Genomic DNA, 57671 nt, shown 5'->3' on the forward strand with positions numbered 1-57671 from the left:
AGTTTCCGAATCATACCCTTGCATATAAATTCGACAAAAAAGTGAAAAACCCTTGTTAAATCAACATTTTTTTGTTATTCAGTAGACCCTACTTAATCGTGGTTTTAATCGCTGGATATAGTTTTGTTGCTAAAAACGTAAGCGGTTCCACGGATCCGATCATGTTTGCCATTATTCAAGGCTTGACCTTTGCGGCTGGTGTCACGGTTATCCTTGCAGGTGTCTGCATGATGTTATCGGAAATTATGCCAGCGTTTACTGGGATTTCAAGTAAACTTGTTCCGGGTGCCGTACCCGCTTTGGATTGTCCGGTCGTCTTCCCATATGGCCCGACTTCGCTGCTTTTAGGCTTTATCTCAATGTTTATTGGTATGATTATTGGTATGTTCGTACAAATGGGCTTTCATTCCGTCTACATCATTCTTCCGGGCATCGTACCGGCGTTCTTCGCAGGTGGTACGGCGGGGATCTTTGGAAACAGCACAGGTGGATGGAAAGGGGCCATTGTCGGACCGTTTATTGTTGGCGTCGTTCTGGCCATTGGTACAGGATTACTGCTCCCGAGCACAGGAGATTTAGCGACAACCGGCAGTACCTTCGGTGACCCATTCTATGCGACGGCAGGACTCGCCTTTGCTAAATGGACGAAACTCATCTCCGATAATATCATTCTTGGCATTATTGTTCTTCTAGTCGTTGTGGCGGTCCTCTGGTTCCTCGGAAGAAGATGGACGACTAGGGAGCTCCAAAACAATCAAGAGATGGCTAAATAATATCAAAGGGTCAGTTCCAATTTGTAACGTGTTCAGTTTAGGGAGAGGAAATATAAACGGAGCCCAAAACATCGGTTTAAAACGACTCGAAAATTCGGGTCGTTTTTCCTTATGAATGGCCTTCTAATATTTGTATCCAAATACAATGGTCTTCGATTAATTTTCGGGACAATGTTAATAAAATATTTCTATACACCCTTTTTCTATCCATTTTGCTAAATTAGCATTATCTATGGAGGTATAGTAGGACTGTCCGTCCAAAGAATAGACGACCTTTCTTGATTCGTCTCGGCCGCTCATCTGTAAAAAAGGAAAGATTTCATCCGGGCTCAATTTCGAATTTTAAACGATAACTGTAGAATGTGATCATAGGACATCAGGATGTATTCCTTATTAAACGTCAAAAAATCATCAAGATCTAATAATCGAAATAAATTTTCGTTATTAACAAAGGTACTATACATTGTATATATACCTTTTCCGTCATCACTACATATATGGGCAGGACCGTAGTACTGATGAACAAGCAATAATGAAAAAAGGATAATAAAACGTTCGCCTGCATTTTTACCGCTATGTAAAATGATTTGTTTCAGTTTCGGAAGATCATTGGAAGAGCTTAAATCGAAGCGTTGTAGATTTTTTATAATATCTCTATTTACTCTGAAAGCTTCCAGAGCAAGTAATTTTATCGCATTACATATGTCTTGTTTTTTCGCCATTCCATTTTCTAGTAATTGAAAAATAGACTCCAACGAGATCAGGTATAGCTGTTTCGTATCAGATAATTGTTTAAAAAGTTCAAGGTAATAATCGTTATATCTTTCCTTTGTAGGGATATTTCTACAAGACTCTTCTAACACGACATCTGGAATAAGGAAAATCGGAGATTGATGATACCCTTTTAGTAATAGCGGCAAATGCGATAGTTGTTTCCCTAATTTTGTTAAAAACATATTATCTAACATATAAAAAGATTGGTATTCGTTTAGCGACCGGTACAATCGCTTTGCATCGACAGAAAAAAATGGGCGTACCGATTCTAAAACAGGAATTTCGAGGACCTTCATCTTTCAGTCCTCCTTTGGCTGTGCACCGACGCCAGTAATTGTTCATAGATCTTACTATATGATTTCTTAATTGATTGAAGATCCTCTTCATGCATCAGTCCTTTTGCTTTATCAAAAAGTCCTTCAAACCCACTGAAATTTATTGTATAACTAGGCTCAAAGAATGATTTGTCCATATCATGGGGGATACGATTTCGATAATCATAGTCTAAAGCTTTTTTCGCATCATTGATTGAGATCAATTCGTTTTGAGCGAGTTTAACAACAAGTGCTTTATACGGGATTTGAAAGATATTGATTAATCGCATCACTTTTTCCGGAAGAGATTGTTTTGTGTAAAAGGTATCTAAAAAACGGAAACTTCTTTCTAACACAAAGTCATTAATTAAAAATTCAGACGCGAAGAGATTAGGGAGCCGCTCTTTTTCATCATAAATCTGATCAATCTTGATAAAATTTTGTTCGGGATTTTTAATATTATCCCTGTCAAAAAAGAAATGATAAAACTTGTGGGCCCACATGAAATTTTCATATATTCTTGGCTGTGCGGTATTAATATGGATATAATAATCGCCATTATAATAATACACAAGCCCGCCATAGTCGGGGTTTTGTATTGGAAACTGTAATACATTGGTATGTTCATAAAGGTAAGTTTTGATAAAATCTAGCGGCTTGACATTGGTAAGAGGATCTCCAAGGGAGGAAATGCTGTCCAGTGCCTTTTTGATTTTCGGTAAATGTGTTTTGTTATGCTCAAGAATCATTACGAGATTGTCTTTAGTGATCAATGGACTCACCCCTAGGATTCCCTGAATGGGTGACTGATTTTAGCACATCGATCAATTCAACCATTTCGCCGAAAAGCTGCATGCCCTTTTTTAATTCTTCGTCCACTGTTCCATGATACGAAAGTGCTACATAATCCATAAAGGAATCAGACCGGCTGCGTTTTAATGTTTTTTCTGTAAATGCCATATCTTCCTTGTAAAAAAAGAATGGATCATTAATGCGGAACAGTTTATTGATCTTTTCTACATACTCCTCCACATTTCCTTCACCTTTTAAGAACTTATAATAAGCGGTCTTCTTAATACCGGTGCGTTCCATTACCCATGAATGTTTTAAACCTTTACGCTCTATATACTCTTTGACATTTTGACCGACAATTTTGTTGGTTTTTGCCATTACCTTCACCTCCATACCTACCTTCATTATAAATAAGAATGGGCGAGCTTTCTATATATTTTCCTCAAAAAGCGGAATATATAATTATTTTATGCGGGAAATTATTAAAATGCCCCTTTTCGATAATATTTTTCCCCGAAAAGCGGATAACAACGCAAAACACTGACCACTTTCCGATAAAAAATAATCGGCACAACGGATTGTGCCGGGGTTTAAACCTGAATGGATTTTTTTAGTTGTCTTGGCGTATTCTCCGCTTGCCTTTTCAAAGGTGAGGCGATGTCATCAAACAGCGCCCGGTTCGTGATAAAACAGGTAGGCTTCTTCTATGGTGTTAAAGGGTTCGGGGGCCAGCAATTCGGTTTTGGTGCCATTGAACAGAAGATGGCCTTGATTGAGAAGGCGGATATGAAGCTGGTCAGGGTCAATGGCTAAGTTGTCAATGATGTCGAGTTGATGTGTCGAAAGAACAAAAGCCGATTCGTTCCGATGGGCGAGCAGATAGTTTTTTAATTCGTAAATCGAGATCGGGTCCAAGGCGGCAAAGGGTTCATCAAGAAAAATAAAATCGGCGTTTAGGGCGAGGGCGGCAATATGGCCGACCTTTTTCTTCATCCCGTTCGATAAGGCAAAAATAAATTTGTTTTTCTCTTTTTCAAGGCGAAAGCTTTTTAAGAGGGCATCGACCTTTTCCAAATGGTTGTCGTCATACGCCTCGTACATTTTTAACACAAAAGTGATGTATTCCAGCACAGTCAGGTCTTCAAACAGAACGGGTTTTTCTGGAGAAAAGGCCATTTTGTATTTCAGTTTCTTATCCGATTTGTCCCCGTTTTCCGTGATATAGCGGATTTTCGTTTGTTTCAGATTTGCTTTTAAAATTTCTTTTATAAGCGTCGTTTTTCCGGCTCCGTTATGGCCAATGAGAGCGTACAAACGGCCTTTTTCAAAATGGGTTGAAACCCCCGTGAGTGCTTCCTTGCCGCCATAAGAAACGGATAAATCATTAATGACAATTTGACTGAGCATGTTATACCCTTCCCCGCTTCGTAAAATAGCCTTTAATTAAACGGCTGAGCCATAAAACAATTAGGGTGATGGGGATAGCTAAAAGCACGGCAGCGATGATGATGTTCATAAAATGGATTTCCACTTCGCCGTTCGTCAAAAGCCGGTACATCTGAAAGGACTTTGTCGGAAGATCCACCGTATGTTTCACGGGGCTGGTGAGATTTTTTGATAGAAGGTAAAAGGAAATGAAAAAACCAATCAGGGCATTTAGAAACCAAATAATGACATAGACCCGTAATGTTTTCATTGCGATTTCTCCTTTAATGTTTGTTCCAATACTCTGGCATCTTTGCCAAAAATGAGGTTAAGAGTTTCAACGATAATAAGAAGTACCGCAAAAGTAGCGATGACGTCTCGGTCGGGTAGTAAAATTAAAATCACATCAAGTAAAATGCTAAACAGCGAACCACCCAAGATAATGAACAGTTTTTGTCTTTTTTCAAGCTGACCAAAGGTTGACGGACAATAAGTGATTTCCACCGACCAACGCGTACTCTGGCATTGGTAGGGAATGTGATATTTTTCCAAAAAGAAGATATGGCCAAACTCGTGAAAGCTGACGTGGACCGCATAAATAAAGCTAAGCACAACAGCTATTTCCGTATTCCGAATCATCAGCCACCCAGCGATAATGATGAAGACTAATATCAGTATATTTTTACAAAAACAAAGATACAATAAGTACCCGTACTGTTTCGCAAGACGGCTTGGCATTGGGCTTTTGCGGGGGTGGCCTCCGTCCGTAGAAGATGGAGGATCTTTTTTATATTTTTTCAAGCCAGTACCAGGACCACAAAAGCTCTGCCTTCGCCCAAAAGGCTTGAGAGAGGTGAAGTGTTCCTTAACGTAAGGTCGTTTCATTTTGGTAACCGCCAATCACAAGCCATACAATCACCACCAAGACTACCGCAGCAAATCCATACCCCGCAGCCACCCCATACCATGTCCCGAGTTCCTCGACCCGGCTTTCAAACTCCGGTAAAACTCTGTATGTCATAAGCAGGATAAAAATACTAGAAATAAGTTGAGCAAACGTGCCAAAAAATCGATGGAAGAGATAGTAAACGACAATCGCCGCGTACAAGCAAAAGTAAAACATGATCAAGGTATGGATGTAATCGATGTCGTTTAATAAAAAATAAAAGTTCAAATGGTGTAAGGACGCAATGAATCTGAGGTATAGTAACAGAAATACCGCTCCGACGACAAAATAAAGATGCAAGAGATGACCAATGTATTTTATGTGTGATAAGCGGAGTACAGCGATCGCTTCGGCTGTTTTCGCCAAATTGGCAAAGATGAAACTCGTCCCCCCAAGAATAAAAGCTAGAACATACACGTCATTCATGCTGGAATAGTGGTTGGCGAGTTTAGATATCACCGCAATAAACACGGCAGAAAAGAAGTTAAAAAGCCAGTAATCTTTGCTGTGGACGATGACCAAGAAACTGTAACCGAGGTTGTAACGCTTAAGCCATTTCAGCCTTCTTTGACTCATTAACTGCTGATTCCGATACTCTACTTTAATTGCGCTTACTAATAAATACATGGCGAAGCCCATTAATAATAGTAGAAATAAGACATAGCCCGGCACAGATTTGGAAAGCCACCATCTGCCAAGCATTCTGTGAATCGGAATCGCAAGCTCCACCGAAAGAAGCCCTAGGAATATCCCGTACTTCGTTAAAGTTTGGTAGCGCGGTGTGATGTAATAGGATAATCCTTTTTGCAGTATCCGTTCGATCGCGTATGCTGTGAGAAAATAGACTTGCACAGCTCCTTCCCAATATAAAAGCGCGTAAGGCAGATGAATGTTATCATAAATCGATAAGATCAGATAAAGCAAGATCACAGACAATACACAAGGACTCACAAAGGCAAAAATGTTTTTGAGATGCTTAAGAAAACTTGCGGTAATATAGTGGAGTAAAGACCCCTCGGTATCTTCCGATGCCTTTCCCCTTGTCATAAAAAAGATGTACGGCATCAGACCGCCGATTAGGAAAATATACGCTGCTGTTGGAAACATTTCCGGTACCATGTCGATATGAAAACTGAACAGGGCTGGTGCAAAGGCCACGAGCCCAGCTCCCAGTAGAATTAATAAAAGGAAGAAAAAGGCTGACTCTGGCCGTTGATACAGATAAATTAACGCCCTGTTCCTTAACCTGATCACCATTAACCAAGCAAAATTAAATAATTTCTTCATCCCATTCCCCCTCCATTGGCAATTTTCCAACGTGAGCTTAGGATAAAAACGCAAACTCGCCATAGGTTGAATGCCAAAGTGGTGACGATGGTATTTATAGCCAAAAGGCATAACTTTGGCAACAGCAGAATTTTTGTATGGCTAAATGCATTTTGAAAACTGAGCACTCCGGTAGCATCGGCATTTCATAGTGATAACCTTGTTCAAAAAATAGAAATTTGCTTTAATGAAATTTTGGAATCAAAAGCGGTAATAAGGGTTGTACTACAACGTGGATTTCATGAATTTGCGAACAATGTACTTATACCGCTGGTTTTTAAGCCAATTACCTTAAAAATCGCGAAAGTATAACCCCCAGAAGAGCAGTCAGTAACTACTGTGTTTAAAAATAGAAGGCTTGCAAAGTGTAATTTTTTATCGACAGCCTAGGCGGAATACGCCATCCTTTATTTTCGATGAGAAAACAAAATGGCTCTTTCCATGTTTCCAACAAAGAAGCTCGCCGAGAGCCCAAACGATAAAAATAACGGCAACCACGACGACGAATACGACTAACGGATTAGCCAATACCGCTTTTTTCTTTTCGCTTTTGATGGAAAAAAACTGCCCAATCCGCATGAGTTGGAGATAAAGCAATCCGGACATGTTCATTACAGCTGATTGCATGTAGATCTATCTCCTCTCCGTTGCAAGCCTTCTATTTTACTATATTTTAAATAAATAGAAGGGTGGAAGAAATAGTCAAAATGAACCATTTTTGTAGAATTCTATGTTAATTTATGTAGGTCTATATTACCAGTTTTATACAAGTATATTTGGCTTTACGCAAGCGGAAATTTGGCTTCCAGGGGGTCTGATCCAGCTGGGGTCGTTGACTATTCTAGTAGTTTTTAATGAGGCTTAGGCGATTGGACTTAGCCTTCACCCGAAAGGCTTAGGAAAGCAAAGCTCTTTTTTTTACTAGATATGCTCTGCCGACGAACATTTTACCTTAAAAAAGCTTTGTTCTCTTTCCTCAAAATGAAAGATTTCAAGCAAAATAATCTAAAAGTTAAAAATAAAACCGCAGCTTACCATATAATAATAATTAAGTTATTCATAAAATGGTTGAATCATTGACCTAAAAGGGGTGGGAGAATGGCTTATATCATGGGGGTAGATGGTGGAAACAGCAAGACGTACACCGTCATAACAGACGATAAAGGTAATAAATTAGGTGAAGGGCTAACGGGTTGCGGAAATCATCAGGTGGGACTTGAACGAGCCATGAAAAATATTGAGTCGTCCATTCAACAAGCTCTTAAACAAGCAGATCTAAAGCCATCCGATATTGATTTTGTGCAATACGGTCTTGCCGGAGCAGATAGAGAAACAGATCTGAAGATCCTCAGGCCGCAACTCTCTCAACTTCCTTTTGCAAAGTGGGATGTTGTCTGTGATACGATGGAAGGCCTACGAACAGGGAGTCCCAAAAATGTCGGTGTGGTGCTGATATGCGGAAGCGGTACAAATGCCGCGGGAAGAAATTTCGAAGGGAAGACGGTGCAAACGGGCGGATTTGGTTATTTATATGGGGATGGTAGAGGGGTTGGCGGTCAATCTTTAGCTATAGAGGCCTTTCGCGCGGCCATCCGCTCTTGGGAACAACGTGAAGAGCCAACCCTTTTAACCGAAACAGTCCCGTCCTTTTTAGGTTTTGACTCCGTAGAAGCGATGTTCCATGGGTGTCTGGATCAAGGTGTCACACGGATTCCGGCCGATCTTTCCATCATCCTTCATGATGCCGCAGAAAAAGGTGATAAGGTAGCGATTCGCATACTTCAAGAGGCGGGGAAAGAACTCGGGATGGCGGCGGTATCTGTCATCAGAAGATTAGGGGGATTTGAAGGAACGGTGATACCGATTGTGATGGTCGGAAGTGTCGTCCAAAAGGGGCGAAGTCCTCATTTAATTAACGCCACAAAAGCTGTTATTGAAAAAGAGGGATATGCCATTAAACTCCGCATCCCCAAAATGGCGCCTGTATATGGGGCGGTCTTACTTGGCATGGATCAATTAGGGATTGAGGTATCTCAAGAGGTGGAAGAAAAGTTTATTCAATACGGAGGATATCAAGATGAAAAAGAATGAGCTTAAAGTAGCCGTTATTGGTGGTGGTTCTTCCTATACACCTGAATTGATTGAAGGATTCATTAATCATTATCATGAACTTCCGGTTAAAGATCTTTACCTTGTGGATATTGAAAAAGGCCGAAAAAAACTTGAAATTGTCGGTGGGTTAGCGAAAAGGATGGTTGAAAAAGCCCGTGTGCCTATAAATATTCATCTCACTTTTGACCGGCAGGAAGCGATAAAAGATGCAGATTTTGTTACCACGCAAATTCGTGTAGGCTTACTTGACGCAAGGGCTCGAGATGAGCGCATTCCGCTTCGTTATAACCGGATCGGGCAGGAAACCACAGGTGCGGGAGGGTTTGCCAAAGCCCTTAGAACGATTCCGGTCATTTTAGATATTTGTAAGGATATTGAAGCGTTAGCCCCGAATGCTTTTCTCTTAAACTTTACGAATCCAGCAGGGATTGTGACAGAGGCAGTGATAAAATATTCAAATGTTCGTTCGATTGGTTTATGTAACTTACCCATTGGTACACGTAAACAGATCGCAAAGCTTTGCGATGTGGACGTATCAAAAGTGGAGATTGAAATGGTCGGCATCAATCACTTAAACTGGACAACTAAAATCCTAGTGGACGGAGTGGATATTACCGAAAGCATTTTACATAAAGCAGCTGAAGCAAGTGGTTTGACGATGAAAAATATTCCCGACTTTGGTTGGGATAAAGCGTTTTTATTGTCACTAGGTGCCCTGCCATGTTCCTATCATCGCTATTATTATATGAAGGACAAAATGTTAGAACAGCAGTTAGAGGACTTAAAGACGAAAGGGACTCGGGCAGATGTTGTGAAAAAAGTGGAAGAAGAGTTATTCGAACTTTATAAGGATCCAAATCTCGCTGTTAAACCGCCACAACTTGAACAACGGGGCGGAGCTTATTATTCGGAGGCGGCTATCAATCTGATTTCATCCATTTACAATAATAAAAAAGATATTCAAACGGTAAATGTAAGAAACAATGGCACAATCCCATGTCTGCCGGATGACGCCTCGATCGAAGTCAATTGTGTCATCGATTCTCAGGGTGCCCGGTCGGTTCAAATCACTACCGAGATGACTCCAAAAATAAGAGGGCTTTTACAAATTGTCAAAGCCTACGAGGAATTGACCGTTGAAGCCGCTGTCCACGGCGATTATAACGCGGGACTTCAAGCGCTAACGATCCACCCGTTGGTCGGATCGATAGATGTTGCAAAGAAAATTTTAGATGACATCCTTGAAGAAAACCGCGAGTATCTGCCGCAGTTTTTTAGTAACTGAAGGCTTTAAAGCGGTGGCCTGAGTAAAAAGTTCATTTTTGGCAGAGGAATCTTATGCTTACTGGACTCGATACAGAGCATTGGATAAGTGATACAGATGGGGTTTCCCAATATCTGTAACCAAAATACCATTTTGGAGCAGGAAGCGATCCAAAATGGCATTTAGCGCGGCTTTATCAGCCATTTTGGTCTGAAAAATTTTATGAAATGGCCTTTAGCTTGAATTTACTGGAAAAACGTGACCGTTTCGAGGATAGTTTTTCCAATACCTGTATTCAAAAGACCATTTTGGAGTAGGAAGCCGACCAAAATGACATTTAGCGCGGCTCTATCTGCCATTTCGGGTTGAAAAATTTTTTGAAAAAGGTCTTTAGCTTGAATTTACTGGAAAAACGAGAGCAAAACAGGTATCGTTCTACCAATATTTGTATCTCCAATCCGACAATAAGTGCCAAATCCAAGTAATAAACGATTCCGGCTGATTTTCTGAAAGTAAAAAAACGCCCGCGGATTCCCAGGCGTTTTCCAATTAGTCAAGCTTTTAACCTTTTACAGAACCAGCGAGCATGCCGCGGACGAAAAATTTTCCGAGGAAAATGTACACGAGCAAGGTCGGTAGGGCAGCGATAATCGCACCGGCCATTTGCACGTTCCACTGGACAATTTGGCTTCCCGAAAGGTTTTGCAAGGCAACCATGATGGGATGTTGGTCAGTTGTTGTAATGGTGACCGCAAAAAGGAACTCGTTCCAAATGTTTGTGAACTGCCAAATGCCAACGACCACAAGGCCCAATAGCGAGAGCGGAATCATAATATGGCGGTAAATTTTAAATATACCGGCGCCATCAATTTGCGCGGATTCAATCATTTCCATCGGTATGCTCGCATAAAAGTTGCGGAACATGAGTGTCGTAATCGGAATGCCGTAGACCACGTGGACCAAAATAAGTCCGGGGATCGTGTTGTAAAGACCAATATGACTTAAAAAACGGATCAGCGGTATTAAAATGCTTTGATACGGAATAAACATCCCGAACAAAACGGCGGTAAAAATCCAATCCGCCCCTTTAAAACGCCATTTCGAGAGCACGTACCCGTTCAAGGAGCCGAGAAAGGCTGAGAGTATGGTTGCCGGTATGACGAGATACACAGAATTCCAAAAGTTAGGTGCTAGTTTTGAAAAAGCTTCGGCATAGCTGCTGAAGTCGATGTGAGTCGGCAATGCCCACATCTTCGCCAGAGTGACTTCATCAAGCGGCTTCAGACTTGTTACGATCACGACATAGACCGGTATCAAAAAAAGAATGCTTAATAAAGCCAAGATCAGATACATCAAAGGGCGAGTGAATGCTTTGGCTGTCATGATTCTCCCCCTTTGCGGCTGGAAATAAGATATGGAACGATGAAGATGGCGACAAACAATAGCATGATGATCGCAATGGCTGCACCATTCCCGTAGAAGTTGCCGCGGAATGTCGTTTCATACATATAAACACCGGGAACGTCAGTCACGAAGTTGGCGCCAGGGCCGGTCATGGCGTAAATCAAGTCAAAGATTTTCAGAGATATATGGGCCATGATGATGATGACGCTGACAGTGATCGGCATAAGTTGCGGGAAAATGACCTTCGTAAAGACCTGAAATTCGTTTGCGCCATCAATCCGGGCGGCTTCCCGTAGTTCCTCCGGTATGGCGCGGAGTCCTGCGAGATACATCGCCAAGGAAAAACCCGTCATTTGCCAGACGGCGGCAATCACCACAGCGATAATAGCCACTGGAATCCCGAATTGGATTTTCCCCCATTCCACACCCGGGATCACGGAAACGCTCGTATACCACATCGGTTTGAGGCCAAGCTTGTGAAGGATTAAATTCACCCCGGTGGACGGGTTCAAAATCCATTGCCAGACGACGCCGGTAACGATAAACGATAAAGCCATCGGGAAAAGGAAAATATTGCGAAAGACCGATTCGCCGCGGATTTTCCTGTCCAATAAGACGGCTAAAAACAATCCTAAAATGAGTACGCACAAGATAAACAAAATCGTAAAAAAGAGGGTATTGCGCAAGTCCGCTTGGAAACGGAAATCATGAAATAAAAATAAGTAGTTTTTCAGTCCAACAAAGGATAGATCGGGGACAAGTGAATTCCAATTACTAAGGGAAACATAACCTGTCCAGGCAATGAAGCCGTAGACGAAAATAGCAATAAGAATAATAGACGGTAATATAAAGAGAAATGCGAGCCATCGATCTTTCGAAAGCCGTTTCTTTGTTTTCGGTTTTATGGTAGGGTGAGTTTTCGTCTCAGGTTGTAACGTCACGTTGGATATCCCTCCGTTCTAGAGGTGCCCTAAAGGCAACATCAATAAAAGGTTCAATTGTATAGTCTTTTTATGAAGGGTAAAACGTTGTTTACGATAGTACCCTTTAAAACAAAGTTCAATTGTACTGGTCTTTTCGTGAAAGGCGTTCAATTGTATCGTCTTTTCATGAAAGGCTAAACGGGGAAGAACACATCCTTCCCCGATGAGTCTGTTATTTCAAGTCACTCGAAGCACTGACAAGCGTATTAATAAAGTTGTCGACGTTTTGTTGCGTGACGAAAATGTTCATGGCATTGTTGACTTTTGTGAGAAAGCCTTCAGGTGCGGCGGAACCATGGGCTAAGCTTGGTGTGATATGTGCCGTTTTGAAATCTTCCATGGTTTGTTTGCCATATTCGTCATATTTTGATGGATCGGCATCGACGCGAGCCGGAATGGAACCTTTTAATGGGTTAAAAATGTCTTGTGCTTCAGTTGAGCCGAGATAACTCAAGAAGGTTTTTACTTGATCCGGGTTATCGATGCCCTTCGGCAGACCAAAGGTATCAGTAATAACCATGAAGTCGTCACTTGTATTCGGGGTTGTTGTCCAACCGAAGTCGACATTGGTTTTCAGTTTCAGGTCATTGGTAAAATAGCCTTTCGCCCAGTCACCCATGATATTCATGGCAGCCTTGCCCTCACCGACGAGTTGGGCGGCGTCTTGCCAGTTCCGTGAGCTGTGGTCTTTGTTGAAATATGGAATCCAACTTTTGAAGGTTTCCGCGGCATCTTTGACACGCGGATCATCGAAGCCGACTTTTCCGGTCCACAAGCCTCGATAATCATCGGGTCCGAGTTTTCCTAACAAAATATCCTCGAAGACCATGGTCGCGGCCCACGGTTCTTTGTCACCCAGAGCAAGCGGGGTAATGCCTTTTTTCAAAAGTTTATCGGCAACAGCCTTAAAGTCGTCGAAGGTCTTTGGCGGTTGGAGTCCGTTTTCTTCAAAAATCTTTTTGTTGTAGAAGATCACGTTACCGCGGTGGATATCGACTGGCACGGAATAAATTTTTCCGTCTTTGCTGACGAGGTCAATCAAATCTTTCGGGAATTTATCCCGCCAACCTTCTTTATCATACAGATCATCCAGTGGTTCCATTTTCCCGGCGGCCACCCAGCCGTCATTCAACTCAGCCCCACCATGGACTTGGAAGGTAGATGGCGGGTCACCGGCTTGCATGCGGTTAGCCAGAACGGCTTTCGCATTGGTTCCCGCACCACCTGCGACGGCCGCATTGACAACATTAATATCAGGGTGTTTCTTTTTAAAGTCTGCGAGAATGGCTTTTAAGCCGTCTTCTTCACCAGCACCCGTCCACCAACTGAAGATTTCAAGTTTGGTGCCTTTTCCGTTTTTTCCTCCGCTTTTCCCGCCTGTTTTCGAGTCGGAATTACAGCCGAGAAGGGCCAAAGAAAAGGTCAAAATGAGAGCGGTGAATGCCATCAGCCATTTTCTTTTCATTTGAATCCCCCTTAATCAGTATTGTAAGCCCTTACAAGACTATCGTACCATGTCGTGGATGGCAGGGGAGGGGAACCATCTTCACTCTTTTGCGATGACCTTCACTTTTTTGTGATGAGGCTTTTTCGGTACTCACTCGGTGAGATCCCGACGACTTTTTTAAATACCCGGCTAAAGTAATTAGGGTCTCGGTATCCGACGTCAAAGCATATTTCTTTCAAACTATTTTCCGGATTTCTGATCAGCTCTTTGGCTTTTTCAATGCGCAGTTGTGTCAAGTAGTCAATGTAATTCATATGGAATGTTTCTTTAAAAAGCTTGCTGAAGTAAAAGGGAGAAAGGCCGACATGTTCGGCGGTTTCTTCCAGCGAGAGATTTTTCATAAAATAATGTTCATCAATATGCTGTTTCGCCCGCACCATCGTCTCTTTGACATCGAACGGCAGTGGATCATCGAAATGCGCGGCAATAAAAGCGATTTGCTTTAAGGCAAGTCTTCGCCATTGATCGATGGACTGCGCTGAGCGGTACGCCTCGTCATTTTTCATTTCTATCCCCATATCGGCGGCCACATGTTTTATAAGGACGAGCAGCTCTTCTGTCGCTCTTTTGATTTTGTTTTCTTGACCCAGCTGCTGTTGAGCTTGGTGGTAAAAGTCTTCAAAGCATTGAATCAGCTGTCCGCTGTGACCGAGGCGCATGGCGTCAATGATTTGTTGGCTGCATTGGAAAATAAAGTCTATTTCCCGATCGGTAAAAAATTCATCACTGTAGCAGTTAATGAGAGCATCAGGCTTTGTATTTTCAAGGGCAATCAATGCTTGGCGATAGGAGAGGGCGATTTTATTCATATGCCATTGTTGTGTTCCTACGCCGATCCTTAAAGGCACATCTGGATGCCTCGCTCGAAAATGACTCAGTATGCTTGTGGCGACTGCTTTAGGCGGAGCCGACGGGTTCATGACTAAAGACGGCATATTGAATCGAGACATCGGACTGATTAAAATCTGTTCATCAGCATTTTTTAAAACAGCTTCGAGCGCTGCGTAACTGGACTTATTGGTCGACTCCGGAAGCGAAAACACCATGACAAAAGCAGAACGCATGGTGAGGTCGAATACTTCTCCCCATTCTTTGAGGTTTTCTTCACTCAGATGATTCATTAATAGGGAAACAACCCATTCGGATTGAGCAAAATCAAGCGCTTTCTGCAATTTTGTTCGCAATTGATGTTGTTCTTCTTTAACTCGCCGCTCGGTTTCAATCTCTTTTAAAACGCGATGGATGGCGTCAACGATTTCCCTTTTTGGTGAGGGCTTAAGCAAGTATTCTTTGACGCCTTGTTGCATGACTTGGCGGGCATATTCAAATGTGTCAAAGGCGGAAATCATAATGAATTTCGTGTCTGGAAGCCGTTTTTTTATTATCCGCACCGCTTCCACGCCATCGATGCCAGGCATTTTGATATCCATGAGAATCAGGTCGGGATGCTCGCGTTCGGCAAGTTCAATCGCGCGCCGGCCGTTTTCAGCTTCCCCGATAATTTGGGCGTTCTCAACGGATTGACGGATAATCATTCTTAACGCTTGTCGTTCAACGGCTTCGTCATCCACGATTAAGAGCTTATACATGTTGAACCTCCTTTGCGAAGTTCGCCGGAAGCAGCAATTTGACAATCGAACCCTCACCCGGGCGGGATTGGATGTCAATCACGTTTTTCCTTTCATAGAAAAGTTGTAAGCGTTTGATGACATTTTCCATACCAAGCCCGGTCGAATGGCCTTTGTGACCTGAAAAAAGGGGGACTTCTTCGTGTTGTTTTTGCAACAGTTTCCGTACCGTCTCTTGATCCATTCCCACGCCACTGTCTTCAACTTCCACGATGACGAGCTCCTCTTTGCGATACACCCGAAGCGTGAGGCTCGCTTTCTCTTCAATGGATTCGATGCCGTGGATGAAGGCATTTTCCACAATGGGTTGCAGCGTTAAAACGGGAACCGGAAGATGTAAGCAATCTGGATCGATTTCACTTGTAAAATTGACGCGGTCCCCGAAACGCGTTCGTTGAATGAAAAAGTATTCTTTAACCACATTGACCTCGTCTTCCAACGTGACAGGTTTATCTAAATTGCCGAGATTATAGCGCAAAAGCGTGCCAATCGAGATAATTAAATCGCTTGTTTTTTCGGCGCCTTCGATATAGGCCATCTTGGAAACGACATTGAGTGTATTAAAAAGGAAATGCGGGTTGATTTGATTTTGCAGGCTTTTTAATTCCATTTCTTTTAAAAGCTGGTCCAGCTCGGACTTCTTTTTCATTTCTTTGACCAGTTCGCGAATGCTTTGGCGCATATGGTTAAACGTCTGGGTTAATAAACGCAGTTCATCATTGGTTGTGACCGGAACATCTTTGCCGTTAAAGTTTCCTTGTGAAATTTCTTTGGCGGCAAGGGACAGATGCGTGATCGGCCGTGTCATGCCTTTTGAAAACCAAAGAGCAAAAAGCAGTCCGAATAATAAGGACGCGATAAAAATGGAAAGGCTCATGGACCGAAAATATTGATGTTTTTCTTCCATCTCATGATAGAAAGTTTGATAGTTTGTTAGTTCTTTCTGGATGAGTTTTAGAGTCGTTTCCTGAATATAACCGGAAATCTTTTCAGCCTCGATTAAATGAGAGGAATACACATCCAAATCTTGCTCTTGATAGGCTCTCATGACGATAGAACATGCTTCTCGAAAACTTTCAATGAGATGTTCGTAATTTTGCACGGTTAGGTCGGCCTGATTGATTTTTTCTTTGAGAAGGGGCATTTCCGCATTTAAATCACGAAGCGCCTTTTCATAGCGCTCCAGGTCTTTTTTATCCCGTTCAATCAGATAGGCATTTAAGCCTTTATATGCTTCATCGGTGCTCTGTGAGACTTCGTTTAGCAAGAAAAAGCGTTGCAAAATCACATTATATTGATTAACGGCTTTTTGACTGCTTTGGTAAAGAAAAAAGGAAATACCGTTCAGAAGTAAGATGAGAATGCCTGAATAAATAATGATTTTCATTCGAATCGAGATCATGGCTGGGGTGCATCCCCTTTATGTAAAAGGTCTTGAAGATGAATCACGCGCGTTTCGGTGTTGGTGATTTCGGGCACTTTTTTCTTTTCGACAATATCGCGCATGAGCGCAACAGACTTGTATCCCATTTCATACGGCTGTTGGGTGACGGTCGCATCGATTTTTCTTGTACGAATGAGATTGAGCGTTTCCGGAAGCGTGTCAAATCCAATGATATAAAGGGAGCTGGTTAAATGCCGTTTCTCGGCAACTTGGGAAATCCCAATGGCATCTAAAGCGCTTGTACCGTAGAAGGCTGTGACATCCGGGTGTTCATCAAGGATCTTGCTCGCTTTTTCCGCGGCACCGATCCGGGTAATTTTGGATTCCTCGATCGCCACGATCTTGATTCCTGGCACGTTTTTGACCGTATCGCGAAACCCTTGAACGCGGAGGCGCTGGTGGCTAGCGTCAAAGCGTCCTGTAATAATCCCTACGATGGCTTTTCCTTTCGTATCATGAATAAGGGCTTTGCCTGCAAGGACGCCCGCGTAATAGTTATCGGTGCCGACATAGGCGATTCTTTCACTTGTCGGAGAATCGGTATCAACTGTGACAACGGGGATCCCTTTTTGCATTGCTTTGTTAATGATCGGGTCGAAAGCTTTTTCATTTAAACCTTGAGTGATGATGCCGTCGGCTTTGGAGGCAATGGCCATGTCAATGGTTTTGATATGCTGTTCGGTATCCGCTTTTTCCGGCCCTGTATACTCGACGGTTACCCCGAAATCTTTTTCCGCCGCTCGGGCGCCTTTTTCGACAAGCCGCCAATAATCATTGTCCATTTCTTCAGGGACGAGGACGAAATGATAGGTTCGCTTCGCTTTTGCCTCCGTCTTCATCACCGTATCACCAAATTGTAGCGCTTTCATTCCGAAGTAAACGGAAAAAAAGACCGACGCAATGAAACCCAGACATAATACAGTTGTTAATAAACGTCGCAAAAACCCCATTGCTGTTTCCTGCCTTTTTTAGCAATTTATATAAAAGAGGCCTTTTACTGATCAATGAAGTGAAGTAAAGCAGCGGCAGGCCATTCACCTGACATCTTAGTTGATCCTTATGACGACGGGGGCCACTCAATCCACATCCTATGACGGAAGGCCGAGAAGCGGCTACTTGGAGCCTTGCTTTCGGGAATCTGTCATACTTATTTTAATTTTAAGTGGTTCGAAATGCCTCGTCAAAGCTCAATCGGTTCTTACTCTTTTATCTATTAAAAAACATATACGCAAGATTTGGTAGGTCGATGGGCGTTCACCCTAGGGCTATGGCAAAAAGGTTTTACTATAAAATAATATCCGGGCATATGCTCAGTTTTCCTTATATCGGTAAGTATGTCTATCCTTTTTAGGCTAGCATATGGGTAACGAAAAAGCTGACTCAATAGTCCGGGGTCCGACCCCTTATGAGTCAGCTTCAAGTTTTCTTTATTATTATCCTAAGCGTCGGCCATTTTCTTTTTACTATGCGACTAATTCTTTTTGAGCGGCTTTTTTCTTAGTAAAGGCGCTGACAACAAAGGTAACTATTAGGTTGAGAATCATGGCAACGATGCCGACGTTTAAGTCCTTCACGGCTTGCGGCATAAACGGCAGAAGGGTGGCGACGGTTTGATTGGTCACCGTGGTGTAGGCGACGACCAATTCACCGACAACAATTCCCGCGAAGGCACCGACCTTCGTAATCGGATTGCGTTTCAGGAAGCTAAAGACAATAGCCGGGAAAAACTGCGTGACCATGCTGTAGCCCATCAAAAGCAAGGCAACAATCGTCTGTCCGCCTTTAAATGTAAAATATAAGGAGATTAAAGCGACAATTGGTACCAAGTATTTAGCCAAGTTGGAGACTTGAGCATCGCTTGCCGACGGTTTGAACACCTTATAGAGGTTTTTGGAAATCATCGTTGAAGATGTCATTAAAAGCATTGAACCTGGAACGAGCGCGCATAACAAGCCGGCTGCTCCGATGACACCGACAAACCAATGCGGAAAACTTTGCACGGAAAGTTCCAGAAGCGCATTATCCACCTCTGCGCCTTCAAGGGCTGGTTTCACTGTAAGAATCGCAGCAAAGCCGACAAAAAAGACGAATAATAAAATCAATTGATAGAGCGGAAACACAACCGCATTGCGTCGGAAGACTTTTTCGTTTTTCGCCGTTAAAATGGCGCCAAATGTATGGGGCCATGTGTAAAAACCAAGGGCCGTAAGTAAAACCGTTGAAATGAACCAGTACACACTCATGCCTTGATCCGGTAATGCTAAAAATCCAGGCTTCACTTGGTCGATGGCGTGGAACATGTCGGAGAAACCTCCGAAATAATGGATCGGAAAATAGATGCCAAGAAAAATAACAACTAATAACACTAGCGTATCTTTTATCACTGAAGTCCATGCTGCGCCATGCACACCTGAGATGGTCGTGTATACCGCGACAGCGATGACGCCGATCCAAATCGCGGCTCCGGATGATATCGACCCATAGGAAGCAATGTTGACGATGCTGCCGAGCCCTTTTAACTGGAGGACGAGATACGGGACCATCGCCACGATGCCAATGATGGAAACCAAGACACCGAGTGCGGGGCTGTTATATTTTTTTGTGAAAAAGTCCGACTGTGACAAAAGCTGATGTTTTTTAGCATACCGCCAGACCGCGGGGAGCAGCCAGTAGGAAAGGGCGTATGCGAGTGACCCGTACCATAAAATATATAACGCCGGTCCGCCTTTACCGTAAGCCCAACCGCTACCACCAAGAAAAGTGAACGTCGTGTAAATTTCTCCGGCGCTAAGGATGAAGACAAACAACGTCCCGAAGCTCCTCCCGCCAATCGTCCACTGTTCAAGGTTCATTTGTTTGCCTTGCCGGGCGCGTATGCCAAAATAAAGCGAGATGAGGAGAAACGCCAGAATGACGATCAAAGCGCTATTCACTCAGCATTACCCTCCTTGTTTGCGGGATCGGTTTTAAAAACAATAAACATAATCACAGAGGTCAGTACGACCCATAAGACCGTCCAAAACATGATAAAAGGCATGCCGAGAACATAAGGCTCTGTTCGATTGGCAAAGAACATGCCGATGATTAAAGCAAGAAAGGGTAATGCAGCGAGCACGAAACGCATGTTGATAACCTCCCGGCGGGTCGGGTACCGTTTGTTCGGCAAGCGGTGCCCAGTCCGTTTTTAATGATTGAACGCGAGATGAGCACATGGCTTTCAAGGTTTCGTGTGTAAAAAACCTTCTTAAATGGCCTCTATACCAGCTTTAATGCGCAAGCGACAAAGGCTTTAACCCCAATCGGAAGGGCGGCTTCATCTACAGTAAATTTCGGGTGGTGGTGCGGGTGGATGATGCCTTTCTCGGTGTTTCCAGCCCCGATTAAAAAGAAGCAGCCAGGCGCTTTTTGTTGGTATGCAGAAAAATCTTCGCCGCCCATGGTTGGCTGGCCGTCTTGAATAAAATCTTCGCCGAATGCTTCGGTCAGAACTTCACGCAAGTTAGCGGTCACTGCCTCGTCATTGATGACCGGGCGGTACCCATATTCATATTTAAATTTATAGGTGGCACCATGGGCGTCCGTGATGCCTTTAACGATCCGTTCTATAAGAGTAGGTACTTCTTCTCTTAACTCAGGTTTGAATGTCCGCACGGTTCCATTCAAATAGACGGAACCAGGAGTGACGTTATGGGTTGTCCCGGCGATGAATTGGGTAACGGAGACGACGAGTGGGACTAATGGATTAACATTTCTTGAGACAATATGCTGGAGGTTCGTGACAACTTGTGCGGCAATTGCGATGCTGTCCGTTGTCAAATGAGGTTGGGCTGCGTGGCCGCCTTTACCTATGATAGTGATATGGAAGGCGTCTGGAGCAGCCATCATCGGTCCAGAGATAAGAGCAATTTTACCGAATTCAAGCGGTGCCCATAGATGGGCGCCGATGACTTGGTCAACGCCGTCCATGACTCCCGCTTGTACCATTTCTTCGGCACCGCCAGGATAAAGTTCCTCGGCATGTTGGAACAGAAAGCGGATTTCCCCGGGGATGTCTTCTTTTATGCGAGAAAGGATTTTGGCCGCACCGAGCAACATGGCGGTATGACCGTCATGGCCGCAGGCGTGCATGACGCCTTCATTTTGTGAGACGAATTCGAAATCGTTTTCTTCTTTAATAGGAAGCGCGTCCATGTCCGCCCGGATGGCCAACACCCGCCCCGGTCGACCGCCTTTAAGCCTCGCAACGACACTTGTTTTCGTCGGACGCGATAATTCCAGACCACCGAACGACGTTAAGGTGTCGTAAACAAATTGCGAGGTTTTTTCTTCATGAAAAGACAATTCCGGATGGCGATGTAAATACCTTCGCCAGTTCACAACATCCTCTTCGACACTTTCGACCCATTCATCAATTTTACGGATGTCCAATGATCCTACAGACATAAAAACGCTCCTTTCTAAAATGTATTTTTCATCGTTGGGGGGCTATTGCCGTCCCTAGGGCGTTGTGACCATTGCGGACGATAAAACCATTTCATATCGGGTTAATCGGAATAAAAGAGTAGATGCCCCAAAAGAATCTTAAAATTTAAACATGGGGATATTATAACATTTACCCCAAAAATGAAAATAGTCCGAAAGATATAGTTTCATTAAAGATTCTGATGGATCAGGCTATATTTGAAGAATAACCCACACTTTTTCCGCCCCCTTTGCGTAAACGATATTCTTTTTCTGATTGTGACTCATTTCAGGAAGGCGACGATAAGGAAATGATACGCTTTTTCCGATTGCGTATCAAAACGCCGGGTTGGAAGGGTCAAAATAATACGCTTTTGGCGAAAAGGGCCAAAAGCGTCACCTAAAAAGATTTCATTCAATCAACAATCAGCCTTGCATGACTCCAGTAAAAATCATTATTCTGTCGTAGGCAACTGGGTCTGCCCAACAGTCACCTTCCAAAAAAAGCATTCATCTCCCAGCCCATAGTCATCATCCAAAAAAAGGCATTCATGCCTATCCTACAGTCACCATCCAAAAAAAGGGCATTCATCGCTCATCTCATAATCACAATATAAAAATGGGCAGTCATCGGTTTCCCGTAGTTCCTATTTAAAAAAGGGCAGACGGCACTTGCCTTAGTATTTCTTGGGTAAAATGTGCTCAGACAAGGTTGTCGGATCGTCTCATCATCGCAATCCAAAAACGGGCCCTAACGCCCGCCCAAAGTGCCTAACCAACAATGCCACTGGACAAGGGTTTCGGGTAGTGGTTACCGTTCTTGTTCGCGATTAACGAAATCGAAAATCGCTTTATTTTCGAAGGTAGAGATGAGTTTTTCTAGCCAGCGATAATACGCGTCTGTATAACGAAGTTTTTCAATGTCGAGTTGGATTTGAGCTCTTTGTTCGTCTGTCAACCCATTTTCGTTACTTAAGAGGTCTTCAAGTTCTTTCATGGATTGATGAATCGCTTTGGTATTGATTTGGATCACTTTCGCCCATTGATTGGTGAAGAAATCAAAAAAGATTTGGTACCAGTCTTTTTTGGCTGCGTACAGATCTTTGCGGACTCCTTTTACCCAAACTTTTTCGACCATATTTAAATCCATCAACGTGCGTACAGAAGTGCTCATACTGGTTTTGCTCATCTGCAAGGCTTCTTTCATTTCATCAAGCGTCATCGGCTCATCATTAAAAAAGAGAGTACCGTACAGACGACCGATTGAAGGGGTCACCCCATAAAGATGCATATTCTGGGAGATGGTTTCAATAACCCTCTCGCGGGCACGTTCAATGATGGCTTGGTTGTTTTCCACGATGTTATAAGACAATGCCAACACCTATCCTGTTAAAAGATTCTTCGTTACTTCCATCATAGCGCAAATTTTAAAGAATAACACCCATAACTTTGGGCGGAATCGGGAGCATTTGAGAGTATTTTTACATATTCATAGAATATGTTTGTACAGTATAAACTGTACGTAAAATATAGTCGGATATAACAGGATATACAGTTTGTTTTATTTATCCATGTTATGTAAGCTTAATAAGGTCAGATCTTTTGGGGTCAGGGCAAGCGGTTTTCAAGAGAATTGAGGTGAAGATATGGAAAAAATGAAAGTGCGCGGGGTCACCAAGATTTTTGGGAAAAATCCTAAGCGGGCCATTGAGTTGCTTGAACGCGGCCGAAGTAAAGCAGAAATCCTATCGCAAACGGGCATGACGGTTGGCGTCAATCAAGCCTCTTTTGATGTCCAAGCCGGCGAAATTTTTGTCATCATGGGCCTTTCAGGAAGCGGAAAATCCACGCTTGTACGCATGTTAAATCGGCTGATTGAACCGACCGCTGGTGAAATCTGGATTGATGGCGAAAATGTCACGACAATGGATAAGAACCAACTTCGCAACTTGCGCCGAAAAAAAATCAGCATGGTTTTTCAAAACTTTGCTTTACTCCCGCATAAAACAATTTTACAAAATGCGGAATTCGGCTTGGAAATCCAAGGTGTCTCCAAAAGTAAAAGGAAAGAAAAAGCAGCAGAAGCCCTACAATTGGTAGGTCTTGGTGACTATCTGGATAAATATCCAAATGAACTTTCCGGTGGGATGCAGCAACGCGTTGGCTTAGCGAGAGGCTTGGCCAATAACCCTGACATTTTGCTGATGGACGAAGCTTTTAGTGCGTTGGATCCTTTAATTCGGAAAGACATGCAAGATGAACTACTAGAATTACAGCAATCCATGCAGAAAACCATCATATTTATTACCCACGACCTCGATGAAGCGTTGCGGATTGGCGACCGGATTGCTTTAATGAAGGACGGTTCAATCGTACAAATTGGAACGGCCGAAGAGATTTTAATGAATCCGGCCAATGACTATGTTGAACGTTTTGTGGAAGATGTAGATGTTTCCAAAGTGCTAACCGCGTCTCATGTCATGAAGCGGGCAGAAACGATCACGGTCGATAAAGGGTTACGCGTCGCTTTACAACTCATGCGGGACCGCGGTGTATCGATGCTTTATGTGATCGATAAGACTCAAAAACTATTAGGTTATATCACGGCTGATCGGGCCTCGGAAGCTATTAAAGAAAAAAAGTCTCTAAAAGAAACACTCATGACAGATTATATAGGCATCAACCCGGATACCTTGTTAGCCGATTTATTTGAACCGATGGCCAATACCGCTGTTCCTCTTGCGGTTATTGATCAAAATGGCCGTTTAAAAGGGATTGTGATACGGGGGGCGGTCATTGGAGCGCTGGCTGGAATTGAAGAAGCGCTGAATGGAAATGGGGTGAACCCGAAATGATTGATCAACTTCCAAAACTCCCATTAGCCCATTGGGTTCGAGCCTTCGTGGACTTTTTAACGGATCATTTACAAGGTTTTTTTGGTGGACTATCCCATTTTATTTCAATGATTGCTGATAGTGTGAATGCATTTCTTAATTTTTTACCGCCAATTGTGCTCATTCTTATTTTTCTCGTCCTGGCTTGGTATCGCACCGGTTGGCGTTTTGCCCTTTTTACATTGATTGGGCTTGGGTTGATTGCTGACCTAGGTTATTGGGAAGAAACCGTTCAAACATTAACATTAATTCTAATATCGGTCATCATTGCCATCATCATTGGTATCCCCTTTGGTATTTGGATGTCGCAAAATCATTGGGTGCGTTCGATCGTCACCCCGATTCTTGATTTTATGCAAACTATGCCAGCCTTCGTCTATTTAATCCCTTCAGTTATCTTCTTTGACCTTGGTGTTGTTCCTGGGATTATCGCAACCGTCGTGTTTTCGATGCCGCCAGTTGTACGGTTAACGAATTTAGGAATCCGTCAAGTTCCAATGGATCTTGTAGAGGCGTCGAATGCTTTCGGTGCGACGACCTGGCAAAGACTAACTAAGGTTCAGATTCCTTTAGCGGTTCCAACAATTATGGCAGGCGTCAACCAAAGCATTATGTTGTCGCTTTCGATGGTGGTCATTGCCTCTATGGTCGGTGCGCCTGGTCTCGGGGCTGTTGTCTATCAATCTGTCACAACCATTGATGTTGGCGTTGGTTTTGAAGGTGGTCTTTCTCTTGTTATTATCGCTGTTATTCTCGACCGCATTTCACAAGGTCGTGAGCGTAAGAAAAATAAGGCTTGATAGCCCAATAAGTTCGGCTGGCTAAGTTAAGCATGCAGAGGCTTTCCCAATGTCAGCCGAGGCCCTTCCCCCAAGGCTTTAATATTAAAAGAATCATTGAAAAGGAGGAAACTTCAAAAGTGAGAATAACGAATGTGTGGCGAAAAATAGGCTTATTAGGATTTATTGTCGTCTTAGTTCTGTCGGTCGTTTTAGCAGGGTGTGGAAATAATGATTCGGGAAGTAAAGACGGTGATAAAGCATCTGGAACACTTGGGAAAAAAGACATTACCTTGCCTTATGTCTCTTGGGCGGGTGTTGTGGCGAGAACGTATTTGGCTCAGGCTGTTCTTGAAGATGTCGGCTATAATGTGAATGTGAAACAAGTCGAAGCGGGTCCTGCGTTTGCCGGTCTTGCAGGCGGCTCAGCAGATGCCTACTTAGGCGCATGGCTCCCCGTTACACATGAAAGTTACTGGGGAAAATATAAAGACAAACTCGTGAAAATCGGTAAAGTCATTGATGAAGCTCCGCTTGGCTTAACCGTTCCTACTTATATGAAAGATGTTAACTCCATAGAAGATTTAAAAGGAAATACGAAACTCGGTGAAGCGACCAATTGGACCATTACGGGTATTGACCCCGGTGCGGGTGAGATGAAGGCAACTCAAGAGGCGATTAAAAAATACGGATTAGATCAATGGAAACTGCAATCCAGCTCTGAAGCCGGCATGCTTTCTGCTTTAAAGAAAGCTGAAAAAGAAAAAGCGCCGATTGTTGTCACTCTTTGGAAACCGCATTGGGCTTTCGGTCAATGGGATTTAAAAATCTTGAAAGATCCTAAAAAAGTTTACGGAACGGCCGACAAAATCTATATTGTTGCCCGTAAAGGTTTTAAAGAAGACTCCCCGGCTGCTTATAAAGTTTTAAAACAAATGGCCGAAAATTATGATCCGGAAAAAGAAAATCAACTCATGGTTGACATTCAAAAAGGAATGGAACCTGAAGAAGCGGCGAAGAAGTTTATAAAAGACAATCCCGATTTGATTAAAAAATGGGAAGCCGGCGTGAAATAACCCCTTTCATTTAATAAAAAGTGACGTTTCATCGTTTTTTAAAAAAGGTTTCGATGGTTCGCTTAATCATCGGAGCCTTTTTTTAGTATTAGAAAGCTCAAAAGCTTCATTTACTGGAAAAGCCGGGCTGATTCGGAGGTTGTTTTTCCAACATTTGTATCCTAAAGACCATTTTGAAGCTTCAGATGCGGGATATCGTTGCGCAAAAGGAGCTTTAGAAGATTCGACACCAAAAAGCTTGGGCTTATGTCTGGTTTATAGGGGAAACGGATGAGTGGTGATCGAAATGACTATTTGGACACGACATCGGAGGTGCATAGGTCCTCTCGCGTGGTACGCCATTCGCGTTGACATCGCATTGTTTCATAAAAATGATGTCGTTACAGTCGATCTGTACGGGAACACCATGTAACGCTCACGGGCATTGTCTTTGCCATGTACGATATAAGATCGGATTATTCTTCAAAAATAAGTCCTTTAAAAAACCCCGTACCACATAAGCATGATCCGGGGTTATTTTTGCAAAGCGGTTTAGTCCCAAGTTCTGAAAAAAAGACTGACGTGTGTGACCTTGAATTAAAACTCTTTAATTGTTTCTAAAGCAATTTCCATCATGTCGTTGAAAGTCGTTTGTCTTTCTTCAGCGGTCGTCACTTCACCAGTGAGCAGGTGGTCACTGACCGTCAGGACGGTGAGGGCTTTGACGCCGTATTTGGCGGCTAGCGTATAAAGTGCCGCGGTTTCCATTTCGACGGCGAGGACACCATGATCCATCAGTTTTTGAACATAGGTATTGTCATCGCGGTAGAACATATCAGAGCTGAAGATATTGCCGACATGAAGGTTGAGGCCCTTTTCAGTTCCTTTTTCATATGCCTTTTTCAACAACTCAAAATCAGCCACCGGTGCAAAGTCAAACCCGCCAAAAACATGTTGGTTCATGGAAGAATCCGTACAGCAAGCTTGTGCAAGAACACAATCGCGAACATGCACGTCTTTTTGCATGGCTCCGCAAGTGCCGACGCGAATAAGGTTTTTCACACCGTATTCGCGAATCAATTCATTGACGTAAATGCTGATGGACGGAATGCCCATGCCGGTGCCTTGAACGGAGACGCGTTTTCCTTTATAGGTTCCGGTAAAGCCAAGCATCCCGCGCACCCCGTTGTAACAAGTGACATCTTCCAGATAAGTTTCTGCAATATACTTGGCGCGCAACGGATCGCCGGGTAGTAAAATCGATTCAGCGATCTCACCCGGCTTAGCGCCGATATGTATAGACATAACCATCTCTCCTTACTCATTATGTCATCCATCAATAGGTTACACCCTTTTATTTTACCAAATCGATCGGAGCGGGAAAAACTAGGTGGCGGTAAAACAAAGAAAACGTGGCTCTGACAAGTCTCTTAGATGGGGCGGGGCCGTAACTACACATATGCAGGCAAAAAAATTACTATCTGACAAGTATAAAGAATACTCAAGTCTTTCTAGGAGAAGGTAGGGCCTTAGTTGTCCTAAGATTGGCCGGTTGAAATGATTTATTTTTTTACCAGTATGAGACTTGATGCTTCATGAAAAATAAGATTTTACGTGAACTTTAGCGGGCATCTGGATGTGGTAACCTGCACGCCAAAAAGTAAAAGAAAGTTAATGTTGCAATATACTGATAATTAGAGTAAAGTTAAATAAAGGGTAAATTTTCCAATTGGAGTTTTAAGAGGATGAATATGTTAGGAAATATGGATGATGCTCCAAAAAACTTCAGGGGGACGTTATGAAAAGGTTTATTACTGGGTTTATGATATTAGGTTGTTTTTTGATGATCAATACCGGTTGCGCGCTCTTTGATTCGGCCTCCTCGACCAGCAAAGAAAAGCCGACAACGGTTGCTTCTGAAAATGGGAAAAAAGCAGGCGTCGGTTCGCAAAATGAGCAAACAGGCGAGCAAATCGTCCGCACCTATTTGAAAAAGGAGTTCACTGGTCCGAATGAAGAATTAAGCAAAATATTAAGGATAGACGACTTTGCAAAACAAAACTTGGCATTGAAGCATTACATCGATCAAAATTATCGGGACCTTGTTGCGGAAAACCAATATCAAATGTTTATCAATGTCAACCAAATCTTAAGATGGCTACCGCATGCCTTTCGCATAGGATATCAACTTCACCCCAATACCATTGAATTGGAAAAGAACAGTCAACATAATGCTTACACTTTTAAAATTAAGTTGGCTTTGACAAAAGAAGGCAAGACAAACATGACCACTGTCACGGGCTATATCAACCTTAATCGCCAAAACAAGATTGTTGATATTCGCGATGTCAATGATAAAGAATTAGTGCAACTTTTATCGTCGCGTCCACTGAAGTAATAGGGGCGAAAAGGATCGTTTTGTTTTAAAAGCCGTTTAACATTTTTTTAAGTTTGTTATTGATTTTAGCCATTTTTTGGTTCATCAAGTTCAGAGGGTCAGGAGAACTGTTATAATTATCAACTTTAGGAGGCGGGTTATGAGAAAATATATATTATTATGTATACCTATTATCCTTTACGGACCAGGGATTTTCTATTCTTCTATTTCTTTGATTTTGCAAGTTTTGCTGAACACCGTTTTGGTCTCAGCTTGTATGATTTTTCTATTAAAGCGAACAAGACTACATTATGTATTTGATTGGATAATAGGGATCTGTTTTTCGGTATATTTTTGCGTACTGTACCATAATACGATAGAGGTTATTTTTTCTGGGAATGTACATATCACATTAGAAAACATGAAATATATTGTCTATTCTGTTAATTTAGTACCCTTTAAAGGAATAATTGATGTCATTCATAATAACCCTTCTCCGTTATTTGAGATTATTGGCAATGCCGTTATGCTTACCCCATTAGCATTTACTATGCTTTATTTCAAGTGGGCAAAGAGTAATAAACAAGCTATAGTCTATTCTCTACTATGCTCAATCGGAATTGAGTTTGTCCAATTCTTCCAAAGTATTTTCGCCTTAGTGTTTGAAATGGTTAGGGGAAGAAGTTCAGATGTTGATGATGTCATTTTAAATACATTAGGGGCTGTTATTGGCGTTGGCTGTTATATTCTTTGGGCAAAGATTGAAACGTTATTAAGACGTGCAAGAAAAAATAAGAACGCAACCATTTTTTTAAGGTAACGATCGGGCTTTCCTCATTTTTCCAATAATCAACTAATTTAACAGAGGACTTCGGAAAAGAATGGCGTGAGGGTAAATGATTCTAGCGGTTAGCGAATCATTATGGACACAAGCTTGTCACTCTTTTGCAGGATGGTGGAAGATATGGTTATCTTATTAATAACCGAAAAAAAGGCAAGCTTTTTGATAAATTTTGAGTTCGGCAAAAAAGATTAGCAGAAATATTAAGAAACAGCCTAAGTGAGGTGGGATCGCGTGTATTTTGAAACGATTGATATTAACAAACACCGTCAAACGGTCATTACCTTCCGAAAAGACTCTTTTATAGTGAGTTTCGGAGATGTTACCGCATTTGGTGATGAAGGAGACTATTTACGTTGGCTGGAGGAAAAAATCACGGAATTCCCGGATGGTTTTGTCCTCGCAAAAGAAGGTCAAAAATACATCGGCCAGTTGGAATGTTCGATTCGAGAATATGAAGGCCAAGTAATTGGGTATGTCCACCTTTACTATTTAGTCCCCGAAATGCGGGGAAAAGGTAAAGGAAAAGAACTACATGATTATGCGATGGATTTTTTTAAATCGAAAAAAATCCGTGAATATCACTTAAGGGTATCCCCGACTAATACAAGTGCACTTAAATTTTATGACAAAATCGGCTTAACGGCTATCGGCCCGGAATTTGATGGAAAAGTCATCCGAATGCGGGGGGTTGTAAAATGAAAAGACTAAGTACTGTTTTGGAGTGTGCTTAGTCTTTTTTGTTGCAATGACCTCAATAGGCTGAAAGCTGCAAATATGTTAGGGTACTTATCTAATAAACAATGGTAAGTGGAAAATTAAAAAAACGTATAAAGCGCACTTCTTTTACAGAACTGTGGTTATTGAAAGGACATTTGTATCTTTTTAGCATAAAGGAGTGATGGCCTTAGCCTTTCTTTTTACTAAGTAAAAGCATGGGTAAAATAATAATGTTTTTCAGTAAAAGTTTATTGAATGTTAAACGCTTACTTTTTATAATGAAAATAAAAACTACCAGCATAGAATTTGTGGCTTAGCGACTTTTTTGCTTTGAAAGTTATTAAGATTTATTGGAGGATCAAACCGTGCATTTAGAGACGATGAAATCTGTATTCAAAGAGAAATTCCGGAACGAGGATTTTCGTTCTTTCTTCTCCCCCGGGCGGATCAACTTAATCGGCGAGCATACCGATTATAACGGAGGGCATGTCTTTCCGTGCGCGATTACGCTGGGGACGTATGGATTGGCGCGCAAAAGAAAGGATCAAATGGTGCAGTTGTATTCCATGAATTTTCCGTCTGAAGGGATCGTGTCCTTCAGCCTGAACGACCTTGATTATAAGGAAGAAGACGGTTGGGGGAATTATCCCAAAGGAATGATCCGTTATTTAATCGAAGCGGGATGCCCTATAACTACGGGAATGGACGTTTTAGTTTACGGTGATCTGCCCAATGGCGCGGGACTTTCGTCGTCGGCTTCACTAGAAATGCTTTTCGGCGTCATGATCGAGGCGCTTTATGATTTTCACATTGATCGCATTGAACTCGTGAAAATCGGGAAAAGAGTGGAAAACGAATTCATTCACGTAAACAGCGGCATTATGGACCAGTTTGCGGTTGGAATGGGGAAGGAAAGGTGCGCGATCCTACTAGATTGCCAAACGTTAACGTATCACTATGCACCGATTCAGTTGGACAATCACCAAATCATCATTATGAACACGAACAAACGCCGCGAGTTAGCCGATTCCAAATACAATGAACGAAGGCATGAGTGTGAACAAGCGCTCGCGCAATTGCAACGCGTCGTTTCGATCACCTCATTAGGGGAGCTGACCGAAGAAACGTTTGAAAAATATCAATCGGCCATTGAGAATGACATCTTGAAAAAACGGGCGAAGCATGCCGTCTATGAAAACCAACGGACGTTGAAAGCTTATCAGAAACTTCAAGACGGCGACTTGGCAGGATTTGGAGCATTAATGAATGCGTCGCATCGTTCCTTGCGTGATGATTATGAAGTGACGGGGATCGAACTAGATACGCTGGTGGAAGCTGCTTGGCAAGAAGAAGGGGTCGTTGGCGCCAGGATGACCGGTGCCGGTTTTGGAGGATGTGCAATTGCTATTGTTGAAAACCAAGCATTGCCCCGGTTTATTGAAAATGTCGGAGCCATTTATAAAGAAAAAATCGGTTATGACGCATCATTTTATACGGCCAATATCGGAAAAGGGGCCTGTGAACTTTCGGAAGTTGGCCATTCATCGATATAAGTTAACGCGAATATGTCGATGCGGGGCAAAATGGAAATTTAGCAGGGAAACGATAAAGGGCGGGCAAATCCTTTTGCACCCCCTTTTATTCGTCGAAGGGAAAGGAGCGGTGGAAATGGCGATGGAACACCATATCCAGCGGTTAATTCATCAGTCGTTGGCGTTGGGTTTAATAGAAAATGAAGATCAAATATACGTCCGCAACCGGATCATGGCACGCCTCGGTTTGGATGCGTTCACATTGGATACAGAATCGGATCATTTGAATAAAGTTGGTGTCGCCGCAAAAGATCTAGATGCATTCACGATGGATGCGAAACCGGACTTGAATGAAAAAACGGATCCGCTTGAGGCCTTGATCCAAGAAGCATGCGAGCAGGGGATGATTGGAAACGCCGATGATGAAAAGGACATCCTCGCTGGGGAAATCATGGATTGTTTCATCCCTCGGCCTTCCGAGGTCAATCGGGCGTTTTTTGAGCGGTATCGGCATGATCCAAAGGAGGCCACCGACTACTTTTATCAATTAAGCCAAAACAGCCGATATATTAAAATGAAAGAGATTCAGAATAATATCAATTATAAAGTTAGAACGGATTATGGTGCGCTCGATATCACGATCAATCTCTCAAAACCGGAAAAGGATCCTAAAGCGATCAGCAAAGCTAAGGCAACGAAAAGCCCGGGTTATCCGAAATGCCTTCTGTGTGTGGAAAATGAGGGCTTTTTGGGGCGGATCGGTCATCCAGCGCGCTCTCAGCATCGCACCGTGCGCGTTCAGCTGGCCGGTGAATGCTGGCATTTTCAATATTCCCCTTATGTCTATTATAACGAGCACTGCATTCTTCTCTCCGAAACCCATCGTCCGATGAAAATCGACGCCATGACGTTCCGGCGTTTGTTGGATTTTGTCCGGCAGTTTCCCCATTACTTTCTCGGCTCGAACGCGGATTTGCCAATTGTCGGCGGGTCGATTCTCGCCCATGATCACTATCAAGGCGGGAACTATACGTTTGCTATGGCGAAAGCCGAAGCCGACTACCATTTTCGGTTGAAAGCTTTTCCGCATGTTGCGGCTGCTATTGTCCGATGGCCGATGCCTGTGATTCGGCTGCAAGGCGAAGATGCGGAAGCTTTGGCGGCGTGCGCCGATTTTATCCTTGAACAATGGAAAACCTACAATGATCCATCGGTCGATATTCTTGCTTTTACAGATGAGACGCCGCATAACACGATTACGCCGATTGCAAGAATCCGGAAAGGCCGATATGAGCTGGATCTTGTGTTGCGGAATAACCGCACAAACGCCGAGCATCCTTTGGGCATTTTTCATCCTCACGAAGATGTCCATCATATTAAAAAGGAAAATATCGGGCTCATTGAAGTGATGGGGCTTGCGGTTTTGCCGGCACGGTTAAAGGAAGAATTGGAGCACGTCGAAAATTATCTTTTGGATCGGCCTAATGACATCAAGGATTATCATGTCCCGTGGGCGAATCATATGAAAGAGATTTATAGAGATCGCCTTACGGAAACATCAGTCAGAGAAATTGTGCGGCATGAAGTCGGCATGAAATTTTTGCGGGTGTTGGAAGATGCGGCCGTTTTTAAAAGAGATGAAAAAGGAAAAGCCGCTTTGAAACGATTTATACGCGAGCAACTTAAAGGGGAAGTGGAGGCATGACAGTGAGGATCAATCAGGAACGGTTCGGGGAAATCAACGGGCGTGAGGTGACAGCCGTCACCATTAAGAACAGTCATGGGATGACGCTCACTTGTCTGAACTATGGCGGGATTATCACGAAAATCTTGGTGCCGGATGCATCCGGAAAGGTCGAAAATGTCGTCTTGGGGTTTGATACGGTCGAAGAATATGAAAAATATTCGCCGTATTTTGGCGCGGTGGTCGGCCGTGTTGCCGGAAGAATCAAAGGCGGAGCGTTCACTCTTAACGGTAAAACCTATCACGTGACGAAAAATGAAAACGGCAACCATTTACACGGCGGCCATAGGGGTTTCAGCCATGTTTTCTGGGACATGGAAACGGCGGAAGACCATCACTCGGCCAGCGTCGCGTTTTTCTATCAGAGTCCTGATGGGGAAGAAGGGTATCCTGGGAATTTGCAGATGAAAATGGTTTACACATTGGATGATGACAACCGGTTTACCATCCGGTACCATGGGGTGAGTGACGAGACGACGCTTGTCAATGTCACGAACCACACGTATTTTAATTTAAGCGGTAACCTGAAACGTGATGTTTTGGGGCACACTTTAGAAATGAAAAGTCACCGCTTTTTGGAACTGGATCGCTCGCTTCTACCAACTGGACAAATTTTGGCTGTCGAGGACACGCCTTTTGATTTCAGAAGCGGACGGCGGGTGGAAGATGGCGTCAGGTCCACTCATGAACAAAATCTGATTGCCTCAAGAGGCTATGACCATCCATTTTTATTAGATCGCCATTTTGACCGGGAAATTGTCCTGACAGATCCGGAAAGCGGGCGGCAATTGATCGTCGAAACCGATCAGCCTTGTGTCGTTTTATATACAGGGAATCAGCTTGGGGATGATTTTATGATTCGCGGTGTGCAAGCCCGGAAATATTTGGGGCTTTGTCTTGAAACCCAAGGGCTACCCGATGCGGTGCATCATCCGCATTTTCCGTCCGTTGTTTTGGAAAAGGGCGGCACCTATCAAGCGAAGACGATTTATACTTTTTGTGTGAAATAAGGAGAAGTGGCCGTGGCAACGATTAAAGATATCGCTGAAAAAGCCGGTGTGTCCATCGCAACGGTGTCAAGGGTTTTAAATTACGACCCGACCCTTTCGGTGACGGACGAAACGAAAAAGCGAATATTTGAAGCCGCCGAAGCGCTCGATTATAAAAAGAAAACAGCGCGCAAATCCACAGCGCTAAAGGTGGCGATCATCCATTGGTATACCGAAAAGGAAGAACTGGATGATTTGTATTATATGTCGATTCGCCTTGGCGCGGAAAAACAGTGCCAAACCCAGCGATTGCAGGTGGTAAAACTTTTTTATGACAACCATGAAGATATCGACCGCGAAAACGTTCAAGGCATTATTGCAATCGGCAAGTTCAGCCCGAAACAAGCGAAAGCCTTGCATCGCGTGACGAAAAACATCGTATTTGTCGACTGTTCGCCGGATGATGACATCTACGATTCCGTTGTCATTGATTTTGAGAAAGCGACGCGGAAAGTGTTAGATCATTTTTTGAAAAAAGGTCATCGCCGCATTGGATACATCGGCGGGCACGAGCGTTATAAAGACCAAACCGCAACCATCGAAGACTTGCGGGGACGGACATTCCGCTCCTACTTAGAGGAAAAAGGGCTTTTCGATGAAAACGCGGTATACATTGGGACGTTTTCAGTAAATGACGGATACGCCCTCATGAAAAAAGCGATAAAAGACCATGGTGATGCTTTGCCTACGGCCTTCTTTGTCGGCAATGATGCGATGGCGATCGGCTGCTTGCGGGCGCTTCATGAGGAAAAAATCGAAGTCCCTGGGCGTGTCAATATTATTGGCTTCAATGACATCAGCGTTTCCAAATATGTTTTCCCGCCGCTCAGCACCGTTAAAGTTCATACCGAAATGATGGGGGAGGCTGCCGTTGATTTGTTAATGGAGCGACTGTCAAACCGAAAAGTCGCCAAGAAGGTCTTCCTCGCTACAGAACTCAAAATCAGGCAAAGCAGTGATTGACGGTCAAGTGCTGTAAACCGCTGCTTTTGTATCGGCGGTTTGATACGCGCAATTGGGAAAAAATATGATTTCCGATCACGAAAAGCTTTAAAGGGCATACAAAACACAAAAAATTGGGTAAATCTGGATAATAACTTTAGGCCATTTAGCTAAAAGCCTAATATTTTGGCCTTTTCAACTCGGCTTTTGATAGGCAATTGAGGAAACTAATTTCTTCTGGTGCGAATGAACATAGACAAAATGCAAAAAATTGGGCAAAACTGGAAATGGGTAAAACCGAGAAATTCGCCGGTAACGTTTATTGAGTATCTGTTGAAAGTGCTTCATAATTTGTCAGAATTGTTCCTATATGGCGGTAAACTTAAAAAAACTGACGGTAAACAACTGAAATTGGGCGGTAAACAACTGAAATTTGTCAGTAAACTGCCGAAACCCGACGTAAAACACCGAAATCCGACGGTAAAAGCGTGAATACTAACGCTTTGCAAGGGGGATGGCATCCCCCGTTTTTATTTTGGATAAAAAAGATCAACTAAAACAATAAATACTATGTTAGATTGTTATAGAAAAATAATGACGTGAGGAGCGTATGTGATGAAACGTGGGTCCACGTTGATTTTAAAAACCGCTGTGGTTTTGATTGGTGCTGTCATACTTACTTTGTGCATTTTTTTAGTACCCGGCATCGCTGACTATGCTGCGAAGTTGTACCCGGATTTTTGGGTGATTCGCTACTTTGTCTTTATCCTTATGTACGGGGCGGCGATACCTTTTTACATCGGGTTATTTCAGGCGTTTAAGCTGTTGCGTTTTATTGATAAAGATCAAGCCTTTTCGGATTTATCGGTGAGGGCTTTACGAGTGATCAAAAACTGTGCCTTTATCATTTCCGGTTTGTATTTCGTGGGCTTACCGCTTTTTTATCTGGTAGCGGAAAGAGATGATGCGCCCGGAGCGATTCTCTTTGGCTTGACGATTATTTTTGCCTCAATAGTGATTGCCGTTTTTGCGGCCGTCCTTGAACGACTTTTGCAAGAAGCCCTCGAAATTAAAAATGAAAATGACTTAACGATCTGAGGTGACGAAGATGGCGATTATCATCAATATTGATGTGATGTTGGCAAAACGGAAGATGAGCGTCACCGAGCTGTCGGAGAAGGTCGGGATTACCATGGCGAATCTATCCATTTTAAAAAATGGAAAGGCCAAAGCTATTCGGTTATCTACTTTAGATGCGATATGTCGAGCCTTAGATTGTCAACCTGGGGATATTCTAGAATACCGCCGTGATGAAGATGTTGAACATTGACGTGCGATACGTGCTTAGACAATTGCTGTCATTCGCTTGGGAACAAGCGCTATCCTGCCTGTTTCCTGTTGTGATTTTCACCTCCTTGGCCTTAACGCGTTTGGTGCCGCTTCCCTTTTTTCCGCGTTATGATTGGCTGCTCATCATCTGTCTACTGATGCAGTGGTGGATGGTCCATGTAGGTCTTGAAACAAAAGATGAGTTAAAAGTCATTACGGTATTTCACCTAATCGGCCTTGCCCTCGAGATTTTCAAAGTGCATATGGGCTCTTGGTCGTACCCCGAAGATGGTTATACCAAGGTGTTTGGCGTCCCGCTCTACAGCGGCTTTATGTATGCCAGTGTCGCGAGTTATCTCTGTCAAGCGTGGCGCCGTTTGAAGGTGGAACTCATCGATTGGCCTTCCATGGTATCGGTCGTTCCATTAGCTGCGGCTATTTATTTAAATTTTTTCACTCATCATTTTTGGCCGGACTTCCGTTGGTGGTTATCAGGGCTAGTCATCCTCGTCTTTCGAAAATCTTGGGTGTCCTACCAAGTTAATGACATCCAGTATCGCATGCCGATTGCGCTGTCATTTTTTCTCATCGGTTTTTTTATATGGGTTGCCGAAAACATTGCCACATTTTTTGGCGCCTGGCAATATCCCAACCAGTCCAATGGCTGGACGCTCGTCCATCCCGGAAAAGTCAGCTCCTGGCTTTTATTAGTGATCGTCAGCTTTCTCATCGTTGCGACTTTAAAACTATATAAAGAAAATCGGGATACGAAAAGGGTGCGAACAGTGAAAAACTGTTTTTATATTGACCCGATAAAGGTCCTTCTGTTCTGGGGTCGCAACCGAGGGGTTTAGCCCCTCTATTTTTATTGGTTGCCTTTTAGTGATAAACAGTGCAGGGAATGGATCTCCTGTTGCCAAATAGGTGGCTAATGTCATGGGCAATTCGTGAATGGTTGCAAATTTGCGATATTAAATGAATAATTTATGCTAAAATAATATTTAAGATTTTGAAGATTAGGTCCCCTGGATTACGGGTGACGTTTTTTGAAGAAAAATGAGGGGTGTAATTTGGTAAAAGCTAATGTCCTCAGTATTTTATCTCTGATTTTAGCTGCAGCTGGTTTTGGTTTCAGTATCGAATTTCAAGGGATGGCTTACTTAGGAAACAGCGGAGAAAAAACGATGCAGTGGTATTGGTTGGGCGCCATCTTATCTTATGTCCTTTGCTTCATTTCAATCGGGACGCTGTATTTAAAGGTTAATAAAAGTAGACTCGATGATCTACTAAAGATCATTAGCTCGGTTTTCATTATTGTTTCATTTATATGGACGACGTTTATCATCTTCGCATGGAATTCCGGGTTTTAATAAAAATAAATGAGCGATTTTTTCGCTAACGGGAGGCTTATGTAAAAAATAGAATACGAATGCACTCCCGTTTTCTTATTTTGTTGACAGGCCAGGTTCATTAAATAAGGGAGTATTTAAAAATCTGGAAAGTATCAATCAGCGGGAAGATTTCGATGAACGCGATGCGAGCATACCGCTTTTTTACATCATGAGGGGGATGAGCGTGTTGAATAACGATATAGAAAGCTTTCTCCAAACGACATTTAATGACCTACATCATCATGCGGAAGTGAGTTGGAAAGAAGTTTGGACGACCGAATATATCAAGCGGCTTTTAACTGATTGGGGGTTAAAACCTATCACTTTTGATGATCTGACGGGCCTTTATGTGGATATCGGAAGCGGGTCTCCGGTTGTCGGGTTAAGAGCGGATATAGATGCGCTCTGGCAGGAAGTCGGCGGTGAAATGCGGGCCAATCATTCCTGTGGCCATGACGCGCACATGACCATGGCTCTCGGTGTCATTCAAGAACTGTTGAATAAAAAAATTCCAAAAGGCACGGTCCGTGTGATTTTTCAACCGGCTGAAGAAACCGGAAAAGGCGCATTGGAGATGGTTAAGCGCGGCGTCGCCGATGACCTTGATTTTTTATACGGCGTTCATTTGCGTCCGGAAAATGAATTGCCGAACGGTTATGCCGGATCATCCATTCGCCATCATGCCGCTTGTTTTATAAAAGGCACAATTGACGGGGAAGACGCTCACGGGGCAAGGCCTTATATGGGGCCGAGCGCTTTTCAAGTCGGAAGTGACTTCGGCTCGAAAATAGAGCGCCTTTCATTAAAAACGTTTGAATCGTACTCCGCCAAAATCACGCAATTTCAGACGATCGGGCAAAATCCTAACATCATCGCTGGGAAGGCCGAATTCAGCATCGACTTGCGCGCACAAACGAATGAGTTAATGGATGCGCTGATCGAAAAGATATTTGCTTTGGCAGATGGGCTTTCCCGTTACTACGGCGTGCCGATTCATTTAAAAAAGGAAGCGTTTGTGGCAGCGGCAGTGGTCGATCGTGAGGCGGAGACTTTTATGAAAGAAGCGATCGAAGAAACGTTAGGAGCGAAATATATGGCCGGCGCTATAAAATCGACGGGCGGTGATGACTTCCATTTCTATACTGTGGAAAAACCTAAACTCAAGGCGACGATGCTAGGCTTAGGTTGCGGCCTGAAACCTGGGCTGCATCATCCCGATATGACTTTTGACCGACGGGCGCTTCTTGCGGGTGTCCGCATTTTAACCCGCGTTGTGATGAAGACTTTGGAAAGTTTTGGCAAGGGAGGTGAGCGGCATGGGTGACATCCGTCTCAAAAATTTAACATCATTGGATGAATTAAAACAAGTGCAAGAACTTGAAGAAGCCGTTTGGGGTATGCCCCCTATTCCTGTTCATCAAACGCTGACAGCCATAAAGAATGGTGGCGTGATGATCGGTGCTTTGGACGGCGAGCGGCTGGTCGGTTTCAATTATGGGTTTCCCGGTTTTAAAAATGGGGAGCATTATCTGTGTTCACACATGATGGGCATTCATAAAGACTATCGAAAAAGGGGCATCGGTTATGCTTTAAAAATGAAACAAATGGAGGAAGCTCGAAGACTCGGGTATTCTATAATTACATGGACTTTTGACCCGTTGGAAAGCGTGAACGGCTACTTGAACTTAACAAAATTGAGAGGCATTGCAGCTAGTTTCATAGAGAATTTGTATGGGGATTTGGATGATGATTTGAATGCCGGGCTCGAGACGGATCGCTTTCAAGTCGAGTGGCGGATCAATAGTGACTATGTTCGTCATAGCCCAGAGTTGGCTATAGGCGATTTACATAGAGTTATCGATATCAAAACCGACCACCGCCGCCTACCGAAACTTTCAGATTTTCATCTTGAGACTTTACCTCAGATTTCGGAAGAAGAGGGCTGGTTAGTCCCCATCCCCAGCACTTTTCAGGAATTGAAAAAGAAAGATGTGTCCTTGGCCCGGGATTGGCGAAAGAAAACAAGGCAAATTTTTCAACACTTGATGTCCGAAGGTTTTGTAGGGGTTAAAGTGCTGAGAGAAAAAGATGCTGTAATCAGTGACTATGTATTCGTCAAACGCAGTTTGTTAAGGTTATAAAAAGAAGATGAAAGAAATAGGTGAGATGGATGGGCGATTTACAACTTCAAAAAATAGTTTTAAGAAGACTTCAAATGGGGTTAAAAGCACCGTTTTCCACAAGTTTCGGAACCATACACTATCGCGATTTTTTCATTATTGAAGCAATTGACCGCGATGGTTTAAGCGGCTGGGGGGAATCGGTCGCTTTCGACGCTCCATGGTATAGCGAGGAAACGGTGGTCACCAATGAACATGTGATGATTGATTTTCTGATCCCACTTCTACGTCAAGGGCCGATCAGCCACCCAGATGATTTGGGTGAAAGGTTTTCCGCTATCCGCCGCAATAATATGGCAAAAGCTGCGATCGAAGGTGCCATCTGGGACCTCTATGCGAAACAACAAGGCTTGCCTCTTTCGGAAGCGTTGGGAGGTAGTAAAAAACAGATCGAGGTTGGCATCAGTTTAGGTATCCAAAAGGATGTGGAGACCTTGCTGGACCAAATCGGCGCCGCGCTGGATGAAGGTTATCGGCGGATTAAAATTAAAATCAAGCCAGGTTGGGATGTGGATGTCTTAAGGCGCGTTCGGGAGGTGTTTCCAGATATCCCCCTTATGGCGGATGCGAATTCGGCTTACACGCTTAAAGAAATGGATCATCTTAAACAATTGGATCATTTTGACTTGCTGATGATTGAGCAACCTTTGGCTCATGATGACATCATTCAGCATGCGCGGCTTCAGCGCGAGTTGAAAACACCGATCTGTCTAGACGAAAGCATCCATTCCTTTGGCGATGCCAAAAACGCGGTGGAACTGGGGAGCTGCCAGATTATCAATATTAAAATCGGACGCGTTGGTGGTTTAACAGTTGCCAAACGCATTCATGACTTTTGCCAGGCACATGACATTCCGGTATGGTGCGGCGGGATGCTTGAAGCAGGCGTCGGGCGCGCGCATAACATCGCGATCACAACCTTGCCGCAGTTTACGCTCCCCGGGGATACATCGGCTTCCGCCCGCTATTGGGACAAGGATATTATTACGCCGGAAGTCACGGTGCATGACGGCCTGATCCAAGTCCCGAAAAAGCCTGGCATCGGTTATGAGGTTGATCAAGAAGCTTTGGAATTTTACACAGTTGATGTTTTGAGCTTTGAACTGTGAACTGAAGATGAGATTTTCTATTTAAACATGGGAAAACCGGAGATGAGCCAGTCCATTTCCGGTTTTTTTAATTTTTTATTACTATGTTGATCAAAGGACAAATCACATAAAAATTTGCTTAAGTTATTGTTCTGAAAATATAGAATGGTTTCCAACTGGTGGTAAATCGCTAAAACCTGCGGGTAAGCAGTTGAAACTCGCAAACCAAAAGACCAATTCTATTGGAAAGACGGAGAAATCTGCTGGTAATCAAACGAAACTAAGCCTCCAACTCCAGCGATGAACGCTCAAAAACAAGATGTAAAGGGGAATCCCCCGCGGAATTCCCCTTGCTTTTTATTATTTTTTTGTATAAAAGGGCAAATCAGTATAGCCCATTTCCCGAACATAGACAAAGAGCTGTCCTTTATGATGGATTTCATGGTCGATGCCCAATCGGAAAAAGGCGTTTGCTTTCATTTTTTTCCCGAGAATGTCGGTGACATCCAACTCGCGTTCCCAGTCTTCATCGGTCATTCCTTGAATGAGCGCTAATGTTCTTTCGGTCAGTGATTCGGCCAGTTCTTGAAGGCTCGCCTGGGGGACTTCTGTTTTTTCTTTGAAGAGGCTCGGATTCCCAGTGCTTGCAACTCGTACAAATTTATAAGTCGTTGTGAGAATATGTACGGCCAGTTGTTTTGCCGACATCGAGGTAGGCGTTGGCTGATACGCTTCCTGTTCAGGTTTAATTTTCCCGATCAATGCATTCGTCACGTCACGATGGCTTTTAAACAGGGCAATCATTTGGTCTGTTTGACTCACGCTATATTCCTCCTTAGGAAACTTCATTTATGCATTAAATTTTAGCACTAACCTTGAACTTTTATAAGAGAATATACTCACCTTCATCATTGTTTGAGAGCAAAAACTTTTTGTATTGATAAGAAAGGCCTTCATTTTTAGGTTCATAAGATGAACTAAGGCTCCGCCATCGCCTTCATGGCTAAGCAGAGCCTAGATTTTATAAAATCTGATTATTTATGAATGCGAGAACTTCTGTTTCATCCAATTTTTCCCTTCTGTCAATCGGGCAACCAACATACTGGCTACATTATCCCCGATAGCATTGACGAGGGTTGCTGGCGGGTCGACAACAGATCCGAGAACAGCCAAAATCGGAAGAGCGGCTGTAGGGAATCCGTACATGGTTACAATTAACATTTCACCGACAAAACCACCGCCGGGGATGCCGCTCATGACCATACCGCTTAAAAGTGCAATGCCGATTGCAATTAAAAAGGCGGATATGGAATGAAAGTCTTTGTTAAAAATACCGAACAAAAAGGAGATTTTCAGAATGGCGCTTAAACAGCTCCCGTCCATATGTATCGTTGCGCCGATTGGAATGACCGTCTCCCGGATATCTTTCGGCACCCCGGTTTTTTCCGCAGCGGCGATATTGCTGGGGATCGTCGCGACACTGCTCGATGTACCGAGGGCGACGGCTGCTGGAGATAAAATATTTTTCCAAAATGTGCGAACGCCCAAACCACCTCCGGCCAAGAACGCATAAAACGTAAAACCAATAAAGAAATAAAGGATGGAGACCGGGTAATAAATCACAACGGCTCGGAAATAGTCACCTAAAAGAGTCGGGCCGAAAATACCGACAAGTGTCGCAAAATAGGCTCCTAGACCAATTGGTGCATAATACATGACGAGACTGACAAGCTTCATAGAAACATCCGATGCCGAGGTTAAAAATTTGGCAAAAGGTCGACCGCTTTCACCTGACATATTGGTGGCAAGACCTACGAGGCCGCTAAACACAATAAGCGCGAGCATATTGCTTTTAGATAAAATCGCTGGAAAGTCATTGACGCTTAGAGCCGCTACCACTTGTTCTAGGAATGGCTGGCTTTTTTGTTTTGCCGCTTCGGTTAAGTCGATATGCACCCCGCTAGCAGGTGGGAAGATTAATGTAACAATGAGCATAATGATACTGGCGATGATGCCAGTAATAGCAAAAATGAGCAACATATAACCAATAATTTTACCTACCCGTTTGGCGCTATCCATATTCGCAATAGCTGAGGATATGCTAAAGAACACCAGCGGCACAACAATGGTGAACATCGCGTTTAAAAATAAATCTCCGAGCGGTTTTATGACTTGTGTGTCTTTCCCGAAAATGAGACCAACAAATACGCCAATGATAATGGATGTAAGTAATATAATAGGGAAACGATAAGATTTTAAGACACTCATATAACGGCCCCTTTCCATTCTATTTAAAATCTTTTAATGGGCGTAGCAACGGTCAATAAGTGGCCAGGAAACAACCAGAACATAGAACCCTATATAAAGAGCTCCGCCATTTTATGGGTTTGTCTTCTGCGCCTATATTATGATTTTAGTACATATATTGGGTGATTTAAATGTTTTGATGGGTAAGTTTGTTTGGCCATCCAGCTGCTTTAAGTGCTTACGGACATCCGAATGCATTAGAAAAAACAACCATTAGAATACGTTCGAATTTTTTTATACTGGTAAGAACGTTTATTATTCTTTAGGCAGAATAATGACAACTAAGGCTCTGCCATTGCCCAAAAGGCTTGGTAGTGCCTAATTTTTTTACCTCGGTGCTTCCGTTCTTTTACCCATATGTTGGTTGCGGGCGAACGAAAAAATAGAGTTTTTCAAAATAACGATGACAAAACGTTCTTCATGTTAAAATCATGTTAGTTTTTAAGATTAGCTTGAAGGTGATGGCATGATAAAAAAGTGGTTGGATTGGCTGCTTGTTTTAATCTGGTGTGGAATGATTTTTTATTTTACAAGTTCGCCCTTATTTACCGGAACGCATACGGCCCATTGGATTAGGGAGATGATGACATACTTTCACATCGGAAGTGGGGCTCATATAGATGACGGAATGTTTTCTTGGAATTATGTGATTCGCAAACTTACCCATTTGACCGTTTTTGGTATCCTTGCTTTTCTGATATGGAGAGCGCTTGTACCGCAACGCCACGCGAAAGGCTGGGCGTGGCTGCTAACGACGCTTTATGCAGCAACCGATGAATGGCATCAGTCCTTTCAACCCGGGCGCTCACCGAAAGTGACAGATGTGGCGATCGATGCGTGCGGCGCTCTTATTGCTTTGTTTGTGATGATCCCAATATTCATTCATAAGAAAAAAGGCCGCAACGACTAAGCGTGCGGTTTTTTTTGCTTAGGCCAGGAATTTATTTTTCAGGAAGATATAAAGGTAACTGAAGCTATACTTTCACCCAAAGGGGTTGGCTGAGCTTTATACCAGTGGCAACTGACCTCCTACACTAAAATCGCTAATCCCCCATGATTATATTTGACAATCGATGGTTAATCTAATGGCAAAATCAAACTTATGTAGGTGTGGGTATGAATCATCGCTTTATTAGAATTTCACATAACAGTGTCCGCCCATTGTTAGAAGCAAGGCTCGGACAATGAGCGGATTTGAAGTGAAAGTTTATGTTCTGGTCAATTGTTATGCATGATTAACTATAGACGTTTACAGGAGCCCCTATCCACTAATTCAGGTGTCATAGATTGGATGAGGGGGACAGGTGCATTAGGTTCTTCGATTAGCTGAAGAAGAGAGTAAACAATCTTTGAAGCAAGCTTATCTATAGGAACACCAATGCTGTTTAACGGAGTTTCCAAATTTGCCATTTGGGGGATATTATCATAAGCAATAATCGAAATATCATTAGGAATTTCCAAATTCGCTTCTTTAACTGCCCTAAGTACTCCTGCGCTTATATCATAACTTGACGCGATAATCGCGGTCGGCAAAATAGATTTTTTTAAAAGTGTTTTTGCGGCTAAATATCCATTGTACAAATTTAATCCATTTGTATCAATGATAAAGTTCTTATTAACTCGAATATGGGCGTTTTTCATCCCTTCAAGAAACCCCAAATATTTTTCTTTTTGCCTCGGATCATTTATAGATAGGTGACCAATAAATGAAATATCTTCATGTCCCAAACTTTTTAAATAGTTGACAGACATACTGATAGCTTTTTTATGGTTAACATCTACAACAGGATATGGGTTATTATTTGGAACACTGTATGATAATATAGGAACACTGGATAAGAGCATTGGATCAATATTAGATTTTTCTTCCTCTTCAAAAAGTATGATGCCGTCAACTTGAAAACGCGCTAACATCTCAACGGAGGTATGGAAGTCGCTTATAGATAAAATCATGGAATAAGAATTTTCTTCAATTATTTGATTTATTCTGGTTACAAGAGATGATAAGGCTATTCTCTCAATAGTTGGCCAAACTACTCCAATTATACGGCTTTTTTTTGAAACTAGATTTCTAGCTGAAATATTAGGTTGATAGCCGAGTTTTTTAGCTACCTCCAGAATTTTTCTTTTTGTATCTTCCTTTACAAGTGGGCTGTTGTTAAGTGCCTTCGAAACCGTTGAATAACTGACTCCCGATACTTTTGCAATATCTTTTATTGTTATGCGCATAATACACTCCTCACTTCAAAAAAATTTTTAAATTTTTTAATCCAAGTATTGATTTTCTTAAGAATATAAGTTACTATTCAGAATAACAACGTTGTTATTATATTATAATGTTTAATTATTTGAGGCAATAATTAACAACAAAGAAATTCGACAAAAAAGTGAAAAACCCTTGTTAAATCAACATTTTTTTGTTATTCAGTAGACCCTAATTAAGGTTCATCCTGATGATAATGTAGTAATTACACTCAAACCAAGAAAACAAGGGGAAACGATATCTGTTGATGATAAAATAATAACTCTTATCAGTGATATTCCCGTGGGACACAAGATAGCTATTAAAAATTTAAATAAAAATAACAACGTTTTCAAATACGGGTCACCTATCGGCAAAGTTACAGAAGATGTTAAAGCCGGAGACTGGGTTCATAGCCACAATATGAAAACAAATTTAGAGGGACTTTCTGAATACAAATATCATCCGATTCAAAGGAAAATAAAATTAATAAACACGCACAGAACTTTTAAGGGGTATGTCCGGGAAAACGGGGAAGTGGGCGTCCGCAATGAAATATGGGTGATTAATACAGTCGGCTGTATTAATAAAACAGCTGAAATTTTAGTGAAAATAGCAAATCAAACCTATCATCATCAGAATTTAGATGGTATTTATAGTTTCCCTCATCCGTTTGGCTGCTCTCAATTAGGGGACGATCTTCATAACACTCAAAAGATTTTGGCTAATCTTGTAAGACATCCCAATGCCGCAGGTGTACTAGTAATAGGGCTCGGCTGCGAGAATAATAATCTTTCAGAGTTTAAAAAGGTAATTGGTGATTATGATGAAAAACGTGTTAAGTTTTTATCTATACAATCCGTTGATGATGAACTTGAAGCCGGGCTTAAACTTATCGGAGAATTAGTAGATTATGCCGTGACTTTTTCACGTCAGGATGTCCCTGTTTCAAAATTAATTGTTGGTTTAAAGTGCGGGGGTTCTGACAGTTTATCAGGAATTACCGCAAATCCATTGGTAGGGAAATTTTCGGATGAATTAATCTCGCAAGGAGGAACCACGATCTTAACAGAGGTACCTGAAATGTTCGGCGCTGAACATCTTTTGATGCAAAGAGTTGAAAGTGAAGAGGTTTTTAAAAAAATGGTTCAGTTAATCAATGGATTTAAGGAGTATTTTATAGAGCATAAACAACCGATTTACGAAAACCCCTCTCCAGGAAATAAAGATGGCGGCATTACGACATTAGAAGAGAAATCACTTGGATGTATCCAAAAAGGAGGCTTTGCAAATATCGTTGATGTCATTCCATATGGGGAGCGTGTGACCAAAAATGGATTAAACGTTGTGCAAGGACCGGGGAATGATTTAGTGTCAGTTACTGCGTTGACTGCTGCCGGTGCCCAAATTGTTTTGTTTACAACAGGTAGAGGAACACCGTTCGGAGGCCCGGTTCCAACCGTTAAAATATCAACAAATACTGCGCTATTTAATAAAAAGAAAAATTGGATTGACTATGATGCGGGTCAATTGGCAGGGATAACAGATTTAGAAACACTGGAAAAGGACTTTTTCGACTATATTATTAGTCTAGCTTCAGGAGAAAAACGGGCAAAAAATGAGCTTTATGGATTTAAGGAAATTGCCATTTTTAAGGATGGCGTCACGCTTTAAGATGAAAGTAATTTTTGAGGTGTTCTAATTGGATCAATTAAATGCACGGCTAGTTAAGGATAAAAATTTATTCCCGGATTTTAATTTTGAACAACTACCGGAAAAAGTCATTCAATTTGGTGAAGGTAATTTTCTTCGCGGCTTTGTTGATTGGATGATTCATGAAATGAATCGTCAAGGGGTATTTAATGGTAGAGTTGTAGCAATACAACCGACCCCCCATGGGAAGGTTGTTCCAAAACTTAACGAACAGGATGGCCTTTATACACTTATTTTAAGAGGATTGGTAAATGGGGAAATGGTAGAAACTACCCAAATCATTACTTCCATCAGTAGAGGGATTAACCCATATGAGAAGTGGAATGAAGTCTTAAAGGTTGCCGAAAATCAGGACATCGAATTTGTTTTCTCAAACACAACAGAAAATGGATTGGTGTATAAAAAGGAAGATTATATCACCGGTAAAGCACCATCATCTTTTCCGGGAAAACTCACAGCTTTCCTATATCACCGTTTTATTAGTCAAAAGTCCGGGATGGTCATTATTCCTTGTGAATTAGTAGAAAACAATGGCACTCTCTTAAAACAAATTGTTTTAAAGATTATTGATGATTGGGAGTTTCCTAACAGCTTTAAAAAATGGATTGAACAAGAGAATATATTTTGTAATACGTTAGTGGATCGGATTATCACAGGTTTTCCGTCAGTGGAAATAGAGCAAATCAACGCGTCATTAGGTTACTATGACAAACTTTTGACTGTTGGTGAACCCTATCATCTTTTCGCTATCGAAAGTCATCAAGACTTATCGGAAAAAATTCCTTTTCAAAAAGTCGGATTAAATGTTCAATGGGGAAATGTGGCGCCTATTCGTGAATTAAAGACACGCATATTAAATGGGGCACATACTATGATGTTTGCCATAGGTTTATTAGCGGGGAAAGCAACAGTTTATGAGGCAATGCAAGATGAAAGCATAAGACACTTTATTTTAAAAGCTGTTGAAAGCGATATTTTGCCTTATGTGAATTTCATTAAAAATAATAAAGAAGATTTCGCAAAGAAAACCTTTGACAGATTTTTAAATCCATATATCAAACATTATTTGATTGATATAGGGCAAAATAGTTTATCTAAATTTAAATCAAGATTATTACCTACTTTAAAAGAATCATATGAATCTGAAGTAAATAGTTTCTCTAAATTCGTTACTTTTTCATTATCCGCTTTACTTTTACTATATCGACCTTTAAAAGTGGAAGGCGACTATTTTATCGGTAAATGGAAAGAAAAACAATATAGGATTAGGGATCGTCCGTTCTATATTCAATTTCTAGAAGAAGTGTGGAAATCGGGAACGAATTTAGAGGACATTATCCGAAGGATCCTTTCGGAACAAAGCATGTGGAGTATCGACCTTACTCGATTTGAAGGTTTGGAAGATTTAACAAGGGAATATATGCTGCTGATAGAAAAAGAAGGTATCGATCGAGCTTTAAAACTATTTTTGAAAGCGTTGTCCTAACAGTTTTTTAACGGAGGTATATAAAATGTCATCATTGCACTTCAAGGCAAACTTCATAGAGGGCTACCAAGAAATCATTAGCGAGAACTTTGACCAATTAAATTATCTCGCCCTTGGAAAAATATCTTTAAAAAAGGGTGGTGAATTTCAAGGGCATACCGGTGGTTATGAAACCGTTCTGGTGATATTAACTGGAACAGCATCCGTTTCTTGTAAAGATAAGAGCTGGTCGGGTCTCGGAGGAAGAAAAACAGTGTTTGATGGCAAAGGAACGGCAATTTACGTACCATGTCAAACCGAGTATAAAGTTGTAGCTGAAAGCGATGTACATATTGCTGTATGTAAAGCAAAGGCGGAGCAAAAGTTTGAACCATTTGTCGTAAAACCTGATGATGTCATCGTTAATCATCGTGGGAAAGAAAGTTGGACGAGAGAAGTCCATGATTTGATTCCGGACAGCCTCGAAAATAAGGTTCAACGCATTATTTTAGGCGAAACATTTAACGAAGCCGGAAAGTGGTCGAGTTATCCTCCTCATAAGCATGATGTCGAGAATCCGCCGGAAGAAGTATATCTTGAAGAAATTTATTACTATCAGCTTGATCCTGAACAAGGCTTCGGTGTGCAAATGCATTATACGGAAGACGGGGAAATTGATGATGCTTTTATAGTAAGACATGGCGACAGCTTTGCCATTAACAAAGGTTATCACCCGGTCGTTGCGGCAGGTGGGTACAAGCTGTATTATTTATGGTTCTTAGCAGGTAAATCCAACAGAGTTTTAAATCCCAAAGATGAAGAAAAACATCTTTGGTTAAAATAAAAACTTTCTAAAAACCAGGAGGAAATAAAATGAAAAGGCTTTTATTTCTAGGTTTGTCAATTATCTTTATTCTAGGATTAACCGCATGTGGAAGTAATTCAACTAAGACGGGGGGTGATAAAGATTCATCTGGAGGTAGTAAAACAATGACATTAAAACTTTCGGATGACCAACCTGAGGATTATCCAACTGTAATTGGTGATAAGGCTTTTGCAAAAGAAGTTGAGGAAAAAACAAATGGACGCATCAAAATTAAAGTGTATGCAAGTGGACAACTAGGTGCTGAAAATGATGTGGCACAGCAAGTGCAATTAGGTGCAGTAGATTTAATTAGAATTAACGGTGCGCCTTTGGCAGAATTTGATCCAGATATGGGCGTTTTGTCTATGCCTTATCTTTTTAAGTCCGATGATCAGAAGTGGGATGTATTAAATGGTCAAGTTGGTCAAGATTTATTAGATACATTAAAATCCGCTAAAATGGTTGGTTTAACTTACTATGATTCAGGTGATCGAAGTTTTTATAATTCAAAACACCCAGTTAAAAAGCCGGAAGATCTCAAAGGATTAAAGATACGGGTACAACAATCGAAGTTGTTTATTGATTTAGTAAATTCATTGGGTGCCTCCGCAACTCCGATTGATTATTCAGAAGTTTATTCCTCATTGGAATCCGGCGTTATCGATGGTGCTGAGAATAACTTACCAAGTTACTTTACAACAAACCATTATAAGGTGGCTAAATACATTACAATGGATAAACATTCAGGAGTTCCTGAGGTCTTAATCGCTTCCCAAAAATTATGGGATAAATTAAGTGATGAAGATAAAAAAATATTCAAAGAAGCTGCGAAAAACTCCCAAAAGATTGAAAAGGAAGCTTGGAGAAAATTAGAGGAAAAATCTAAAGAGGAAGTAGAAAAGGGCGGCGCTCAATTTACCGAAGTAAAAGATATCACACCTTGGAGAGAAGCGGTTCAGCCATTGTATGACAAATACGGAAAACAATATCAAGAGTGGATTGATAAAATTCAAGCCGTTAAATAATTAGATATTGTCGTCTCCTCTTTTTGGTAAGTAAATCGAAAATTAAATGCTCCAAAAAAGAGGAGACTAAGTTTTAGTTATTAACAAGATGGTTTTCCAATTTTAAAGCAGGAGGCATTCTCATGAAGGCAGTATCTAAAATACTAAAGCTATTGGATGGCCTTGTGAATATCGCTGCTATGATTTTGCTCTCGGCAATGACAGTAATTGTATTCTATCAGGTAATTACAAGATATGTATTTAATTTCTCAACTACTATTTTACAGGTATTCACATTAGTGTTCCTCGTTTGGTTTGGAATATTGGGTATTGCCATTGGCTTTAGAGACCATCTGCATATTGGGATTGAAATGGTCTACAATCATTTACCAAAATTCTTAAGGAGCATATGTGATGCTCTAAGTTCATTATTAACAATCGGTGTGGGTGTTATTTTTTTTGTAGAAGGGATTAATTTTGTAAAATTATCCTCGCTTTCATCGTTACCAGGAACCAAATTTTCTTCAAGCTTTTTATATATATGTATACCAGTTTGTGGAGCACTTATGATTATTTACGGTCTAAGAACATTTATAAAGTTATTTGTTACAAGCAGTAATGGGTTTAACGGGAAGGTGTGATAGTTTTGGCTGTTGCTATATTATTTATTATATTTATTGTTCTCATTCTACTTAGAGTGCCTATTGCATTATCTTTAGTGGTTTCTTCACTAGCAACAGGGTTATATTTGGGCTTATCGCTTGAGACGCTTATGCAGCGCATGGTTGGAGGATTGAATTCCTTTTCACTCTTGGCCATTCCTTTCTTTATCCTTGCGGGGGAAATTATGAATGAAGGCGGTATTTCCGTCCGTTTAATAAACTTATCAAATGTAATTATAGGAAAAATCAGAGGTGGGCTGGCGCTAGTTAACGTGTTGACAAGTACTTTTTTTGGCGGTATTTCCGGTTCTTCAGTAGCCGATTCCTCTTCAATCGGATCGGTCATGATACCTATGATGAAGAAGAAAGGCTACGATACGGATTATTCTGTAGCTGTAACGGTATCTGGTGCTGGTCAAGGCGTTATCATTCCTCCGAGTCATAATATGATTATTTATGCAATGGCAGCTGGCGGTGGGGTATCGATCGGCGGATTATTCATAGGTGGTATTATTCCGGGAGTTCTTCTTGGTATTGCTGTAATGATTGCGGCCTACATTATTGCCGTGAAGCGAAATTATCCAAAAGGTGAGCCGGTAAAAAGAGAAGATATTCCGAAGATTCTTAGAGACGGGTTATTAGGGTTACTAACTCCAATCATCATAATTGGTGGAATTGTCACCGGGATATTTACCGCAACTGAGTCAGCGGCTGTTGCCACTGTATACGCTTTTATCATTACCTTTTTTGTTTACCGTGATATACCACTTTCTCATATGAAAGTTATTTTAATGAAAAGTATTAAAACTTTATCTATGGTTTTATTCTTAATTGCCGCTTCATCGCCGTTTGGCTGGTTATTAGCTTTTCTTGATGTACCGGCGATGATTACGAATCTATTGGTTAATATTTCAGACAATAAGATTATAGTGTTTTTACTCATCAACTTAATTCTATTACTGCTTGGCTGTATTATGGATATGGCCCCTTTGATTTTGATTACAACACCGATTCTCCTACCTGTCGTTACCGATTTTGGTATGGATCCAGTTCAATTTGGCGTCATGCTTATTTTGAATTTAGCTATCGGGTTGGTTACCCCTCCGGTTGGGTCTTCCCTTTTTGTCGGAAGCGCTATAGGGGGAATACCGATAGAAAAAGCCACTAAGGCATTAATGCCCTTTTATGCGGCTATGATTATTGTCCTATTGCTAGTCACATTTATTCCTGAACTTGTTATGTTCTTACCAAAGATAACTGGAACACTGTAAACAGATTGAAATAAATAAACTGGTGAATAAAAATATTATGTTCTAAGGTGGGAGACATTTGCTTAAAGATGATTTTAACCTCAAGGTAAATAAAATTAGGCATCTATTGAACGAAATACAAAAGGATGGGTTAATCCTTACTACGCAGCATAGTTTTGCTTGGTTAACGGGTGGACGAGGATTTATCAATACAGCAACATCAGAAGCCTGTTGCAAAATTTTGATAACCCATTCATCAGCACTATTAATCGTTAATAATATTGAAAAAGAGAGGTTAAAGTCCGAAGAAGGATGTGGATTGTTTGATGAGGTTTTATCATTTAATTGGTATGAAAACTGCGGAGAAAATTGTTTAATACATTCATTAACCAAAAAGATAGACATAGCTTTTGAGTCCGATGTTGAAGAAGAATTATTATTAATCAGGACCCGCCTAACCCCATATGATATTGAACGTTTTACCGAACTTGGACGCGATGCAGCCAATGTAATGGAATCTCTCTGTAATGAAGTAAAGAGAGGACAGACAGAGTGGGAAATTGCAGCACAGCTTTCTATGAAATGTAAACGTTTAAATATTGATCCAGTCGTTAATCTGGTTGCGTCTGACGAAAGAGTCTTTACTTACCGTCATCCATTGCCGACTTCCAAAACAGTTGATCGATATATTTTGTTGGCATTAGGAGCAAGGCGGCATGGACTCGTTGTTTCACTTTCACGTCTTGTTCATTTTGGTAGAGTTTCAGAAGAATTAAAAAGAAAGCAGGAAGCCGTAACGGCTGTTGATGCAGTCTTTATTGGAAATACAGTCCCGGGTGCATCTTATAATTCTATTTTTCGAAAAGGCATTGAAGAATATAAAAAACAAGGATTTCCCGAAGAATGGAAAAATCATCATCAAGGAGGATTAACGGGTTTTCGTTCAAGAGAACATAGAGTCACCCTTGATTCGAGATATCGAATTTATAAAAATCAAGCCTTCGCATGGAATCCAACGATTAGTGGGGTGAAATCTGAGGATACTATCATCACGAATTCGGAAGGACCTAAGGTGATAACACGTGCGGGAAATTTCCCAGAAATAGCTTTAAATGTGAATGGTCAAACAATCCATCGACCTTTAATTCTAGAAAGAGCATAGGTCTAGTCATTTTCATTGTTGAATAGAAAAGATTTATCAAAAGGTTATACATTCATGGAATACGTGATATCATGTGGTTTTTATGATTGGAGCGATCAGTATGAAAATGACCTTCAGATGGTACGGCGAAGGAAATGACTCAATTACGCTGAGTCAGATTAAGCAAATCCCTGGTGTCAGCGGAGTTGTTTGGGCGCTTCATGATGTTCCCGCCGGCGAGGAATGGCCGATGGACAAAATCCTCGAAGTGAAAGAACAAGCTGACAGATATAATTTAAACATTGATGTTGTGGAAAGCGTCAATGTCCATGAAGATATCAAGCTCGGGTTGCCGACGAGAGATCTTTACATTAAAAATTATAAAAGAACGATAGAGAAATTGGCTAAAGTCGGAGTTAAAGTGATTTGCTATAACTTTATGCCCGTCTTTGACTGGACAAGAACGGATTTAAATAAAGAGATGGAGGACGGTTCTACAGCTCTTTTCTATGAGAAGGCAAAAGCTGAAAGCATTGATCCTAATGAGTTGGTGGACACCATCGCTAACAATCCAGATTTTACAATGCCAGGTTGGGAACCTGAAAGATTGAGTCGACTGTCCGCGCTCTTTGAAGCATATAAAAATGTGACCGAGGAAGATCTTTGGAATAATCTTAAATATTTCTTGGAACAAATCATTCCGGTTGCAGAGGCCAATGAAATAAAAATGGCAATTCACCCAGACGATCCACCATGGCCGATTTTTGGACTGCCAAGAATCATCACAAATAAAGAAAATATCAAGAGGTTTTTAAAACTGGTTGACAGTCCCTATAATGGTATCACCCTATGTAGCGGGTCCCTTGGAGCGAATCCCAAAAATGATATTGTTGAGATGGTTTATGAATTTGCAGATCGCATTCCTTTTGCCCATATTAGGAATGTTAAAGTCTATGAAAACGGTGATTTCATAGAAACTTCCCATCGTACACAGGATGGGTCTGTTGATATTGCTGGAATTGTAAAAGCTTATCACGATGTCAAATTTACTGGTTATGTAAGACCCGATCACGGCCGTCATATTTGGGGTGAAAAATGCCGTCCAGGTTATGGTCTTTATGATCGTGCTTTAGGCATCATGTATCTCTGGGGTGTCTGGGATGCTCTCGAGAGAGGAGAGGAAAAAAGGCATGATCACCATTAACGAGAATTTAAAGGGGAAGGTAGCGGTTGTTACCGGCGGCAGCGGAGTACTATGCAGCACTATGTCAAAGGAACTGGCAAGGCATGGCGTAAAGATTGCTATTTTAAATTTGCGAAAAGAAAAAGGAGAGAAGGTCGCGAGCGATATCAGAAGTGCTGGCGGTGAAGCCATTGCCGTGCCTTGTGATGTGACGAATCGCGATAGTGTCATCCAGGCTGAGTCAGTTGTCAGAGAAGCGTTCGGCACGTATGAAATTTTAATCAACGGAGCCGGGGGTAATCATCCCAAAGGTACAACCACCCGCGATGTGTTCAATAGCGATGATTTATATGACAGTGGGATTAGAACGTTTTTCGATCTTGATGAGGAAGCATTCAACTTCGTTTTTAATTTGAACTTGCTCGGCACGCTTATTCCAACTCAAATTTTTTCGAAGCAAATGATCGGCCGTCCTGGAGCAGTCATTATCAATATGTCTTCTATGAGCGCGCCAAGCCCGATGACTCGAGTTCCAGCATATAGCGCTGCCAAAGCAGGCATAGAAAACATTACAAAATGGTTGGCGGTATATTTTGCCGAATCAGGCATTCGCGTTAATGCAATTGCACCCGGATTTTTCTTAACCGAGCAAAATAGAACCCTATTAACCAATGAGGATGGTTCGCTAACCGAAAGATCCCATAAAATTATTGCGCATACGCCAATGAGAAGATTCGGGAAACCAGAGGATCTCCTTGGAACATTGATTTGGCTTGTCAGTGAGGAAATGTCCGGTTTCGTAACAGGCATTACCGTGCCGGTTGACGGCGGATTTTTAGCATATTCCGGGGTTTAGTGCCCCGTTATTCTATTTAACAGAAAAAAAGACTGCTTGTGCAATCAAATGAGAGGGATTTATTTATGGATGTAGTGACACTAGGAGAAAGCATGGCTTTATTTACTCCCATAACTCAAGGGTACATGCGCTATGCGTCGATGTTTTCTTTGAAAATTGCGGGAGCTGAATCAAATGTTGCCATCGGATTGGCACGGCTTGGCCATCAATGTGGATGGATGAGCCGCCTAGGTAAAGATGAGTTTGGTAAGAAGATTTTAAATTTTATTCGTGGTGAAGGTGTCGATGTCAGTTGTGTGAGTTTTGATTCTTCGGCACCGACAGGTCTTTATTTTAAAGAAATCGTATCGGACAAAGAAATCAATATTCAATATTACAGAAAAGATTCCGCCGCGAGCCGGATGAAACCCTCTGATTTAAATGAGGCATATATTGCTCAGGCCAAATATCTCCACCTCACCGGCATAACACCGGCTTTGAGTGAGGGTTGCAAAGAAACAGTATATGCCGCAATAGAAATGGCCAAAAAAAATGGCGTTACTGTGATTTTTGATCCGAATATGCGTCGGCGATTATGGTCGGAAAAAGAAGCAAAAGAAGTGTTGCTTGATATTATTTCTAATGTTGATATTGTATTACCAGGTCAGGATGAGGCAATGGTCCTGTTTGGAGAATATGAACCCGAGGATATGGCACAACAATTCCTTGATCATGGTGTCGGTAGTGTTGTCCTTAAGCTGGGAGCTGAGGGAGCTTATTATAAAACAAACAAAGAATCCGGTTTCGTCAAAGCATTTCCTGTTGAGCGTGTCGTAGACCCTGTGGGTGCGGGAGACGGGTTTGCCGCTGGCTTCATTTCAGGACTCCTTGATGGACTTACTTTTGTTGAAGCGGTTAAGAGGGCTTGCGCGGTAGGAGCAATGGTTACCCAAATTAATGGCGATATTGAAGGCCTTCCTGAAAGGGAAAAATTGGAGAGGTTTATCAGCGGATCCTACCAAAAAGACGTCAATCGCTAAGGAGGAATTAGAAATGAGCACATTGATATTCATATATGATAACAAACTCGTCGCTGTTATTCGTGGGGCAAGCCCATCGAATATTGTTGATGTGGCAAGTGCATTGCGGGAAGGCGGCATTAATATCTTAGAAATTACTGCGGAAACACCAGGCTTTTTATCAATGATTGAGCAGGTAGCTAGTGCCTTTGATGATATATTGGTAGGGGCGGGAACAGTGTTAGATCCCGAAACCGCTAGAGTAGCGATATTGTCGGGTGCTAAATTCATCATTTCCCCCATTGTTAATCCGGAGACGATCAAATTAACAAAGCGGTATAATGTTGTTAGCATTTCGGGGGCGATGACGCCAACTGAAATTCTCACAGCTTATGAAAGCGGCGCAGATATTATAAAAGTTTTTCCAGCAAATATATTAGGACCGAGTTATCTAAAAGACGTACACGGCCCGCTACCACATATTCCTTTAATGCCGACCGGTGGTGTGAATTTGGATAATGTTCGGGAATATTTTAAAAACGGCGCTGTAGCCGTCGGTTTAGGCAGTTCCCTTGTTAATTTAAAACAAGGTGTAACCCAATCCCGCTTAAAAGAGATGAGGGAACTTGCTGCAAAATTTCGAGCGGCTGTAGATTAGGAACAGACGTTTGTCTTGTTTATGAATAATCAATCAACGAGGTGGTATGAAAATTATCTCTCTTTGTACTGCCAATCTTTTTAATGTAATTACACCTACTTAACGATCGAAATGAGAAAATATTTTTACTCTTTATGGGATAATAGGTCATTTTATCGTTTAATAAATACGAGTAGTAATAAATCGATTTCTATCTGGGCAATGACCCCGCCCAGCTTTTAAAGACAGGGCGTAGGGACTCTGCACTGGTGTT

At 42.0% G+C, this 57671-nt stretch carries 55 protein-coding genes; 33 read left to right on the forward strand and 22 right to left on the reverse strand.

From position 1 onward, the window contains the following. Positions 1-98 precede the first annotated feature (98 nt). Complete coding sequence (locus H532_RS18055; protein ID WP_051263180.1) at positions 99-773, forward strand: PTS transporter subunit IIC; 675 nt, start codon at positions 99-101, stop codon at positions 771-773. 329 nt (positions 774-1102) lie between these two features. Here the strand turns inward: H532_RS18055 and H532_RS18060 are convergent, their stop codons facing one another. The 8 genes from H532_RS18060 to H532_RS0106240 all read right to left on the reverse strand — a co-directional run bounded on the left by H532_RS18060 (position 1103) and on the right by H532_RS0106240 (position 6977). Next, positions 1103-1843, reverse strand: a complete 741-nt coding sequence (locus H532_RS18060; protein WP_245566422.1) for a PIN domain-containing protein — start codon at positions 1841-1843, stop codon at positions 1103-1105. Continuing rightward, positions 1840-2634, reverse strand: a complete 795-nt coding sequence (locus tag H532_RS0106210; protein WP_027724769.1) for an ImmA/IrrE family metallo-endopeptidase — start codon at positions 2632-2634, stop codon at positions 1840-1842. Before H532_RS0106210 ends, H532_RS18060 begins: the two co-directional genes overlap by 4 nt. Further along, the gene (locus H532_RS0106215) at positions 2624-3031 is read right to left on the reverse strand and encodes a helix-turn-helix domain-containing protein (protein ID WP_027724770.1); all 408 of its coding nucleotides are present in this window, start codon (positions 3029-3031) and stop codon (positions 2624-2626) included. The genes H532_RS0106210 and H532_RS0106215 overlap by 11 nt, the downstream gene beginning before the upstream one ends. Before the next feature lie 285 nt (positions 3032-3316). Further along, the gene (locus H532_RS0106220; protein ID WP_027724771.1) at positions 3317-4060 is read right to left on the reverse strand and encodes an ATP-binding cassette domain-containing protein; all 744 of its coding nucleotides are present in this window, start codon (positions 4058-4060) and stop codon (positions 3317-3319) included. Between the two features lies 1 nt (position 4061). Then, a complete protein-coding gene (locus tag H532_RS0106225) occupies positions 4062-4349 on the reverse strand; it encodes a hypothetical protein (RefSeq protein WP_027724772.1) in 288 nt (95 codons plus the stop codon). Further along, positions 4346-4717 carry a hypothetical protein gene (locus tag H532_RS0106230; protein ID WP_155994995.1) on the reverse strand — a complete coding sequence of 124 codons (372 nt, stop codon included), beginning with the start codon at positions 4715-4717 and terminating at the stop codon, positions 4346-4348. The genes H532_RS0106225 and H532_RS0106230 overlap by 4 nt, the downstream gene beginning before the upstream one ends. A gap of 226 nt (positions 4718-4943) precedes the next feature. Continuing rightward, on the reverse strand, positions 4944-6311 hold the full coding sequence (locus H532_RS0106235) for a hypothetical protein (protein WP_027724774.1): 1368 nt from the start codon (positions 6309-6311) through the stop codon (positions 4944-4946). A gap of 414 nt (positions 6312-6725) precedes the next feature. Then, the gene (locus H532_RS0106240) at positions 6726-6977 is read right to left on the reverse strand and encodes a hypothetical protein (RefSeq protein ID WP_027724775.1); all 252 of its coding nucleotides are present in this window, start codon (positions 6975-6977) and stop codon (positions 6726-6728) included. 471 nt (positions 6978-7448) lie between these two features. Here H532_RS0106240 and H532_RS0106245 point away from each other — a divergent pair, with 471 nt between their 5' ends. After that, the gene (locus H532_RS0106245) at positions 7449-8441 is read left to right on the forward strand and encodes an N-acetylglucosamine kinase (protein ID WP_027724776.1); all 993 of its coding nucleotides are present in this window, start codon (positions 7449-7451) and stop codon (positions 8439-8441) included. Next, complete coding sequence (locus H532_RS0106250) at positions 8428-9747, forward strand: 6-phospho-beta-glucosidase (protein ID WP_027724777.1); 1320 nt, start codon at positions 8428-8430, stop codon at positions 9745-9747. The genes H532_RS0106245 and H532_RS0106250 overlap by 14 nt, the downstream gene beginning before the upstream one ends. Positions 9748-10287: 540 nt before the next feature. Here H532_RS0106250 and H532_RS0106255 read toward each other — a convergent pair. From H532_RS0106255 to H532_RS0106310, 10 genes are all read right to left on the reverse strand, one after another. Then, complete coding sequence (locus H532_RS0106255; protein WP_027724778.1) at positions 10288-11109, reverse strand: carbohydrate ABC transporter permease; 822 nt, start codon at positions 11107-11109, stop codon at positions 10288-10290. Then, positions 11106-12035 carry a carbohydrate ABC transporter permease gene (locus tag H532_RS0106260; RefSeq protein WP_425426238.1) on the reverse strand — a complete coding sequence of 310 codons (930 nt, stop codon included), beginning with the start codon at positions 12033-12035 and terminating at the stop codon, positions 11106-11108. The genes H532_RS0106255 and H532_RS0106260 overlap by 4 nt, the downstream gene beginning before the upstream one ends. Positions 12036-12285: 250 nt before the next feature. Then, complete coding sequence (locus tag H532_RS0106265; protein ID WP_081412351.1) at positions 12286-13578, reverse strand: ABC transporter substrate-binding protein; 1293 nt, start codon at positions 13576-13578, stop codon at positions 12286-12288. A 101-nt stretch (positions 13579-13679) separates the two neighbouring features. Further along, positions 13680-15209, reverse strand: coding sequence for a response regulator transcription factor (locus tag H532_RS0106270; protein WP_027724781.1), 1530 nt, complete (start codon positions 15207-15209; stop codon positions 13680-13682). Further along, positions 15202-16650 carry a sensor histidine kinase gene (locus H532_RS0106275; protein ID WP_051263182.1) on the reverse strand — a complete coding sequence of 483 codons (1449 nt, stop codon included), beginning with the start codon at positions 16648-16650 and terminating at the stop codon, positions 15202-15204. Before H532_RS0106275 ends, H532_RS0106270 begins: the two co-directional genes overlap by 8 nt. Next, positions 16647-17642 carry a sugar-binding protein gene (locus tag H532_RS0106280; protein ID WP_027724783.1) on the reverse strand — a complete coding sequence of 332 codons (996 nt, stop codon included), beginning with the start codon at positions 17640-17642 and terminating at the stop codon, positions 16647-16649. The genes H532_RS0106275 and H532_RS0106280 overlap by 4 nt, the downstream gene beginning before the upstream one ends. A 513-nt stretch (positions 17643-18155) precedes the next feature. Then, complete coding sequence (locus H532_RS0106285; RefSeq protein ID WP_027724784.1) at positions 18156-19625, reverse strand: sodium:solute symporter family protein; 1470 nt, start codon at positions 19623-19625, stop codon at positions 18156-18158. Beyond that, entirely contained in the window at positions 19622-19816 is a 195-nt protein-coding gene (locus H532_RS0106290; RefSeq protein ID WP_027724785.1) for a DUF3311 domain-containing protein, read from the reverse strand. The genes H532_RS0106285 and H532_RS0106290 overlap by 4 nt, the downstream gene beginning before the upstream one ends. A gap of 131 nt (positions 19817-19947) precedes the next feature. Then, on the reverse strand, positions 19948-21135 hold the full coding sequence (locus H532_RS0106295; RefSeq protein ID WP_027724786.1) for a M20 family metallopeptidase: 1188 nt from the start codon (positions 21133-21135) through the stop codon (positions 19948-19950). 829 nt (positions 21136-21964) lie between these two features. Further along, on the reverse strand, positions 21965-22531 hold the full coding sequence (locus H532_RS0106310) for a GbsR/MarR family transcriptional regulator (RefSeq protein ID WP_245566423.1): 567 nt from the start codon (positions 22529-22531) through the stop codon (positions 21965-21967). A gap of 268 nt (positions 22532-22799) precedes the next feature. On the opposite strand from H532_RS0106310, the gene H532_RS0106315 reads away from it, so the two are divergent. From H532_RS0106315 to H532_RS0106325, 3 genes are all read left to right on the forward strand, one after another. After that, entirely contained in the window at positions 22800-24008 is a 1209-nt protein-coding gene (locus tag H532_RS0106315; protein ID WP_027724788.1) for a quaternary amine ABC transporter ATP-binding protein, read from the forward strand. Then, a complete protein-coding gene (locus H532_RS0106320; RefSeq protein WP_281169029.1) occupies positions 24005-24847 on the forward strand; it encodes an ABC transporter permease in 843 nt (280 codons plus the stop codon). Before H532_RS0106315 ends, H532_RS0106320 begins: the two co-directional genes overlap by 4 nt. Positions 24848-24966: 119 nt before the next feature. Next, complete coding sequence (locus H532_RS0106325; RefSeq protein WP_245566424.1) at positions 24967-25902, forward strand: glycine betaine ABC transporter substrate-binding protein; 936 nt, start codon at positions 24967-24969, stop codon at positions 25900-25902. A 576-nt stretch (positions 25903-26478) separates the two neighbouring features. Here the strand turns inward: H532_RS0106325 and deoD are convergent. Further along, complete coding sequence (gene deoD / locus H532_RS0106330) at positions 26479-27186, reverse strand: purine-nucleoside phosphorylase (protein WP_027724791.1); 708 nt, start codon at positions 27184-27186, stop codon at positions 26479-26481. A gap of 493 nt (positions 27187-27679) precedes the next feature. Between deoD and H532_RS0106335 the strand changes: the two genes are divergently transcribed. The 15 genes from H532_RS0106335 (at position 27680) to menC (ending at position 41095) form a co-directional block, all read left to right on the forward strand. After that, positions 27680-28279: a hypothetical protein gene (locus H532_RS0106335; protein ID WP_027724792.1), complete on the forward strand. Its 600-nt coding sequence runs from the start codon at positions 27680-27682 to the stop codon at positions 28277-28279. A gap of 139 nt (positions 28280-28418) precedes the next feature. Next, the gene (locus H532_RS0106340) at positions 28419-29078 is read left to right on the forward strand and encodes a VanZ family protein (RefSeq protein ID WP_027724793.1); all 660 of its coding nucleotides are present in this window, start codon (positions 28419-28421) and stop codon (positions 29076-29078) included. 255 nt (positions 29079-29333) lie between these two features. Beyond that, the gene (locus H532_RS0106350; RefSeq protein WP_027724794.1) at positions 29334-29801 is read left to right on the forward strand and encodes a GNAT family N-acetyltransferase; all 468 of its coding nucleotides are present in this window, start codon (positions 29334-29336) and stop codon (positions 29799-29801) included. 398 nt (positions 29802-30199) lie between these two features. Continuing rightward, positions 30200-31372: a galactokinase gene (locus H532_RS0106355; RefSeq protein WP_038111710.1), complete on the forward strand. Its 1173-nt coding sequence runs from the start codon at positions 30200-30202 to the stop codon at positions 31370-31372. Positions 31373-31487: 115 nt separating this feature from the next. Next, positions 31488-33056 carry a UDP-glucose--hexose-1-phosphate uridylyltransferase gene (galT, locus tag H532_RS0106360; RefSeq protein WP_027724796.1) on the forward strand — a complete coding sequence of 523 codons (1569 nt, stop codon included), beginning with the start codon at positions 31488-31490 and terminating at the stop codon, positions 33054-33056. A gap of 2 nt (positions 33057-33058) precedes the next feature. Next, on the forward strand, positions 33059-34105 hold the full coding sequence (locus tag H532_RS0106365; RefSeq protein WP_027724797.1) for an aldose epimerase family protein: 1047 nt from the start codon (positions 33059-33061) through the stop codon (positions 34103-34105). A gap of 12 nt (positions 34106-34117) precedes the next feature. After that, the gene (locus tag H532_RS0106370; protein WP_027724798.1) at positions 34118-35107 is read left to right on the forward strand and encodes a LacI family DNA-binding transcriptional regulator; all 990 of its coding nucleotides are present in this window, start codon (positions 34118-34120) and stop codon (positions 35105-35107) included. 225 nt (positions 35108-35332) lie between these two features. Then, positions 35333-35578 (forward strand): hypothetical protein, encoded by a 246-nt coding sequence (locus H532_RS0106375; RefSeq protein ID WP_038111697.1) that lies wholly within the window; start codon positions 35333-35335, stop codon positions 35576-35578. A gap of 123 nt (positions 35579-35701) precedes the next feature. Then, positions 35702-36184, forward strand: a complete 483-nt coding sequence (locus H532_RS0106380) for a DUF2975 domain-containing protein (RefSeq protein ID WP_027724800.1) — start codon at positions 35702-35704, stop codon at positions 36182-36184. A 10-nt stretch (positions 36185-36194) separates the two neighbouring features. Further along, the gene (locus H532_RS0106385) at positions 36195-36416 is read left to right on the forward strand and encodes a helix-turn-helix domain-containing protein (protein WP_027724801.1); all 222 of its coding nucleotides are present in this window, start codon (positions 36195-36197) and stop codon (positions 36414-36416) included. Continuing rightward, positions 36403-37269 carry a DUF817 domain-containing protein gene (locus H532_RS18065; protein WP_155994997.1) on the forward strand — a complete coding sequence of 289 codons (867 nt, stop codon included), beginning with the start codon at positions 36403-36405 and terminating at the stop codon, positions 37267-37269. The genes H532_RS0106385 and H532_RS18065 overlap by 14 nt, the downstream gene beginning before the upstream one ends. A 216-nt stretch (positions 37270-37485) precedes the next feature. After that, positions 37486-37785: a hypothetical protein gene (locus H532_RS18070; RefSeq protein WP_051263184.1), complete on the forward strand. Its 300-nt coding sequence runs from the start codon at positions 37486-37488 to the stop codon at positions 37783-37785. A 199-nt stretch (positions 37786-37984) separates the two neighbouring features. After that, entirely contained in the window at positions 37985-39130 is a 1146-nt protein-coding gene (locus H532_RS0106400) for an amidohydrolase (RefSeq protein ID WP_027724802.1), read from the forward strand. Then, a complete protein-coding gene (locus H532_RS0106405) occupies positions 39123-39947 on the forward strand; it encodes a GNAT family N-acetyltransferase (RefSeq protein WP_038111700.1) in 825 nt (274 codons plus the stop codon). The genes H532_RS0106400 and H532_RS0106405 overlap by 8 nt, the downstream gene beginning before the upstream one ends. Positions 39948-40021: 74 nt before the next feature. After that, entirely contained in the window at positions 40022-41095 is a 1074-nt protein-coding gene (gene menC / locus H532_RS0106410) for an o-succinylbenzoate synthase (RefSeq protein ID WP_425426237.1), read from the forward strand. A gap of 339 nt (positions 41096-41434) precedes the next feature. Here the strand turns inward: menC and H532_RS0106420 are convergent, their stop codons facing one another. Together H532_RS0106420 and H532_RS0106425 are read right to left on the reverse strand one after the other, a co-directional pair. Then, positions 41435-41896, reverse strand: coding sequence for a DinB family protein (locus H532_RS0106420; protein WP_027724806.1), 462 nt, complete (start codon positions 41894-41896; stop codon positions 41435-41437). A 216-nt stretch (positions 41897-42112) separates the two neighbouring features. Next, the gene (locus tag H532_RS0106425; RefSeq protein ID WP_038111702.1) at positions 42113-43342 is read right to left on the reverse strand and encodes a dicarboxylate/amino acid:cation symporter; all 1230 of its coding nucleotides are present in this window, start codon (positions 43340-43342) and stop codon (positions 42113-42115) included. 505 nt (positions 43343-43847) lie between these two features. On the opposite strand from H532_RS0106425, the gene H532_RS0106430 reads away from it, so the two are divergent. Beyond that, positions 43848-44291 (forward strand): VanZ family protein, encoded by a 444-nt coding sequence (locus tag H532_RS0106430; protein WP_027724808.1) that lies wholly within the window; start codon positions 43848-43850, stop codon positions 44289-44291. Positions 44292-44620: 329 nt separating this feature from the next. Here the strand turns inward: H532_RS0106430 and H532_RS0106435 are convergent, their stop codons facing one another. Continuing rightward, a complete protein-coding gene (locus H532_RS0106435; protein ID WP_027724809.1) occupies positions 44621-45610 on the reverse strand; it encodes a LacI family DNA-binding transcriptional regulator in 990 nt (329 codons plus the stop codon). Positions 45611-45818: 208 nt separating this feature from the next. Here H532_RS0106435 and H532_RS0106440 point away from each other — a divergent pair, with 208 nt between their 5' ends. The 11 genes from H532_RS0106440 to H532_RS0106490 all read left to right on the forward strand — a co-directional run bounded on the left by H532_RS0106440 (position 45819) and on the right by H532_RS0106490 (position 57418). After that, a complete protein-coding gene (locus tag H532_RS0106440) occupies positions 45819-47297 on the forward strand; it encodes a UxaA family hydrolase (protein WP_027724810.1) in 1479 nt (492 codons plus the stop codon). 28 nt (positions 47298-47325) lie between these two features. After that, positions 47326-48822, forward strand: a complete 1497-nt coding sequence (locus H532_RS0106445) for a tagaturonate reductase (RefSeq protein WP_027724811.1) — start codon at positions 47326-47328, stop codon at positions 48820-48822. Between the two features lie 25 nt (positions 48823-48847). Continuing rightward, positions 48848-49645 (forward strand): 5-deoxy-glucuronate isomerase, encoded by a 798-nt coding sequence (gene iolB / locus H532_RS0106450; RefSeq protein ID WP_027724812.1) that lies wholly within the window; start codon positions 48848-48850, stop codon positions 49643-49645. A 29-nt stretch (positions 49646-49674) separates the two neighbouring features. Further along, positions 49675-50691, forward strand: a complete 1017-nt coding sequence (locus tag H532_RS0106455; RefSeq protein WP_027724813.1) for a TRAP transporter substrate-binding protein — start codon at positions 49675-49677, stop codon at positions 50689-50691. A 122-nt stretch (positions 50692-50813) separates the two neighbouring features. Further along, entirely contained in the window at positions 50814-51311 is a 498-nt protein-coding gene (locus H532_RS19515) for a TRAP transporter small permease (RefSeq protein WP_051263185.1), read from the forward strand. Positions 51312-51316: 5 nt separating this feature from the next. Next, positions 51317-52603 (forward strand): TRAP transporter large permease, encoded by a 1287-nt coding sequence (locus H532_RS0106465; RefSeq protein ID WP_027724814.1) that lies wholly within the window; start codon positions 51317-51319, stop codon positions 52601-52603. A gap of 58 nt (positions 52604-52661) precedes the next feature. After that, entirely contained in the window at positions 52662-53744 is a 1083-nt protein-coding gene (locus H532_RS0106470) for a M24 family metallopeptidase (RefSeq protein ID WP_027724815.1), read from the forward strand. Between the two features lie 100 nt (positions 53745-53844). Next, positions 53845-54927 carry a mannonate dehydratase gene (gene uxuA / locus H532_RS0106475; RefSeq protein WP_027724816.1) on the forward strand — a complete coding sequence of 361 codons (1083 nt, stop codon included), beginning with the start codon at positions 53845-53847 and terminating at the stop codon, positions 54925-54927. Beyond that, entirely contained in the window at positions 54914-55762 is an 849-nt protein-coding gene (locus tag H532_RS0106480) for an SDR family oxidoreductase (RefSeq protein WP_027724817.1), read from the forward strand. Before uxuA ends, H532_RS0106480 begins: the two co-directional genes overlap by 14 nt. A gap of 65 nt (positions 55763-55827) precedes the next feature. Further along, the gene (locus tag H532_RS0106485) at positions 55828-56781 is read left to right on the forward strand and encodes a sugar kinase (protein ID WP_027724818.1); all 954 of its coding nucleotides are present in this window, start codon (positions 55828-55830) and stop codon (positions 56779-56781) included. Between the two features lie 13 nt (positions 56782-56794). Further along, a complete protein-coding gene (locus H532_RS0106490) occupies positions 56795-57418 on the forward strand; it encodes a bifunctional 4-hydroxy-2-oxoglutarate aldolase/2-dehydro-3-deoxy-phosphogluconate aldolase (RefSeq protein ID WP_027724819.1) in 624 nt (207 codons plus the stop codon). The last annotated feature ends 253 nt before the right edge of the window (positions 57419-57671 follow it).

The sequence above is a fragment of the Tuberibacillus calidus DSM 17572 genome, assembly GCF_000430685.1.
Lineage (GTDB): Bacteria > Bacillota > Bacilli > Bacillales > Sporolactobacillaceae > Tuberibacillus > Tuberibacillus calidus.

Excerpts from the sequence above, each read along its gene's own strand:
- H532_RS18060 (WP_245566422.1), bottom strand. The coding sequence starts at position 1,843 with ATGAAGGTCCTCGAAATTCCTGTTTTAGAATCGGTACGCCCATTTTTT.
- H532_RS0106215 (WP_027724770.1), bottom strand. The coding sequence starts at position 3,031 with ATGGCAAAAACCAACAAAATTGTCGGTCAAAATGTCAAAGAGTATATA.
- H532_RS0106220 (WP_027724771.1), bottom strand. The coding sequence starts at position 4,060 with ATGCTCAGTCAAATTGTCATTAATGATTTATCCGTTTCTTATGGCGGC.
- H532_RS0106225 (WP_027724772.1), bottom strand. The coding sequence starts at position 4,349 with ATGAAAACATTACGGGTCTATGTCATTATTTGGTTTCTAAATGCCCTG.
- H532_RS0106230 (WP_155994995.1), bottom strand. The coding sequence starts at position 4,717 with ATGATTCGGAATACGGAAATAGCTGTTGTGCTTAGCTTTATTTATGCG.
- H532_RS0106235 (WP_027724774.1), bottom strand. The coding sequence starts at position 6,311 with ATGAAGAAATTATTTAATTTTGCTTGGTTAATGGTGATCAGGTTAAGG.
- H532_RS0106240 (WP_027724775.1), bottom strand. The coding sequence starts at position 6,977 with ATGCAATCAGCTGTAATGAACATGTCCGGATTGCTTTATCTCCAACTC.
- H532_RS0106245 (WP_027724776.1), top strand. The coding sequence starts at position 7,449 with ATGGCTTATATCATGGGGGTAGATGGTGGAAACAGCAAGACGTACACC.
- H532_RS0106250 (WP_027724777.1), top strand. The coding sequence starts at position 8,428 with ATGAAAAAGAATGAGCTTAAAGTAGCCGTTATTGGTGGTGGTTCTTCC.
- H532_RS0106255 (WP_027724778.1), bottom strand. The coding sequence starts at position 11,109 with ATGACAGCCAAAGCATTCACTCGCCCTTTGATGTATCTGATCTTGGCT.
- H532_RS0106265 (WP_081412351.1), bottom strand. The coding sequence starts at position 13,578 with ATGAAAAGAAAATGGCTGATGGCATTCACCGCTCTCATTTTGACCTTT.
- H532_RS0106270 (WP_027724781.1), bottom strand. The coding sequence starts at position 15,209 with ATGTATAAGCTCTTAATCGTGGATGACGAAGCCGTTGAACGACAAGCG.
- H532_RS0106275 (WP_051263182.1), bottom strand. The coding sequence starts at position 16,650 with ATGATCTCGATTCGAATGAAAATCATTATTTATTCAGGCATTCTCATC.
- H532_RS0106280 (WP_027724783.1), bottom strand. The coding sequence starts at position 17,642 with ATGGGGTTTTTGCGACGTTTATTAACAACTGTATTATGTCTGGGTTTC.
- H532_RS0106290 (WP_027724785.1), bottom strand. The coding sequence starts at position 19,816 with ATGCGTTTCGTGCTCGCTGCATTACCCTTTCTTGCTTTAATCATCGGC.
- H532_RS0106295 (WP_027724786.1), bottom strand. The coding sequence starts at position 21,135 with ATGTCTGTAGGATCATTGGACATCCGTAAAATTGATGAATGGGTCGAA.
- H532_RS0106315 (WP_027724788.1), top strand. The coding sequence starts at position 22,800 with ATGGAAAAAATGAAAGTGCGCGGGGTCACCAAGATTTTTGGGAAAAAT.
- H532_RS0106320 (WP_281169029.1), top strand. The coding sequence starts at position 24,005 with ATGATTGATCAACTTCCAAAACTCCCATTAGCCCATTGGGTTCGAGCC.
- deoD (WP_027724791.1), bottom strand. The coding sequence starts at position 27,186 with ATGTCTATACATATCGGCGCTAAGCCGGGTGAGATCGCTGAATCGATT.
- H532_RS0106335 (WP_027724792.1), top strand. The coding sequence starts at position 27,680 with ATGAAAAGGTTTATTACTGGGTTTATGATATTAGGTTGTTTTTTGATG.
- H532_RS0106340 (WP_027724793.1), top strand. The coding sequence starts at position 28,419 with ATGAGAAAATATATATTATTATGTATACCTATTATCCTTTACGGACCA.
- H532_RS0106355 (WP_038111710.1), top strand. The coding sequence starts at position 30,200 with ATGAAATCTGTATTCAAAGAGAAATTCCGGAACGAGGATTTTCGTTCT.
- galT (WP_027724796.1), top strand. The coding sequence starts at position 31,488 with ATGGCGATGGAACACCATATCCAGCGGTTAATTCATCAGTCGTTGGCG.
- H532_RS0106375 (WP_038111697.1), top strand. The coding sequence starts at position 35,333 with ATGAACATAGACAAAATGCAAAAAATTGGGCAAAACTGGAAATGGGTA.
- H532_RS0106380 (WP_027724800.1), top strand. The coding sequence starts at position 35,702 with ATGAAACGTGGGTCCACGTTGATTTTAAAAACCGCTGTGGTTTTGATT.
- H532_RS0106385 (WP_027724801.1), top strand. The coding sequence starts at position 36,195 with ATGGCGATTATCATCAATATTGATGTGATGTTGGCAAAACGGAAGATG.
- H532_RS18065 (WP_155994997.1), top strand. The coding sequence starts at position 36,403 with ATGTTGAACATTGACGTGCGATACGTGCTTAGACAATTGCTGTCATTC.
- H532_RS0106400 (WP_027724802.1), top strand. The coding sequence starts at position 37,985 with ATGAGCGTGTTGAATAACGATATAGAAAGCTTTCTCCAAACGACATTT.
- H532_RS0106405 (WP_038111700.1), top strand. The coding sequence starts at position 39,123 with ATGGGTGACATCCGTCTCAAAAATTTAACATCATTGGATGAATTAAAA.
- menC (WP_425426237.1), top strand. The coding sequence starts at position 40,022 with ATGGGGTTAAAAGCACCGTTTTCCACAAGTTTCGGAACCATACACTAT.
- H532_RS0106425 (WP_038111702.1), bottom strand. The coding sequence starts at position 43,342 with ATGAGTGTCTTAAAATCTTATCGTTTCCCTATTATATTACTTACATCC.
- H532_RS0106430 (WP_027724808.1), top strand. The coding sequence starts at position 43,848 with ATGATAAAAAAGTGGTTGGATTGGCTGCTTGTTTTAATCTGGTGTGGA.
- H532_RS0106435 (WP_027724809.1), bottom strand. The coding sequence starts at position 45,610 with ATGCGCATAACAATAAAAGATATTGCAAAAGTATCGGGAGTCAGTTAT.
- iolB (WP_027724812.1), top strand. The coding sequence starts at position 48,848 with ATGTCATCATTGCACTTCAAGGCAAACTTCATAGAGGGCTACCAAGAA.
- H532_RS0106455 (WP_027724813.1), top strand. The coding sequence starts at position 49,675 with ATGAAAAGGCTTTTATTTCTAGGTTTGTCAATTATCTTTATTCTAGGA.
- H532_RS19515 (WP_051263185.1), top strand. The coding sequence starts at position 50,814 with ATGAAGGCAGTATCTAAAATACTAAAGCTATTGGATGGCCTTGTGAAT.
- uxuA (WP_027724816.1), top strand. The coding sequence starts at position 53,845 with ATGAAAATGACCTTCAGATGGTACGGCGAAGGAAATGACTCAATTACG.
- H532_RS0106480 (WP_027724817.1), top strand. The coding sequence starts at position 54,914 with ATGATCACCATTAACGAGAATTTAAAGGGGAAGGTAGCGGTTGTTACC.
- H532_RS0106485 (WP_027724818.1), top strand. The coding sequence starts at position 55,828 with ATGGATGTAGTGACACTAGGAGAAAGCATGGCTTTATTTACTCCCATA.
- H532_RS0106490 (WP_027724819.1), top strand. The coding sequence starts at position 56,795 with ATGAGCACATTGATATTCATATATGATAACAAACTCGTCGCTGTTATT.